Raw genomic sequence first — 55,172 nt, 5'->3', positions numbered from 1 at the left:
AGACGACCGCAACATTACCGGTATTGTGCTCGATTTACGTGATTTCGCCGGAGCCGATCAGCCGTCGATGCAGTATATCGGCAAGGCGCTGCGCGAGTTCCGCGACAGCGGCAAGCCGGTGATCGCCACCGGCGACAGCTACAGTCAGGGGCAATACTACCTGGCAAGCTTCGCCAATAAAATCTGGCTCTCCCCGCAGGGCACCGTTGATTTGCACGGTTTCGCCACTAACGGTCTGTATTACAAATCGCTGCTGGATAAGTTGAAGGTCACCACGCACGTATTCCGCGTCGGCACCTATAAATCGGCGGTGGAACCGTTTATCCGTGACGATATGTCCCCGGAAGCGCGCGACGCCGACAGCCGCTGGATTGGCGAGCTGTGGCAGAACTATCTGGCGACTATTGCGGCAAACCGCCAGATCCAGCCGAATCAGGTATTCCCCGGCGCAGCGGCATTGCTGGCAGGCTTACAGCAGAACGGCGGCGATACCGCGAAGTACGCGCTCGACAATAAACTGGTGGATGCACTGGGTTCGAGCGCCGAGGTGGAAAAATCACTCAGCAAACAGTTCGGCTGGAGCAAAAAGGATAAGAACTACAGCGCCACCAGCTTCTACGATTATCAGCTGAATAAGCGGTCCGAACAGGGCGATGCGATTGCCGTGGTGTTCGCAAACGGCGCCATCATGGACGGTGAAGAAACCCCGGGCAACGTGGGCGGCGATACCACCGCCTCGCAGATCCGCGATGCGCGTCTGGACCCGAAAGTCAAAGCGATAGTGCTGCGGGTTAACAGCCCGGGCGGCAGCGTCTCGGCATCAGAAGTGATACGCGAAGAGCTGGCGGCGGCGAAAGCGGCGGGCAAACCGGTGGTGGTTTCCATGGGCGGTATGGCGGCATCCGGCGGTTACTGGATTTCCACCCCGGCCAACTACATTATGGCCAACCCCAGCACGCTCACCGGCTCCATCGGCATCTTCGGCGTGATCAACACCGTGGAAGACAGCCTGAGTTCCATCGGCGTGCATACTGACGGCGTGGCAACTTCAGCACTGGCGGATGTGTCGGTGACGAAAGCGCTGCCGCAGGAAGTGCAGCAGTTGATGCAATTGACTATCGAAAACGGTTATCAGCGCTTTATCAATCTGGTGGCCCAGTCGCGCAACAAAACGCCGCAGCAGATCGACAGCATCGCCCAGGGCCACGTGTGGACCGGCCAGGACGCGAAGGCCAACGGTCTGGTCGACAGTCTGGGGGATTTCGACGATGCGCTGCATAAAGCGGCAGAGCTGGCGAAACTCAAACAGTGGCATGCGGACTTCTATCAGGACGAGCCGACCTTTATGGATACCGTATTCGCCAGCATGACCGGTTCAGTGCGCGCGATGCTGCCTGAAGCGATCCAGGCTTACCTCCCTGCGCCGGTCGTGCAGGCGGCCAGCGCGGTGAAAACGGAAACCGATAAACTGGCGGCGTTTAACGACCCGCGCCACCGCTACGCGTTCTGCTTAACCTGCGGCGACGTTCGCTAACTTCATCCAGCCCGGCAGTGCCGGGCTTTTTTTCACGTCCAATCCAGGGCGCGCATCGTATATACTTCGCGTGTTTATCCTCAACGAACTCAATACCATGTCCAAGAAATCGATTTACGTTGCCTATACCGGCGGCACCATCGGTATGCAGCGTTCCGAACAGGGTTATATTCCTGTTTCCGGCCATTTGCAGCGCCAGCTGGCGCTGATGCCCGAGTTCCATCGCCCGGAAATGCCCGACTTCACCATCCACGAATATCAGCCGCTGATGGATTCGTCGGATATGACGCCGGAAGACTGGCAGCACATCGCCGACGATATCAACGTCAACTACGACCAGTACGACGGCTTTGTGATCCTGCACGGCACGGACACCATGGCGTTTACCGCCTCGGCGCTGTCATTTATGCTGGAGAATCTCAGTAAGCCGGTGATCGTCACCGGGTCGCAAATCCCGCTGGCGGAGCTGCGCTCTGACGGGCAGATTAACCTGCTGAACGCGCTGTACGTGGCGGCCAACTACCCCATCAGCGAAGTCACGCTGTTCTTCAATAACTGCCTGTATCGCGGCAACCGCACCACCAAAGCCCATGCCGACGGATTTAATGCCTTTGCCTCCCCTAACCTGTCGCCGCTGCTGGAGGCGGGCATTCATATTCGCAAGCTGAATACGCCTGCCGCGCCGCACGGCGACGGGCCGCTGATTGTTCACCCGATCACCCCGCAGCCGATTGGCGTGGTGACTATTTATCCGGGGATTTCCGCTGATGTGGTGCGCAATTTCCTGCGTCAGCCGGTAAAAGCGCTGATCCTGCGCTCTTATGGCGTCGGCAACGCGCCGCAGAATCAGGAGTTCCTTAAAGAGCTGCAGGAAGCCAGCGAACGCGGGATCGTGGTGGTGAATCTCACCCAGTGCATGTCCGGTAAAGTGAATATGGGCGGCTACGCCACGGGTAACGCGCTGGCCCAGGCGGGTGTCATCGGCGGTTTTGATATGACCGTGGAAGCGACGCTGACCAAGTTACATTTTTTATTAAGCCAGGGATTAAACGCATCGGCCATTCGGCAAGCAATGATGCAAAACCTGCGAGGAGAACTCACGCCTGATGAATAACGTTACCATCATGACCCAGCGCGCACTGCTGCTGGTGGATTTGCAGAACGATTTCTGCGCGGGGGGCGCGCTGGCGGTCGCGGAAGGCGACAGCACGGTGGATATCGCTAATCGCCTGATCGACTGGAGCCGCACGCGCGGCGACGCGATTTTAGCCAGCCAGGACTGGCACCCGGCGGATCACGGCAGTTTTGCCAGCCAGCATAACGCCGAGCCGTTTACTCAGGGCGAGCTGGACGGGTTTCCACAAACCTGGTGGCCGGATCACTGTGTACAGTTCACCGAGGGCGCGGAACTGCATCCGCTGCTGAATCAGAAAGCCATCGACGCGGTGTTCCACAAAGGCGAGAACCCGCTGATCGACAGCTACAGCGCTTTTTTTGATAACGAACATCGTCAGAAAACCGCGCTGGACGAATGGCTGCGCCATCACGGCATCAAAGAGCTGATAATTATGGGGCTGGCGACAGATTACTGCGTAAAATTCACGGTACTGGATGCGCTAAAGCTCGGGTATACGGTCAACGTGATTACCGACGGCTGCCGGGGGGTAAACCTGAATCCGCAGGACAGCGCCCACGCGTTTATGGAAATGGCGGCGGAAGGCGCAACGCTGTTTACGCTGGATGACTGGCTGGAAACGCAGGCCTGAAACAGGGCCCCGCCGCGGGGCCTTTTGTTATTCGGGGCGCATCTTCGCAATGGTCGGCGGAACAATCCCGAACTCTTCTTTAAACTGCTGCTTACTTTTCATCACAATCTGGCCGTCGATGCCAATCGACATATGGTCCGGGTTGTGGTTGTGGCGCGTCTGCCACAGCATCACCAGCTGCATGCTGTTGGCTTTTTGCTCGTCAGTTAACGCCACGCCATCGGGCCATTTGCCCAGCTCAACGGCGGTGACCAGCCGCTGATACACTTCCGGCGTCATGCTGTTAATCAGGTCATTTATGTTCATTTCGCACTGCTCCACTGGAATAGTTTGCTGAATCGATTTTTCAGCCCTTTGTTTGTGCGCCGTTCTCATCATCGGTGAAGCTCAGCGAGGCGGAATTCACGCAATATCGCTCACCGGTGGGCTTCGGGCCGTCCGGGAAAACGTGGCCTAAATGCGCATCACAGTTGCCGCAGCGGATTTCTGTGCGCTGCATACCGTGTGAGTAATCATTCAAATAGCGGATCGCGTTTTCGCTCACCGGTTCGAAAAAGCTCGGCCAGCCACAGCCCGAATCATATTTGGTTTGCGAGTTAAACAGCGCCGCATCGCATACCAAGCAATGGTAAACGCCTTCGCGTTTATTATGCAGCAAACGCCCGGTAAATGGCGCTTCGGTGCCATGTTGCTGAGTAACGTAAAACTGAACGTCAGTCAGCGTTTTCTTCAGATCTTCCGGGGAGTTGTTGTTAGCCATAAGTTCACATCTCGGCAGGGTTAGACAGATCACATTATCTGCCAGATTCTAACAAAACATTAACAGTACGGTGCTAACTTTTGATCTAAACTTAGTGCCAGGTAAACGGCAGCGGGTTGTTTGTGATTCACATCACAATTTTGATCTCGCTGTTCTTTAAAATGTCCCGCAGCGTCCCCATGTGGGATGGCAGCACAAAAGGAAATGTTTGACGTGTTATTCGCGCAAAGGTTGTTCAGCAGATTGATTTGTCGCAATGATTGACACGATTCCGCTTGACGCTGCGTAAGGTTTTTGTAATTTTACAACCAACCTTTTATTCACTAACAAATAGCTGGTGGAATATATGACTATCAAAGTAGGTATCAACGGTTTTGGCCGTATCGGTCGCATTGTTTTCCGTGCTGCTCAAACTCGTTCTGACATCGAAATCGTTGCAATCAACGATCTGTTAGACGCTGAGTACATGGCTTACATGCTGAAATATGACTCCACTCACGGTCGTTTCGACGGCACCGTTGAAGTGAAAGACGGTCACCTGGTCGTTAACGGCAAAAAAATCCGTGTTACCGCTGAAAAAGATCCGGCTAACCTGAAATGGAACGAAGTGGGTGTTGACGTTGTTGCTGAAGCAACCGGTATCTTCCTGACCGACGAAACCGCACGTAAACACATCACCGCTGGCGCGAAAAAAGTGGTTCTGACTGGCCCGTCCAAAGATGACACCCCGATGTTCGTTAAAGGGGCTAACTTTGAAAAATACGCAGGCCAGGACATCGTTTCCAACGCATCCTGCACCACCAACTGCCTGGCTCCGCTGGCTAAAGTTATCAACGACAACTTCGGCATTATCGAAGGCCTGATGACCACCGTTCACGCGACCACCGCGACCCAGAAAACCGTTGACGGCCCGTCTCACAAAGACTGGCGCGGCGGCCGTGGCGCAGCTCAGAACATCATCCCGTCCTCTACCGGTGCGGCTAAAGCTGTAGGTAAAGTACTGCCGGAACTGAACGGCAAACTGACTGGTATGGCGTTCCGCGTTCCGACTCCGAACGTATCCGTTGTTGACCTGACCGTTCGTCTGGAAAAAGCCGCTTCTTACGAAGACATTAAGAAAGCCATCAAAGCCGCTTCTGAAGGCGAAATGAAAGGCGTTCTGGGCTACACCGAAGACGACGTGGTATCTACCGATTTCAACGGCGAAGTGTGCACCTCCGTGTTCGATGCTAAAGCAGGTATCGCACTGAACGACAACTTCGTGAAACTGGTTTCCTGGTACGACAACGAAACTGGCTACTCCAATAAAGTACTGGACCTGATCGCTCACATCTCTAAGTAAGTTGAGATGAACGATTGATCCTGAGAGGGCGACGATGGTCGCCCTTTTTTTTGGTCTGAACAGAGGATGATGGACATGATAAATCGTATTTTCGCACTGCCGGTAGTAGAGCAAATTACGCCAGCGATTTCGCTGCGCAAGATGGACGAGCTGGATGTTGTGGTGATCGACCATCCTGAAGTCCGCGCATCGCTGACTTTACAGGGCGCGCATCTGCTCTCCTGGAAACCGGCCGGCGAAGACGAAGTGTTGTGGTTAAGCGACAACACGCCGTTCAGCAAAGGGGTAGCCATCCGCGGCGGTGTGCCGATTTGCTGGCCGTGGTTTGGCCCGGCGGCGCAAAAAGATCTGCCTTCCCACGGCTTCGCCCGTAACCTGCCCTGGATGCTGCAGGCCCATAACGAAGATGACAACGGCATAGTGGTCACCTTTGAACTGAAGAGCAGCGACGTCTCTAAACAGTACTGGCCGCACGACTTCACCCTGTACGCGCGCTTTAAGCTGGGCGCAACCTGTGAGATGGAACTGGAAGCGCACGGCGAATTTGAAACGTACTCTGCACTGCACACCTACTTCAACGTTGGCGATATCAGTGCAGTGAAAGTGAGCGGCCTGGGCGATCGCTACATTGATAAAGTGAACGATGCCAAAGAAGGCGTGCTGGCAGATGGCGAGCAAACTTTCCCGGATCGTACCGACCGCGTATACCTGAACCCGGAAGCGTGCAGCGTGATCCACGACGGCGCGCTGAAACGCACTATTGACGTGATCCATCATCACCATTGCAACGTGGTGGGCTGGAACCCGGGCCCGGCGCTGTCTAAAGCCATGGCAGATATGCCGGACGACGGTTACAAAACGTTTGTATGCGTTGAAACCGCCTGCGCAACCGCAGCCCAGAAAGCCAGCGAAGAGAAACCGTCTCGCCTGGCGCAATCCCTGCGCGTCGCCAAAAAAGCGTAAGTTAAACGCCCTCCCCTTGCCCGGCGGTAAGGGGAGCGGCGTTACACCACATCTAGCGGCATTTTCCTGCCCGGCGGCGGAAACGCGCCATCCAGTTGTTCGATATCCTGCGCGGTTAATTTCACATCCAGCGCGGCGGCGTTTTCTTCTACATGTTTAATCGTGGCGGCTTTTGGAATGGCGAGTATGCCAGGACGGCGGATCACCCATGCCAGCAGCACCTGCGCGGCAGTCACGCCTTTATCACGGGCAATGGCGTTCACGACCGGGTTATTCATCAGGTCGTCACGCAGCCGTCCGGCCTGGGCCAGCGGGCAGTAAGCCATTACCGGCATATGGCGTTCGGCGCACCACGGCAGCAAATCGTATTCAATTCCCCGGGAACCGAGGTGGTACAGCACCTGATTGGTGGCGCACTCTTTGCCGCCTTGCAGCGTCCACAGGGTTTGCATATCGTCAGCGTCCAGATTCGATACGCCCCAGCGGCCAATCTTGCCCTGCGCCATCAGCGATTCCATCGCGGCGATGGTGTCTTCAAAGGGAATATTGCCGCGCCAGTGCAGCAGATACAGGTCGAGATAATCGGTGCCGAGCCGTTTCAGGCTGGCCTCGCAGGCGGCCTGGGCTTTCTGCCCGCCGGCATTCCACGGATAGACTTTCGATACCAGATAAACTTCATCACGCCTGCCGCGAATCGCCTCGCCGACCACTTTTTCCGCGCCGCCTTCCGCGTACATTTCCGCCGTGTCGATCAGCGTCAGCCCCAGGTCGATGCCCCGCTGGAGTGCAGCGACTTCCTGACGGCGCTGGGCGGGGTTTTCGCCCATATACCAGGTGCCCTGCCCGATTGCCGCCAACGGCGTGGAGTGAGAAAAAAAGTGCGTAAGATTAGCCATGGTTTCCTCCTTAAACAGATTTGCGCCACAGTAAAACAAACGGGGCGCAAGCGCCCCGTAGAAATGCACGAATTACACCTTTAAAAACTGTAGGTGATCCCGGTAGAGAACACACCGCTCCAGTTTTGCCCAACCATCGGGCTGTCGGTGACTTCGCTGTCCAGGCGGGTATAGCGACCGGTGCCGTACACATTCCAGCTGTCGGTGAGTTTGTAATTCACCGTCAGTTCCAGGTACGGGTTCCAGCTGCTGTCCGGATCGTAGGTTTTCAGCCCGCTGCGGCGCGATTCAGACTTGCTGACGCCGTAGTAGTATTCATTATGGTTGTCGCTGGCCCACTGCGCGCCGATGCCCGGCGTCAGGGTCAGTGCCCCATTGGTGTAGCGGTACAGCCATGCCAGATCCCACAGCACGCCGTTGCTGTTATCCAGGGTGTCACCGGTCAGCGCGGTACGCAGGAAGCCATATTGGGTGTGGTGCACGTAAGAAAGACCGGCCATCAGCGTCGCTTTACGTTTATCAAGCTGGCGCAGCTGGTTATTGTCGCTGTTTTTAGGTTTGAAATACTGCGGAGAGTAATACGCCATCACCGACAGCTTGTCGGATTCGTCGTTCCACAGGTAATAACCAGCGCCCAATGCACGGACCCAGACATTTTCGCCTTCATAGCCGATCACCGGGATCGGTAAGACATTGTTGTCGTATTGCTTATACGGGCCTTCCACATAGCCCGCACCCGCGCCCAGCGTCCAGGGCCCTTCGGCGTGAACAACCGATGCAGCAGAGGCCAACGCCATTCCCAATGCAAGAAGTTTGAATTTGGTCACAGTCCATTTCTTCCTTAATCAAATAATCAGCGCCACGAAGTGTAACCGTCTTTAATCCTCACCCCAAATTTTTTACTTAAGTCTTACAAAGCAAACCCTTTACCCTGGCGCGCCATCATGACGCCGGGTTTGCATTTTTATGGCGAGGTAATGACAGGCCAACAATCGCCTTTTGTAAAAATCGGGAAATTAAGGATGAGTGATTGATATGTCATTGAAATTCGCAATTTGCTTCAGCAAGTTTTCTAAATGCCATCTACGCTTAATTTTGAGAAGGCAAATACCCTGACCGCAGTAGCGCAGTGCAACGCGCGTTAACGCAAGAGTTGGCATAAGGGTTGCTGTATCAGAAATGTCTTCCGGGGGCCTCTACTATTCATATGAACGGCCCTTATCCTGTGCTAAAAAACGAAAGGACGGCATGCCATGAATATATTCGATCACTATCGCCAGCGTTATGAAGCTGCCAAGGACGAAGAGTTCACACTGCAGGAGTTTCTTGCTGTATGTAAGCAGGATCGCAGTGCCTATGCTAACGCGGCAGAACGGCTATTGACGGCCATTGGTGAGCCAGTGATGGTGGACACTGCCCAGGAGCCTCGGCTTTCCCGTCTCTTTTCGAATCGGGTGATATCCCGTTATCCGGCATTTGAAGAGTTCTATGGTATGGAAGAAGCCATAGAGCAGATCGTCTCTTATTTAAAACATGCGGCCCAGGGGCTGGAAGAGAAGAAACAGATTCTCTATCTGCTGGGGCCGGTGGGCGGCGGTAAATCTTCACTGGCCGAGCGCCTGAAGTCTCTGATGCAGCGCGTGCCGATTTATGTGCTGAGCGCCAATGGCGAACGCAGCCCGGTTAACGATCATCCACTGTGCCTGTTCAACCCGCGTGAAGATGCCCAGATTCTGGAAAAAGAATACGGCATCCCGAACCGTTATCTCGGCACCATTATGTCGCCGTGGGCGGCTAAACGACTGCATGAATTTGGCGGCGACATTACCAAATTTAAAGTGGTGAAAGTGTGGCCGTCGATCCTGGCGCAAATCGCCATCGCTAAAACCGAACCGGGCGATGAAAACAACCAGGACATCTCCGCGCTGGTGGGTAAAGTGGATATCCGTAAGCTGGAGCACCACGCGCAAAACGATCCGGACGCCTACGGTTATTCCGGCGCACTGTGCCGCGCCAACCAGGGCATCATGGAATTCGTCGAAATGTTTAAAGCGCCGATTAAGGTGCTTCATCCGCTGCTGACCGCCACCCAGGAAGGCAACTATAACGGCACCGAAGGCATTTCCGCCCTGCCGTTCAACGGCATCATTCTGGCGCACTCCAACGAATCGGAATGGGTGCAGTTCCGTAACAACAAAAATAACGAGGCGTTCCTTGACCGTGTGTACATCGTCAAAGTGCCTTATTGCTTACGGATCTCCGAAGAGATCAAGATTTACGAAAAACTGCTTAACCACAGTGAGCTGACCCACGCGCCGTGCGCGCCGGGCACCCTGGAAACCCTGGCCCGCTTCTCGATCCTCTCGCGCCTGAAAGAGCCGGAAAATTCCAGCATCTACTCGAAAATGCGCGTGTACGACGGGGAAAGCCTCAAAGATACCGACCCGAAAGCCAAGTCCTATCAGGAATACCGCGACTACGCGGGCGTGGACGAGGGGATGAACGGCCTGTCGACGCGTTTCGCATTTAAGATCCTCTCCCGCGTGTTCAACTTCGACCACGCGGAAGTGGCGGCCAACCCGGTTCACTTGTTCTATGTGCTGGAGCAGCAAATCGAGCGCGAGCAGTTCCCGCAGGATCAGGCGGAACGCTATCTTGAGCACCTGAAAGGCTATCTGATCCCGAAATACGCGGAGTTCATCGGTAAAGAGATCCAGACCGCGTATCTGGAATCCTACTCGGAGTACGGGCAGAACATTTTCGACCGTTATGTCACCTACGCCGATTTCTGGATCCAGGATCAGGAGTACCGCGACCCGGATACCGGCCAGCTGTTTGACCGCGAATCCCTGAACGCGGAACTGGAGAAAATTGAAAAACCGGCGGGCATCAGCAACCCGAAAGATTTCCGTAACGAAATCGTCAACTTCGTGCTGCGCGCCCGGGCGCATAACAGCGGCCGCAACCCGAACTGGACCAGTTACGAGAAGCTGCGCACCGTCATCGAGAAGAAAATGTTCTCGAATACCGAGGAGCTGCTGCCGGTCATTTCGTTTAACGCCAAGACTTCAACCGACGAGCAGAAAAAGCACGACGATTTTGTCGATCGCATGATGGAAAAAGGATACACCCGCAAACAGGTGCGCCTGCTGTGCGAATGGTATCTGCGGGTACGGAAATCCTCATAACGATAACGCTGATGCCGCAGGTTCGCCTGCGGCCATTTCTGCGCGGCATCTATGCAGTCTGGGGGAAATATGGCCTATTTCATTGACCGGCGACTGAACGGCAAAAACAAGAGCACGGTGAACCGCCAGCGCTTCTTGCGCCGTTATAAATCGCAAATCAAGCAGTCGATTTCCGAGGCCATCAATAAGCGTTCGGTAACCGACGTGGAGAGCGGCGAATCGGTCTCCATCCCGACGGAAGATATCAACGAACCGATGTTTCATCAGGGGCGCGGCGGCCTGCGCCATCGCGTGCATCCCGGCAACGACCACTTTGTGCAAAACGACCGTATTGAGCGCCCGCAAGGCGGCGGCGGTGGAGGCGGCAGTGGGCAAGGCCAGGCGAGCCAGGACGGCGAAGGCCAGGATGAATTTGTGTTCCAGATATCTAAAGATGAGTATCTTGACCTGCTGTTTGAAGATCTGGCGCTGCCGAACCTGAAGAAAAATCAGCACCGGCAGCTTAATGAATACAAAACCCACCGCGCGGGTTATACCGCCAACGGCGTTCCGGCCAATATCAGCGTGGTGCGTTCGCTGCAAAACTCGCTGGCGCGGCGTACTGCCATGACCGCGGGCAAGCGGCGCGCGTTGCATGAGCTGGAAGCGAGTCTGGATATCGTCGCCAAAAGCGAACCGGCGCAACTGCTGGAAGAGGAGCGGCTGCGCCGTGAAATCGCCGAGCTGCGCGCCAAAATCGAACGCGTGCCGTTTATCGACACTTTCGATTTACGTTACAAGAATTATGAAAAACGCCCTGAGCCCTCAAGCCAGGCGGTGATGTTCTGTCTGATGGACGTCTCCGGCTCGATGGACCAGGCAACCAAAGACATGGCAAAACGCTTTTATATCCTGCTGTATCTGTTCCTCAGCCGGACCTATAAAAACGTTGAGGTGGTCTACATCCGTCACCACACCCAGGCGAAGGAAGTGGATGAACATGAGTTCTTCTACTCCCAGGAAACCGGCGGCACTATCGTTTCCAGCGCCCTGAAGCTGATGGATGAAGTGGTTCAGGAACGCTATGACCCGGCGCAGTGGAACATCTACGCCGCGCAGGCATCGGATGGCGATAACTGGGCCGATGATTCTCCGCTGTGCCATGAAATACTGGCGAAGAAAATTTTGCCGGTGGTGCGGTATTACAGCTATATCGAAATCACCCGTCGCGCCCACCAGACGCTGTGGCGTGAATATGAAAATCTGCAGGCGCGATTTGATAATTTCGCCATGCAGCATATTCGCGACCAGGATGATATTTACCCGGTGTTCCGCGAACTGTTTCATAAGCAGAACGCGGAAACCTGACTGGCATAAAACTCATCGCCCGGCGAACATTGCCGGGCTTTTTGTGTCCGTTGCTCAGGACTGTTTCGGAATGATCAACACCTGGCCAGGATAAATTTTATCCGGGTGCGTCAACATGGGTTTGTTGGCTTCAAAAATTGCGTTGTACTTATTCGGGTCGCCATAGACCTGTTTTGAAATGGCGCTCAGGGTGTCGCCGGATTTCACCGTGTAATAGGTGGCTTCTTCAGCGGCATCGTTGGCCGTGACGTTATTTTCCACGCTGGCGATCCCTTTGACGTTACCGACCGCGACCTGGATTTTCTCTTTCTGCTCCTGGGTCAGGCCGTCGCCGCTGACCACCGCCTTACCGTTTTCCACTTTGACGCTAACTTTATCCGCCCCCGGCACACCGGTCTTTTTAAGATGTTCTTCAACCTTGCTCCCCTGGTCATGATCGTCCCCTTTCAGGGTGTCCCAGAGTTTCTCACCCGCGTCTTTGACAAAATCAAATAAACCCATGGTTATTCCTCCTGTTGAGAAGTGCTCTCTAAGCCTGGCAAAGCGGGACCGAACTGACCAGGATAATCAGATTTCTCTTGTCAGTTCATGGGTTCCGGCGTTGCAAAGTCGTCATCTCGTCAGTATCGTAAACTGCGCAACTATGAGGCTGTTTTATATCTTAAGGATGAAAGATGTCACAGACCACAGGCCATGCCGTTCACCAGCAGCTCGTCGCCCTGCTGGATAAGCAAAACGCAACGTTTCGGGTCATGGAGCATGAGGCGGTCGGCAAATGCGAGGCGGTGTCGGAAATTCGCGGCACCGCGCTGGGCCAGGGGGCAAAAGCGCTGGTGTGCCACGTCAAAGGCAACGGGATACGCCAGCACGTACTTGCCATCATCGCCGCAGATAAGCAGGCTGACTTAACCAAACTTGCCGTCGCGCTGGGCGGATTGCGGGCCTCGCTGGCCAGTCCGGCGGAGGTGGATACGCTCACCGGTTGTGTATTTGGGGCCATCCCGCCATTTAGCTTCCATCCCGATCTCAAACTGGTGGCCGACCCGCTGTTGTTCGAACGCTTCGATGAAATCGCCTTTAATGCCGGGCTTCTCACCCATTCGATCATCATGAATTCCCAGGACTATTTGCGGATCGCCGCCCCGACGCTGATTGATTTTCACCGTCAGGAATGACGGCACCTCCATAACAATGAAAACGGCGTAGTACCGATACTTTCTGGCAAGGAGTTTTTGATGTTCGACATGACGTTGCTGATCCTGCTGGCGCTGGCCGCACTGGGGTTTGTCAGCCATAACACCACGGTGGCGGTCTCTATTCTGGTGTTGATTATTGTACGCATCACCCCGCTAAACCAGTTCTTCCCGTGGATTGAGAAACAGGGCCTGACCATCGGGATTATCATTTTAACCATCGGTGTGATGGCCCCGATTGCCAGCGGCACTCTGCCGCCCTCTACCCTGTTCCACTCGTTTCTCAACTGGAAGTCGCTGGTGGCGATTGCGGTGGGGGTTTTTGTCTCCTGGCTGGGCGGGCGCGGCGTAACGCTGATGAGCAGCCAGCCGACGCTGGTCGCCGGGCTGCTGGTGGGTACGGTGCTGGGCGTGGCCTTGTTCCGCGGCGTGCCGGTGGGCCCGCTGATTGCCGCCGGGCTGGTGTCGCTGCTGATCGGTAAACAGTAGCGCCGCTACAGCGCATCGAGATAGCGTCCGGGGGTCTGGCCCAGCCCCTTTTTGAACATGGTAATAAACGCGGTCGTGGAGTCATAGCCCAGCCCCTGGGCCACTTGCTGCACGTTCATCCCATCCACCAGCATCTGCAACGCCTGAATGAGCTGAAGTTGCTGCCGCCAGCGCCGGTAATTCAGGCCGGTTTCCCTGACGATCAGGCGCGATAAATTACGCTCGCTCATGGCTAACAGCGTGGCCCACTGCGCGAGGGTGCGGTTTTGCTGAGGGTGCGCGGCCATAAAATCTACCATCGTGCGGATCTTGGGGTGTGCGGAGACCGGCAGCCGCAGCGGCTCCACGGGCAGATCTGGCAGTTCATCGAACAGCACCTGCACCAGCCGATCGCGTCGCGCGCTACGTTCACGGCACGCCGCCAGTTTGACGATCAGTTCGCGGGCAAACGGCGTTACCTTTAGCGTGCAGCACTGTTCCGGCATCGCCACCGCGCCAGGCTCGATAAACAAAAAGCACAGCCGGGCATTGGCCGTTGCGCGATTATGATGCGGCATCGCGCCGGGTATCCAGACTGCGTATTGCGGCGGAACCATCCACATCGCTTCCGCCACTTCGCAGGTAATGCCGCCGTGCAGCGCCAGGATTAACTGGCCTTTACGATGATGGTGCAGCGGGATTTCCTGTTCGTGGGCCGTGACGCGAACGTGAAAAGACACCGCGGCATCATCGTGATCGTCGGGAAGATAGCCATCGAGGTTTAAAGGCTGCTCCATGATGTTGTCCGAATTTAGCGATTAATTGGCATTTTAGCTTGATTCATTCTCCCGGCATACCCGTTAATCTTTACGCCCCCTCCGGCTCCATGAGATGACTATGGCAATTTCTACTCCATCACGCGGCCAGATGCTGCTGATGACTGGCGGTCTGTTAGCGATCGCCGCCACCCTGCGCGTCAGTTTTACCGGCGCGGCACCGCTGCTGGATATGATACGCGCCGGCTATTCCCTCACCACAACCCAGACCGGGCTTCTGACCACCCTGCCGCTGCTGGCGTTTGCGGTCGTTTCGCCGCTGGTGGCGGGCATCGCGCGGCGCTACGGCATGGAGAGAAGCCTTGCGGGGGCGATGCTGCTGATGTGCTTCGGCATCGCATTGCGTTCCGTGGAGGGCAGCGTGTGGCTGTTCAGCGGCACAGCGCTGATTGGCTGCGCCATTGCGCTGGGCAATGTGCTGCTGCCGGGGCTGATTAAACGCGATTTTCCCGGCCAGGTGGCGCGGCTCACGGGTGCCTGGTCGTTAACCATGGGCACCGCAGCGGCGCTGGGTTCCGCGCTGGTGGTGCCGGTGGCCGATGCCGGTTTTGGCTGGCGCGGCGCGCTGTTGAGCGTGATGGTTTTCCCGCTGTTCGCCCTGCTGGTGTGGTTACCGCAGTGTCGCCGCAGCGTAACGGCAAGCGTGACCGGCTCGGGCGCGCTGCGCCAGCAATCGTTATGGACATCGGCGCGGGCCTGGCAGGTGACGCTGTTTTTAGGGCTGAATTCGCTGGTCTATTACGTCATCATCGGCTGGTTGCCGTCGATACTTATCAGTCACGGCTACAACGAAACCCATGCCGGTTCTCTGCACGGCTTGCTGCAACTGGCGACTGCCGCGCCGGGGATTTTAGTGCCGCTGTTACTGCACCGGTTGAAGGACCAGCGAGGGATCGCGGTGCTGGTTTCGTTACTTTGCGCGTTGAGCGCGCTTGGGCTGTGGCTCATGCCGGGATTTGCCAGCCTGTGGGTCGTGATTTTTGGCCTCGGGTCGGGCGCGACCATGATACTGGGCCTGACGTTTATCGGCCTGCGATCGGGTTCAGCACATCAGGCCGCTGCGCTGTCCGGCATGGCCCAATCGGTGGGATATTTACTGGCGGCCTGCGGACCGCCGGGAATCGGGAAAATACACGATATGACCGGCGGTTGGGGTCTCCCGCTGCTGGCGGTCGCGTTGATCTCCCTGGCGATGGCGCTGGCGGGCGGGCTGGCGGGCCGCAAAGGTGAAATCAGCCCGCATTGATTTACGGTTTCGCGGCAAACAGCAACGCCTGCACCAGCGGCGCGGGTTTGCCGACCAGCGATGCCCGTTCATGTTGAAACAGCGTCGCGACAAAGAATGGATGCGTCACCAGCTCAACGGCCCGGATGGCGCCCTCCTCATCCCAACCGGTGACTTTCAGCGGCTGGTCCGCCAGCGCCCGGGCAAACGCATCCGATACGCCGTAATTGCAGTGATAGCCTTCGACAATCTCCGTTTTGCCATAAGCCTTAGCAATCAGGGTGTTGGGACGCAATTCAATAGTGTCGGTTTTTTCCACCAGCGAGCAGGCCAACGGAGCGATAACCATTCTTCCCTGCTGCGTCGTTTCCGCATGGGCCGCATCGCTCCAGCCCATCACGTTGCGCGCGTACTCGATAATGGCATGCTGGAAGCCGCCGCAGGTGCCCAAAAACGGGATGCTGTTTTCCCGGGCGTAACGAATCGCTACCAGCGCCCCGTCTTCATTTTGATACGGGCTGGCAGGCACCACCCACACCGCGTTATAACCCACCAGGTCTTCACCGCTTTTCACTTCTGTGGTGTGCAGCCAGTCGTAATCGACATCTAAATTCAGCACGGCTGCGGCATCGTCTATCGCTAAAGGAATTGCTTTATGCGCCAAAACCGACGCGTTGTAATCGCCAACTAATGCGATGCGCAGTGGGGTGGTAAGAGGGAAAGTGTCCATAAGAAATCCTGTGCAAGGAGGAGGAGAACTACACAAGGATCCTCACATTACAGATAGCTTATTGATTTTACAACACCCACTTATTGCAGTTGTCAGAATTGTGCCTTTCCTCAACGCGCCATAAAATAGCGCAATGGAATCAAACTGATGACCGGCAATGGCAGGCTGAGACGCAAGACTTATCCCAGACTTAGCCTTCAACGCGTCGTTTACCCCGCACTAGCGAAGCGGATCAATAAGCAGGAAAAGGAGACTTCATGATTGTCTGTAAACGCGTTTATGACGATGCGCTTAAGGAAGACGGCTACCGGATTCTGGTGGATCGTTTATGGCCCCGGGGAATCAAAAAAAGTGATTTACTGCACGATGAATGGAACAAAGCGCTGGCCCCCTCCAGCGCGTTGCGTAAAGCTTTTCACAGCGAGACTATCGATTTCAGCGAGTTTACCCGCCTGTATCGCGAAGAATTAATGGCGCAACAGGATGCATTGCACGCAGTGGCGGCGCGCGCCCGTGAGGGAAACATTACCTTGCTGTATGCCGCGAAAAACACTGCACAGAACCATGCACGGGTACTGGCGGATGTATTAATGGAAATAGCGAGTTAATCTTTCAGTGCTTTTGCCCGGCGGTGAGGCCGGGCGGTGGGGGATTACGCTCAGTGCGCAGTGATCTTTTCCAGCGGATAGCGCAGGTCTTTGCTGCCATTATTGATGGCGACCGTTCGTAAATGTCGGTTACAGATAAACCAAATCTCATTGCGATCGTTCGATAAAATATAAAATGCATCTGACGATTCGGACGCATTGAAGCATCCAAGGGCACGGTAGGCGGTTTCGGCATTAAATCCACTCTGCAGCGGAAACGGTCGCGGGCCATTTTCTAACTCGTGAATACGCACATACAGCCCTTCTTCCATCCAAATCATTTTTATTCTCCTGAGGACATCGCCTGCCATAAGTATAAGCACAGGCGGTTTTTTTTGCTGTGCGGTAAAAAGATTTCTGGTTAGCAAAACGTTGGCGTTCGGATTAGGCGCAAGCGTAGCGTGGGCTTGAAAAGATGCATTACACAGGCAAACGGGAAGCTTAGCGTCTTCCCGTAGGGACCAGATTAAATAGCGATTTTTTGGAATTCGTTCTCTTCACAATGATCGACATAGCGTTGCAGATCGTAAATCAGGCTTTTCGCCATGGAAGGCGTCATTGAAAAAAAAGGCGAATCAAAGGTCGTGGCATTCAGATTGTAGGAGGACGTGCAGTAGCCAATTTTAAATACCAAAACGTTTTGATCCGATTTTGGCCCAACCTGCCAACCGGTGACGGGAAATACAGGAAAATTGTTATCGCTGTTCATTTTTATTCCCTTATGACTTGTGTGATTATCCGAGAATAGCACCGCTTATCCTTTCCCACTAGCCATTCATTAGTGGTATTTTTCATTCGCATTCATAATTAGGATTTAACCGAAAGGCTTTGAAAATATTCACTTAAATGAAATTTTCATATTCGGTTGGCACAAAATATATTTCATAGTTAATAATGAGTTACTGGCAAAATATATTCTTATATTGATTTGATAAATTTTCACATAATCACTTAAAGAAATCATAATTAAAAAAAGTGCACATATATTTTGCAGAAATGTTAACAGTAAAAAGATTGCGATTTATGGCGCAGTTTTTTTGCGCTCAGGCCTGTTGTAACCCACAGTTTTAACGGCTAACATACTGTACAAACACACAGTAATACAGAGGTAGTTATGTTCGTCGAACTGGTATATGACAAGCGCAATGTGGCGGGCTTACCTGGCGCGCAGGATATCATTCTCGCGGAGCTGACGCGGCGCGTGCAGAAAATTTTTCCTGATGCGCAAGTCAGAGTTAAACCCATGCAGGCGAATGGGCTTAACAGCGATGCCAGCAAAAATGACCGTGAAAAGTTAAACCGGATGCTGGAAGAGATGTTCGACGAATCGGATATGTGGCTGGTTGCCGAGTAATCGCACCGTATTGCGGAGCTTAACCAACCATTAAACGGGAGCCTGCGGTTCCCGTTTTGTGGGTAGAACAAAGGTCATACTTGCTCAATCAGTGGATAAAATTGAACGTTTTCACGCTGCATACGCTCATACACTTTGCGCAGCACCGTATTGGCGTCACGCCGAAAGTCATCATCATGACCGATAATTTTATTTGCTGTATTCCAGCGCCGGGAAAACATTTCATACTCACCGACAATATCTGCCATTTCACGCTGAAATGTCAGGCTCATTCTTTTCAGTTTTTGATCCGCAATCTTTTCCAGGTAAGGGTATAAGAGCTGGTCTTCCGCCGATAAATGCACTTTGATTATCGAGCTCATACTTACGACGGTTTGCGCGATTTCCTGAGCGTTTTCAGTCACCCCAGCGCGACTGAGCGTGCGAAGCCGATCAATCTTTTCAATAATTTCGTGGTGCTGATTTTTCATTTTATCGATATTCACAGGCCTGTCCTTTTATTGCCTCAATACTCATAAGATACATCTTAAATACATATTTAACAGGAAGCAATCGACAGGCGAATTTATTAAATATCGCAAATTTAACTTATGTAAAAAATAAATAACCCAACAGTGCAATAGCAGCGAAAAATATCGGACCCGTGGCAAATGCCCATAAATTTTTATCTTGTTCGCCACGAATGTCATGAAAACGTTTTAGCGCGGCTTGCGGCGTTGCCGCTTCCACCTCCTCAAATTCTTTTTGATACCCCTGATTAAGCCAGTCCGCAGCCGCAGATTGCTCAACGGCAATGATCTTGCCCGCTTTTGAAAAGAAAAAATAAATCGCCATCGCTATCCCTCTTATGTGGTATCTCCACCACTCTACTCCGCCGCTATGATTACTCTCAATGATAATGCGCAAGTAAGTTGGCCGAAATGAATAACTTAACGCAAGAGCGATTAACGGCCCTGGCGGCAGGAGATACGGTGCAGGTGGAGGAGAGTGTCCATATGGCGCAAGAACTGCTGCAGGCCAGGCGACAGATTGCGATGCTGGCCGGGCAGCTATCGGCGCAGATCCGTTTGCCCGTTTGCAGCGTCAGCCCGGTATGTGAAATCGAAGCAGGCTACGCGGCAGGCGTGAACGACTGTAAAGAGGCGATACGTCGCGCGGGTTATCCCATTGCAGGCGATGATTAAAAAAACGGGAGCACTCAGGCTCCCGTTTATCCGCATCAGCGTTAACTGATTACATGTTTGCGATGATCGCGTCGCCAAACTCTGAACATTTCAGCAGCTTAGCGCCTTCCATCAGACGTTCGAAATCGTAAGTCACGGTTTTGGCGTTGATCGCGCCTTCCATGCCTTTAACGATCAGGTCTGCGGCTTCGAACCATTCCATATGACGCAGCATCATTTCAGCGGACAGGATGATAGAGCCTGGGTTCACTTTGTCCTGGCCTGCATACTTCGGCGCGGTGCCGTGGGTGGCTTCGAACAATGCGCACTCGTCGCCGATGTTGGCGCCCGGCGCGATACCGATTCCGCCAACCTGGGCTGCCAGGGCGTCAGAAATATAGTCGCCGTTCAGGTTCATACAGGCAATCACGTCGTACTCAGCCGGACGCAGCAGGATCTGCTGGAGGAACGCATCGGCAATCACGTCTTTCACGATAATGTCTTTGCCGGTGTTCGGGTTCTTGATTTTCACCCACGGGCCGCCGTCGATCAGTTCGCCGCCGAACTCTTCACGCGCCAGCTGGTAGCCCCAGTCTTTAAACGCGCCTTCGGTGAACTTCATGATGTTGCCTTTGTGAACCAGAGTCACAGACTCACGGTCATTGGTGATCGCGTACTCGATAGCCGCGCGTACCAGGCGTTTGGTGCCTTCTTCAGAGCACGGCTTGATGCCAATGCCGCAATGCTCAGGGAAGCGAATTTTCTTCACGCCCATTTCATCGCGCAGGAATTTGATGACTTTATCGGCTTCAGCGCTGTCGGCTTTCCACTCGATACCGGCGTAGATGTCTTCAGAGTTTTCACGGAAGATCACCATATCGGTCAGTTCCGGGTGTTTCACCGGGCTTGGGGTGCCCTGGTAGTAACGCACCGGGCGCAGGCACACATACAGATCCAGCTCCTGACGCAGGGCCACGTTCAGAGAACGGATGCCACCGCCAACCGGCGTAGTCAGCGGGCCTTTGATCGCCACACGGTATTCACGAATCAGATCGAGAGTTTCTTTCGGCAACCACACGTCCTGGCCATAAAGCTGGGTAGATTTCTCGCCCGTGTAGATTTCCATCCAGGAAATTTTTCGCTCGCCCTTGTAGGCTTTCTCAACAGCGGCATCAACCACTTTCAGCATCGCCGGGGTCACGTCAACACCGATACCGTCACCTTCAATGAACGGGATTACCGGATTGTTCGGCACAGTCAGTTTGCCGTTTTCTAACGTGATCTTTTTACCTTCAGCCGGAACTACTACTTTGCTTTCCATTCACCTCTCCTTCGAGCGCTCAGGGTGGATACGCATTTTTGTTAATGATTTGTAATAGGCGGGTCAATACTACCTGAATGTTTTGTCCCATGCTATGCCCTTATGATTACGTTATAATGCGTGAATCTGTCTCGTCTGAAAACACTATGCCAAAAACTTCTTTTAGAAATCACCAGCTTGAGCGATTCAGCCCGCGCAAGGCTCCACGCAAACCTAAATTCACTGGGCCGACGCAACTGATCCTGTTTAACAAACCTTACGATGTGCTACCGCAGTTTACCGATGAAGCCGGTCGCACCACGCTGAAGGACTATATTCCGGTGCAGGGCGTCTATGCCGCAGGCCGTCTTGACCGCGACAGCGAAGGCTTACTGGTGCTGACCAACGATGGCGCGCTCCAGGCGCAACTCACCCAGCCCGGCAAACGCACCGGGAAAATCTACTATGTGCAGGTGGAGGGCGAACCGGAAGCCGCCGCGATTGACGCGCTGCGCCACGGCGTGACGCTTAACGACGGGCCCACGCTGCCCGCTGGCGTAGAGCGCGTCGCTGAGCCTGACTGGCTGTGGCCGCGCACGCCGCCGATCCGCGAGCGCAAGTCGATTCCCACCAGCTGGTTAAAAATCACCCTTTATGAAGGCCGTAACCGCCAGGTGCGACGCATGACCGCCCACGTCGGCCACCCTACTCTGCGCCTGATTCGCTATGCTATGGGCGAGTACACACTGGATAACCTCGCCAGCGGCGAATGGCGCGCCGTTACGCGATAAGGAGTCAGAATGTTTAAACCGCATGTCACGGTCGCCTGTGTGGTACAGGCGCAGGGGAAGTTTTTGGTGGTCGAGGAAACGGTTCACGGTAAGGTGACGTGGAATCAGCCCGCCGGGCATCTGGAAGTGGATGAAACTCTGGTTGAAGCCGCTGCGCGCGAGCTGTGGGAAGAAACCGGCATCAGCGCGCAGCCGCAGACGTTTGTGCGTCTGCATCAGTGGATCGCCCCGGACAAGACGCCGTTCCTGCGTTTCCTGTTCGCCATCGATCTGGATGAGCCACTGCCCACTACCCCCCATGACAGCGATATCGAACGCTGCGTCTGGGTCAGCGCCGAAGACATTCTCAGCGCCACCCATCTGCGCTCGCCGCTGGTGGCGGAAAGCATTCGCAGCTATCAAACCGGGGTACGCTACCCGCTTGAGGTGGTTGGCGAATTTAACTGGCCGTTTACAAGGGATGCCTAAGGCGCAACTGCGTGCTAGAATACGCCGCCTTAGATTTTTGTCGTGAGTACTTCCATGTCTGAAAGCCCAAAAAAAGTGATCGTCGGGATGTCCGGCGGTGTCGATTCCTCGGTTTCTGCTTACCTGCTGCTTAAGCAGGGTTATCGCGTAGAAGGCCTGTTCATGAAGAACTGGGAAGAGGACGACGGCGAGGAGTACTGCACCGCAGCCGCCGATTTAGCGGATGCCCAGGCCGTGTGCGATAAGCTCGGCATTGTGCTGCATACCGTGAATTTCGCCGCAGAATACTGGGATAACGTGTTCGAGCACTTCCTCGCCGAATATAAAGCGGGCCGCACGCCGAACCCGGATATCCTGTGTAATAAAGAAATCAAATTTAAAGCCTTCCTGGAATTTGCTGCCGAAGATTTAGGCGCGGATTACATCGCGACCGGCCACTATGTACGCCGCGCCGATATCGACGGCAAAAGCCGTTTGCTGCGCGGCGTCGACGGCAATAAAGACCAGAGCTACTTCCTGTACACCCTGGGCCACGAGCAAATCGCCCAGAGCCTGTTCCCGATAGGGGAACTGGAAAAACCGGAAGTGCGCCGCATCGCCGAAGAACTCGATCTGATCACCGCGAAGAAAAAAGACTCTACCGGCATCTGTTTTATCGGCGAGCGCAAATTCCGCGAGTTTTTAGGCCGCTACCTTCCTGCCCAGCCGGGTAAAATCATCACCGTCGATGGCGATGAGATTGGCGAACATCAGGGGCTGATGTACCACACCCTGGGCCAGCGCAAAGGCTTAGGCATCGGCGGCACCAAAGAAGGCAGCGAAGATCCGTGGTACGTGGTGGACAAAGACGTTGCCAACAATATGCTGATCGTCGCCCAGGGGCATGACCACCCGCGTCTGATGTCGGTTGGCCTGATCGCCCAGCAACTGCACTGGGTGGACCGCGAGCCGGTTCGCGAAACCGTGCGCTGCACGGTGAAAACCCGTTACCGCCAGACCGATATCCCCTGCACTATCGTCCCGCTGGACGATGATCGCATCGAAGTGCGTTTCGACGAACCGGTCGCGGCGGTCACGCCGGGCCAGTCAGCGGTGTTTTATCAGGGTGAAATCTGCCTCGGCGGCGGGATCATTGAGCAACGCTTGCCGTTGCCGGTTTAATCGGATGCAGCCGATAACGCTGCCAAATTGAAGACACAGGGTATACAAGGAGTGGTTTAACGTGGCGAAGAACTATTACGACATCACCCTGGCGCTGGCAGGCATCTGCCAGTCGGCGCGTCTGGTGCAGCAGCTGGCTCACCAGGGCCACTGCGACAGCGACGCGATGCACGTGTCCCTGAACAGCGTTATCGACCTGAACCCGGATTCCACGCTGGGCGTCTTCGGCGGCAGCGAAGCGAACCTGAAGCTGGGTCTGGAAACCCTGTTGGGCGTACTGAATGCCAACAACCGTCAGGGGCTTAATGCTGAGCTGACGCGTTATACCCTGAGCCTGATGGTGCTGGAGCGCAAGCTCAACGCCGCCAAAGGCGCGCTGCAAACCCTCGGCGAACGCATCGACGGCCTGCAACGCCAGCTGGAGCATTTCGATCTGGAATCAGAAACGCTGTTAAGCGCCATGGCAGGCATCTATGTCGACGTGGTCAGCCCGCTGGGCCCGCGGATTCAGGTTACCGGCTCCCCTGCCGTGCTGCAAAGCCCGCAGGTGCAGGCTAAAGTTCGCGCCGCGCTGCTGGCCGGGATTCGCGCCGCAGTATTGTGGCATCAGGTTGGCGGCGGCCGCCTGCAATTAATGTTTTCTCGTCATCGTCTGACCAGTCAGGCGAAACAAATTCTTGCTCATTGTTAACCTCCCAGGAGTCACTGATGGAATTATCCTCCCTGACCGCCGTATCCCCGATTGATGGACGTTACGGCGATAAAGTCAGCGCTCTGCGCGCTATTTTCAGCGAGTTCGGTTTGCTGAAATTCCGCGTACAGGTCGAAGTACGTTGGCTGCAAAAATTGGCCGCGCACGCAGCGATCAAGGAAGTTCCTGCTTTTGACGCAGACGCAAACGATTTCCTTGACGCGATCGTGGCGCAGTTTAATGAAGCCGATGCCGCGCGCATCAAAACCATCGAACGCACCACCAATCACGATGTGAAAGCGGTGGAATATTTCCTGAAAGAGAAAGTGGCGAATGTCCCGGCGCTGCATGCGGTGTCTGAATTTATTCACTTCGCCTGCACCTCGGAAGACATCAACAACCTGTCTCATGCGCTGATGCTGCAAACCGCCCGTCAGGACGTGCTGCTGCCTTACTGGCGCCAGGTGATCGACGCCGTGAAAGCGCTGGCGCACGAGTATCGCGATCTGCCGCTGCTGTCGCGCACCCACGGCCAGCCGGCAACGCCGTCTACCATGGGCAAAGAGATGGCTAACGTGGCGTACCGTATGGAGCGCCAGTACCGCCAGCTCGGGCAGGTGGAAATCCTTGGTAAAATCAACGGCGCGGTAGGAAACTACAACGCCCATATCGCCGCCTACCCGGAAGTGGACTGGCACCAGTTCAGCGAAGAATTTGTCACCTCGCTGGGCATTCAGTGGAACCCTTACACCACCCAGATTGAACCGCACGACTACATCGCGGAACTGTTTGACTGCGTGGCGCGTTTCAACACCATCCTGATCGACTTCGACCGCGACGTGTGGGGCTACATCGCCCTGAACCACTTTAAGCAGAAAACCATCGCCGGCGAAATCGGCTCGTCCACCATGCCGCATAAAGTGAACCCGATTGACTTCGAAAACTCCGAAGGCAACCTGGGCCTGTCCAACGCGGTATTGCAGCATCTGGCGAGCAAACTGCCGGTATCCCGCTGGCAGCGCGACCTCACCGATTCCACCGTGCTGCGCAACCTGGGCGTGGGTCTCGGTTATGCGCTGATTGCCTACCAGTCTACCCTGAAGGGCGTCAGCAAACTGGAAGTGAACGCGGATCGCCTGCTGGACGAACTGGATCACAACTGGGAAGTGCTGGCAGAGCCGATCCAGACCGTCATGCGCCGCTACGGCATCGAAAAGCCGTATGAAAAACTCAAAGAGCTGACCCGCGGCAAGCGCGTGGATGCCGAAGGCATGAAGCTGTTTATCGACGGGCTGGCGCTGCCAGAACACGAGAAAACCCGCCTGAAAGCCATGACCCCGGCGAACTATATTGGCCGCGCGGTGGATATGGTTGACGAGCTGAAATAAGACTCGCCCAAAAATCTGCGAGTGACGCCGCCTTCGGGCGGCGTTTTTTTTGCCTGCTTCTCACTCCTGGGGTAGCGTAAAGAAAACCACAGGAGAAAAAGATGAAACGTTATCTCGATTGCAGCGCCTCGGAACTGGCGAACATTGAAAAAGACGATCTGATTTACGCTATTCGCGCCAGCGAAGGCCGAATCCTGGTCAGCGAGTGTATCGGCGCGATCCCCCCGCTGTTGAACAACATTACCAACGGCGAACTGGCCGCCAGCCAGGGGGCGGATATCCTGCTGCTCAATCTGTTTGACGTCTCTGCGCCGGTAATTCACGGCCTGCCCGCCGGGATTGACCCGCAGGAGACATTGCGCGAGCTACAGCGCCTGACCGGGCGGGTGATTGGCGTGAACCTGGAGGCGGTGGATCCCGCCCATGCCAGCCAGCACGATGAATTCTGGCAGATGACGCCAGGCCGCGCGGCAACCGCCGACAATGCCCGCAAACTGTATGAAATGGGCGCACGGATTGTGGTGCTGACCGGCAACCCCAATAACGGCGTCAGTAATCAGGCGATTGCCGCATCGCTGGATCTGATCCGCGCGGAAGTCGGCGACAAGCTGGTGCTGATCACCGGCAAAATGCACGGCGCGGGGATTGTACGGGAGAGCGGCAGCGCCCTGCTGACCGAACAGGATATCGCGCTGTTTATCGATAACGGCGCAGACGTGGTGCTGGTCCCTGCACCCGGAACGATTCCGGGCATGACCGTAGAGCGCGTTGCCGCGCTGATCGACGCCATCCACCAGCGTGGCGCGCTGGCGATGACGGCCATCGGCACCTCTCAGGAAGGCGCTGACCGCGACACCCTTCGCCAGATGGCGCTAATGAGTAAGATGGCCGGTGCCGATATTCATCATATTGGCGATACCGGCTATGCCGGGCTGGCGCTGCCGGAGAATATTTTTACCTACAGCGTCGCTATTCGCGGCGTTCGCCACACCTACAGCCGCATGGCGCGCTCAATTAACCGTTAGCAATCAGGGTGTTTAAACCTGGTTTAACACCCGCTACCGATAATTGACGTTACACTATGAAACAGATTCCTGATGAGGATTAAACATGCGCGTACTGGTTGTCGAAGATAATGCCCTGCTGCGTCACCACCTCAAGGTGCAGTTAACGGAACTGGGGCATCAGGTCGATGCCGCCGAGGATGCCAAAGAAGCGGACTATTTTCTCAATGAGCATGTCCCGGACATCGCCATTGTCGATCTCGGCCTGCCGGACGAAGATGGGTTATCGCTGATCCGCCGCTGGCGCGGCCATGACGTGACCATCCCGGTACTGGTGCTGACGGCGCGCGAAGGCTGGCAGGATAAAGTCGAAGTGCTGGGCGCGGGCGCGGATGACTATGTCACCAAGCCCTTTCATATCGAAGAGGTGGTGGCGCGGATTCAGGTACTGCTACGGCGCAACAGCGGTCTGGCCTCGCAGGTGATCACGATGCCGCCGTTTCAGCTCGACCTGTCACGCCGGGAGTTTTCCATCAATGACACCCCGGTAAAGCTCACCGCATTTGAATACACCATTATGGAAACGCTGATCCGCAATAACGGCAAAGTGGTGAGCAAGGATTCGCTGATGTTGCAACTCTACCCCGACGCGGAGCTGCGCGAGAGCCACACCATAGACGTGCTGATGGGACGCCTGCGCAAAAAAATCCTCGCCGAACATCCGGTGGATGTGATCACCACCGTGCGCGGCCAGGGCTACCGCTTCGATCTGCGTCCATGATAAAACTCCTGAGGCACCTTTTCCCTTTATCGCTGCGGGTGCGCTTCCTGCTGGCGACCGCCGCCGTGGTGCTGGTGCTGTCGCTGGCTTACGGCATGGTGGCGCTGGTGGGCTACAGCGTCAGCTTTGACAAGACCACCTTCCGGCTGCTGCGCGGCGAGAGCAATCTGTTCTATACCCTGGCGAAGTGGGAAAACGGCAAAATCAGCGTTGAGATCCCGGAAAACCTCAATCTGCAAAGCCCGACCATGGCGATGATTTACGACGAACGCGGCCACCTGCTGTGGGCGCAGCGCGACGTGCCGCTGTTAATCAAGGCGATCCGCCCGGAATGGCTGACCGCCAATGGCTTTCACGAACTGGAAACCGATTTTTCCGCCAGTAGCGCCCTGCTAGGCACCGATCTGTCGCTGCAAAAGCAGCTGCGCGAATTTCGCGACGATGACACGAATTATGAAATGACCCATTCGGTGGCGGTAAATCAGTATCCCGCGACCGAACTGATGCCCGCGCTGACCATTGTGGTGGTCGACACCATACCCATCGAACTCAAGCGTTCGTATATGGTGTGGAGCTGGTTTGTCTATGTGCTGATCGCCAACCTGCTGCTGGTGATCCCGCTGCTGTGGCTGGCGGCGTGGTGGAGCCTGCGGCCCATTCAGTCGCTGGCCCGCGAGGTGCGCGAGCTGGAAGAGCATCATCGTGAGCATCTCAACCCCGAAACCACCCGCGAACTCACCAGCCTGGTGACCAACCTTAACCGCCTGTTAACCAGCGAGCGCGAGCGCTACGACAAATACCGCACCACGCTGACCGATCTCACCCACAGCCTGAAAACGCCGCTGGCGGTGCTGCAAAGCACCCTGCGATCGCTGCGTACCGATAAGATGACCGTCAGCCAGGCGGAGCCGGTGATGCTGGAGCAGATCAGCCGGATTTCCCAGCAGATCGGCTATTACCTGCACCGCGCCAGCATGCGCGGCGGCAACGTGCTGATGAGCCGCGAACTGCATTCCGTAGCCCCGCTGCTGGATAACCTGACATCGGCGTTGAACAAGGTGTATCAGCGCAAAGGGGTCACCATCACGCTGGATATTTCCCCGGAAACCATGTTCATGGGCGAGCAGAATGACTTTATGGAAGTGATGGGCAACGTGCTGGATAACGCCTGCAAATATTGCCTGGAGTTTGTCGAGATCACTACCCGGCAAACCGACGACGCGCTGCATCTGTTCGTCGACGACGACGGCCCCGGCATTCCGCTCAGCAAGCGCTCGCTGATCTTCGATCGCGGGCAGCGGGTAGACACGCTGCGTCCCGGCCAGGGGGTGGGGCTGTCGGTGGCCCGGGAGATCGTTGAGCAGTACGGCGGCCAGATTATTCCCGGCGAAAGCCTGCTCGGCGGCGCGCGCATGGAGGTGATTTTTGCCCGGCAGGGCATAAATAGCGCAGAGAGCGGCGGTAATACGCAAAAAACGTCATAAAGGTCATGCAGAGGGGATGCCCCGCGTTATACTCCGCTAAGGTTCTATGCCGACGGAAAATAATATGGACTATCAACTTGATTTAAACTGGCCCGATTTTATTCAGCACCACTGGCAGAAGCGCCCGGTGGTGTTAAAGCGCGGCTTTAAAAACTTTATCGACCCCCTCTCCCCGGACGAACTGGCGGGTCTGGCCATGGAAAACGAAGTGGATAGCCGGCTGGTCAGCCATCTTGACGGGAAATGGCAGGTTAGCCATGGTCCCTTTGAGAGTTATGATCACCTGGGCGAAAGCAACTGGTCGCTGCTGGTGCAGGCCGTCAACCACTGGCATGAACCCACCGCGGCGCTGATGCGCCCGTTCCGCGCCCTGCCCGACTGGCGCACCGACGATTTGATGATCTCTTTCTCGGTGCCGGGCGGCGGGGTTGGTCCGCACCTTGACCAGTACGATGTGTTTATTATCCAGGGCGTGGGCCGCCGCCGCTGGCGCGTGGGCGAAAAAACGCCGCTCAAACAGCACTGCCCGCATCCTGATTTGCTCCAGGTCGATCCGTTCGAAGCGATTATCGACGAAGAGCTGGAGCCGGGCGACATTCTGTATATCCCGCCGGGCTTCCCGCACGAAGGCTATTCGCTGGAAAACTCCATGAACTACTCGGTGGGGTTCCGCGCCCCGAGCGGCCGTGAACTGATTAGCGGCTTCGCCGATTATGTGCTGCAACGTGAGCTCGGCAGCCAGCGCTATACCGATCCGGATGTGCCGACGCGCCAGTACCCGGCGGATATTCAGCCTCAGGAACTGGATAAGCTGCGCGGCATGATGCTCGATCTGATCAACCAACCTGAGCACTTTAACCAGTGGTTTGGCGAGTTTATTACCCAGTCGCGCCACGAACTGGACGTGGCCCCGGCGGAGCCGCCGTACCAGCCGGACGAAGTGTACGACGCGCTGAAACAGGGCGATTCGCTGGTACGCCTCGGCGGCCTGCGCGTGCTGCGCATCGGCGAAGAGGTGTTCGTCAACGGTGAGAGGATCAACAGCCCCCACCGCCCGGCCCTGAACGCGCTGGCGAATAATATTGTGGTCAATGCAGACAAACTGGGGGATGCGCTGGAAGATCCGTCATTCCTGGCAATGCTGGCGGCGCTGGTCAACAGCGGCTACTGGTATTTTTCTGACTAAATAAAAAAGGCAGGTGATCGTCACCTGCCTTGTTATTTACCTGTCATTAGCGCTGGGCGGTCAGCTCGGCAATGCGCACAATCACCGCCACCGCCTTCTCCATACCTTCCAGCGTCACGAACTCATGCTTGCCATGATAGTTATAGCCGCCGGTAAACAGGTTAGGGCACGGCAATCCTTTGAACGACAACTGCGCACCGTCAGTGCCGCCGCGAATCGGCTTCATGAGCGGTTCGATATCACAGTCCCGCATCGCCTGCTGGGCGATGTCGATAATGTGCGGATGCTCTGCCACTTTACCGCGCATATTGTAATAGCTGTCTTCAATCACCAGTTCGATATAGCAGTCCGGGTGCAGCCCTTTGCCGACCTTCTTGGCGATCTCCATCATCTTGCGTTTGCGCGCTTCAAACTTACTGCGGTCAAAATCGCGGATAATGTAGTGCATTTCGGCTTTATCCACGCTTCCCTTCATGCCGTGCAGATGATAAAAGCCTTCGTAGCCCTCCGTCATTTCCGGGCTCTCATCGGCTGGCACTTCGGCGTGGATACGCGCCGCCAGCGAGAGTGCATTGACCATCACGCCTTTGGCCGTGCCGGGATGCACATTGTTGCCGACGATTTTGATGGTCACCGATGCGGCGTTAAAGTTTTCAAACTCCAGTTCGCCCACCCCGCCGCCATCCACGGTGTATGCCCACTGCGCGTTAAACTGTTCGACATCGAAAAACTTCGCGCCCTTACCCACTTCTTCATCCGGCGTAAACGCTACGCGGATATCACCATGGGGAATGTTTTTACCTTTCAGCACGGCCATTGCGGTCATGATTTCCGCTACGCCCGCTTTATCATCCGCACCGAGCAGCGTTTTGCCGTCGGTGGTGATCAACGTCTGGCCCAACAGTTGATGTAGCACCGGGAACATCACGGGTGACAGCACTTCATCGCCAATACCCAGCGCGATATCGCCGCCGCGATAGTTTTCCAGAATTTGTGGATTGACGTTTTTACCGCTGAAATCGGGTGAGGTATCGACATGGGAAATAAAGCCAATCGCCGGCACGGCTTTATCGACGTTGGACGGCAGCGTGCCCATCAACGTGCCATGTTCGCTGAGCGTGACGTTCACCAGCCCCAGCTCTTCCATTTGCGTCTTGAGAATACGCAGCAGCTTCCACTGCCCTTCGGTACCTGGAACCTGACGGACGCCCGCTTTGGACTGCGTGTCCAGCGAGACATAGTGCAAAAAACGTTCAAGTAATTTATCCATGCAGCCACCCTCATTTTTGTGACAACATTATCAATAAGCCCGAAAACACAAATATTGCGCCACATCACTTTTAACCTTTCGGGGGCGAAAAAAAGCCTTATCGCGGGTTTGAGTTACAATTTGTCAGAGTTGTGGTAAATCCCCTGTCAAAGCGTAGTGTAAATCCATGTAAGCAGGGGGATGAGTTCGCATCAAGCATTGGCGATTTCAATGCTTTGCCGTAGAATGCCTGCCCTTGTTAATTTATGTGTCAGCCCAGGTGGTAAATCACAAACCCCGCATCCGGCGATGTCTGTCGATGCGTTAGTTATGGGACAGCGTAAAAAATTGAATAAACAATCCCGTTCGCTTTCGCCGCTGGTTCAACTGGCGGGAATTCAGAAAGGTTTTGATGGTAAAAATGTCATCACTGACTTATCACTGACCATCAATAATGGTGAATTTCTCACGCTGCTAGGCCCGTCGGGCTGCGGTAAGACCACCGTCCTGCGCCTGATTGCTGGCCTGGAAACGGTGGATTCCGGCCAGATTATCCTTGATGGCCAGGAGATCACCGAGGTTCCTGCCGAGCATCGTCACGTCAATACCGTCTTCCAGAGCTATGCCCTTTTTCCGCACATGACCGTGTTTGAAAACGTGGCGTTTGGCCTGCGGATGCAAAAAACCCCGTCGAGCGAGATTACCCCGAGGGTAATGGACGCGCTAAAGATGGTGCAGCTTGACAGTTTTGCCACCCGTAAACCCCATCAACTCTCCGGCGGCCAGCAGCAGCGCGTCGCCATCGCCCGCGCGGTGGTCAACAAGCCGCGCCTGCTGTTGCTGGACGAATCACTCTCCGCGCTGGATTACAAACTGCGTAAACAGATGCAGAACGAGCTGAAAGCGCTCCAGCGTAAGCTCGGCATTACCTTTGTGTTCGTCACCCACGATCAGGAAGAGGCGCTGACCATGTCCGATCGCATCGTGGTGATGCGCGACGGTCGCATCGAGCAGGACGGTACGCCGCGCGAGATCTATGAAGAGCCGAAGAATCTGTTTGTCGCCAGCTTTATCGGCGAAATCAATATCTTCGACGCTACGGTGATTGAGCGGGTAGACGACCAGCGGGTGCGCGCCCGGGTTGAAGGCCGGGAATGCTTTATCTATGTCAATTTCCCGGTGACCGCAGGACAGCAATTAAACGTGCTGTTGCGTCCGGAAGATTTGCGCGTCGAAGAGATTAACGACGCCAGCGAGGCCGAAGGGCTGATTGGCTTTGTGCGCGAGCGCAACTATAAAGGCATGACGCTGGAGTCGGTCGTCGAACTGGAAAACGGCAAAATGGTGATGGTCAGCGAGTTCTTTAACGAGGACGATCCGGACTTTGACCACTCGCTGGACCAGAAGATGGCGGTGAACTGGGTTGAAAGTTGGGAGGTTGTGCTGGCTGATGAAAAGCACGCGTAAATTCCAGAATGTGGTGATCGCCACTATCGTCGGTTGGCTGCTGGTATTTGTTTTTCTGCCCAATCTGATGATCATCGGCACCAGCTTTTTGACCCGCGACGATGCTAACTTCGTCAGCCTGGTCTTTACCCTGGATAACTACGCGCGTCTGCTCGACCCGCTCTACTTCCAGGTATTGCTGCACTCGCTGAATATGGCGCTGATCGCCACGGTGGCCTGTCTGGCGTTGGGCTACCCCTTCGCCTGGTTTCTGGCGCGTCTGCCGGAAAAAGTCCGGCCATTGCTGCTGTTTTTGCTGATTGTGCCTTTCTGGACCAATTCGCTGATCCGCATCTACGGTTTAAAGATTTTTCTCAGCACCAAAGGCTATCTTAATGAGTTTCTGCTGTGGCTGGGCGTGATCGATACGCCGATCCGTATTATGTACACCCCCAGCGCGGTGATCGTCGGGCTGGTGTACATCCTGCTGCCGTTTATGGTGATGCCGCTCTACTCCAGCATCGAGAAGCTCGATAAACCGCTGTTGGAAGCGGCGCGGGATCTCGGGGCCAGCAAATTACAGACCTTTATCCGCATCATTGTGCCGCTGACCATGCCGGGTATCATCGCCGGTTGCCTGCTGGTGATGCTGCCGGCGATGGGCCTGTTTTACGTTTCTGACCTGATGGGCGGCGCGAAAAACCTGCTGATCGGCAACGTGATTAAAAGCCAGTTCCTCAATATCCGCGACTGGCCGTTCGGCTCGGCCACCAGCGTCACCCTGACGGTGGTAATGGGTCTGATGCTGCTGGTTTACTGGCGCGCCGCGCGGTTACTGAATAAGAAGGGAGATCTGGAATGATCGGTCGCCTGCTTCGCGGCGGCTTTATGACCGCCATTTACGCTTATCTGTATATCCCGATCATCATTCTGATCGTCAACTCGTTTAACAGCGCGCGCTTCGGGATCAACTGGCAGGGTTTTACCACCAACTGGTATAGCCTGCTGATGAATAACGACAGTCTGTTGCAGGCGGCGAAACACTCCCTGACCATGGCGATCTTCTCGGCGACGTTCGCCACGCTGATCGGCTCCCTGACCGCCGTAGCGCTCTACCGCTACCGGTTCAGCGGCAAGCCGTTCGTCAGCGGGATGCTGTTTGTGGTGATGATGTCCCCGGATATCGTGATGGCGATTTCGCTGCTGGTGCTGTTTATGCTGCTCGGCATCCAGCTCGGCTTCTGGTCGCTGCTGTTTTCCCATATCACCTTTTGCCTGCCCTTTGTGGTGGTGACGGTCTATTCGCGCCTGAAAGGCTTTGACGTGCGAATGCTGGAAGCCGCACGCGATCTGGGTGCCGGTGAGATCACCATCCTGCGCAAAATTATTCTGCCGCTGGCGATGCCCGCCGTCGCCGCGGGATGGGTGCTGAGCTTTACCCTGTCGATGGATGACGTGGTGGTATCGTCATTCGTTACCGGCCCGAGCTACGAAATTTTGCCGCTGAAGATCTACTCCATGGTGAAAGTCGGCGTTTCTCCGGAAGTTAACGCCCTGGCCACCATTCTGCTGGTGCTGTCGCTGGTGCTGGTGATTGCCAGCCAGCTGATCGCACGCGATAAAACCAAAAGTCTGGCTCGTTCGTCAGGCTAAATAAAACAGGAGACGTAAGAGTGAAAAAATGGTCACGCCACCTGCTTGCCGCCGGTGCATTAGCCCTGGGAATGAGCGCCGCCCATGCGGATGACAGTAAAACCGTCTACTTCTATAACTGGACCGAGTATGTACCGCCGGGCCTGCTGGAGCAGTTCACCAAAGAGACCGGCATTAAAGTGATTTATTCGACCTATGAGTCGAACGAAACCATGTACGCCAAGCTGAAAACCTATAAAGAAGGCGCGTACGATCTGGTGGTGCCGTCGACCTATTTTGTCGACAAAATGCGCAAGGAAGGCATGATCCAGAAGATCGACAAAAGCAAACTGACCCACTTCCATAACCTCGACCCGGCGATGCTCAACAAGCCGTTCGACCCCAACAATGATTACTCTATCCCGTATATCTGGGGCGCCACGGCGATTGGCGTGAACAGCGAAAATATCGATCCGAAAACCGTGACCCGCTGGGCGGATCTGTGGAAACCGGAATACAAAGGCAGCCTGCTGTTGACCGACGACGCCCGCGAAGTGTTCCAGATGGCGCTGCTGAAGCTGGGCCTGTCGGGTAACACCACCGACCGGAAAGAGATCGAACAGGCATACCATGAACTGCAAAAACTGATGCCTAACGTGGCGGCGTTCAACTCCGATAACCCAGCCAACCCCTATATGGAAGGCGAAGTGAATCTCGGAATGGTGTGGAACGGCTCGGCGTGGGTAGCGCGTCAGGCGGGCACGCCGCTGGAGATCGTCTGGCCGGAAGAAGGCGGGATTTTCTGGATGGACAGCCTGTCGATTCCTTCTAACGCCAAAAACGTTGATGGCGCGATGCAGCTGATTAACTTCCTGCTGCGCCCGGACGTGGCGAAGCAGGTGGCGGAAACCATCGGCTATCCGACGCCAAACCTTGAAGCGCGCAAACTGCTGAGTAAAGAGGTATCCGGTGATAAATCCCTCTATCCGGATCAGGCGACGATTGATAAAGGCGAATGGCAGAACGATGTCGGCGACGCCAGCGCCATTTATGAAGAGTATTATCAGAAACTGAAAGCGGGCCGTTAAGCGTTTGCCAGGCGGAGCGCCCTGCTCCGCCTGATGTTTTACAGACCTTTGAGCAACCGCTCGACAAACTCCGGTACCACTTCACTCGCCAGCCCGTAGTGCTTCTCTTCGAATTCGCTGCCGACCTGGCTCGGCTCCAGATTTAACTCCACGGTATGCGCGCCATGCAGCCGCGCTTCGTGAACGAATCCCGCTGCCGGATAAACGTGCCCGGAGGTGCCGATAGCAATAAACACATCCGCCATCGCCAGCGCCTGATAAATCTCATCCATCCCTAATGGCATTTCGCCAAACCAGACGACGTGCGGGCGCAGCGGCGCAGGGAACTGGCAACAGTGGCATTTATCGTTGCCGGTGACGTCCTGGGTCCACTCGAGGATCTGTCCGCTTTGCGAACAGCGCACTTTCAGCAGCTCGCCATGCATATGAATAATATTATGGTTACCCGCCCGCTCATGGAGATTATCGATATTCTGGGTGATCAGCATAAACCGATCGCCCAGCGCCTGCTCCAGCTCCGCCAGCGCCAGATGGGCGGCGTTGGGTTGGATTTCGGGCTGCTGCAACTGGCGACGACGGGCGTTATAGAACGCCTGCACCAGTTGCGGATCGCGGACAAAGCCTTCCGGCGTCGCCACATCTTCGACACGGTGCTCTTCCCATAGCCCATCGGTGGCGCGAAAGGTGCGGATCCCGGATTCCGCCGAGATCCCCGCGCCGGTTAACACCACGACTCTTGGTTTATCCATCGCTTCGGGTACTCCATTCTGGAAAAATAACCGCTGCCGCAACCGCTCGCGCAGCCGACGCTTGTTTCTTTTAAATCGCAGTAAACGGTGCTGACGACGCGCTAGCATAGCAACCTCAGAAAGTTAATCCGTTAGATGGAGGAACGCAGCGCCGCGCATTCCTCCGGCATCCCCGTGCCTTGCCGCTTCAATACGCGGCGTCCGGGCGACGGGAAGGAGCGCACCGGGCAAACGCGCGCCCAGCGCTTCAGTCAGGTACGAAAAATTCGATAAACCGCCGCCAATCACCACCAGATGCGCATCGACAACCGTCAGCCAGTTGCCGAGGCAGATCGCCAGCAGGTCGACAAAACGTTCGACGTGGGCGCGCGCATTGTCGTCACCGGCATGCCAGCGGGCGATAATTTCCGGGGCCTCCAGTGATTCATGGTAGAAGTGATGATACAGCCATGCAAAGCCGGGCCCGGAAAGAAAGGTCTCCGCGCAGCCGTGCTGGCCGCAGCCGCAGCGCTTAATGGGGATGTCCCAGCTCAGCAGCGCCACCGCATCGATGGGCAACCGGGTGTGGCCGAACTCCCCGGTAATATAATTGCGGCCGGTGACCGCTTTGCCGTTAACCACCAGCCCGCCGCCGACGCCGGTGCCGAGGATCAATCCCATCACCACCGGATAGCGGCGAAATTCCTCATCCCAGGCTTCGGAGAGCGCAAAGCAGTTGGCATCGTTGTCGATGCGCACATCGCGATTCAGCAAACGGCTTAAATCGGCGCGTACCGGATGGCCGGAAGCGGCAGGTAGATTGGCGGCGTACAGCAATCCGTCATCCGTTTCCGGCATACCGGGAATGCCGATGCCGACATGCCCCTGTATGCCGAACTGCGCATCGGCTTCGCTCACCAGGCCGGTAACCGCCGCGAGAAATCCCGAATAGCTATCGTGGGGCGTGGGGACACGTTTTTCATACTGCAACTGCCGCGCCGCGTTATAGACGCCGAGCGCGATTTTACTGCCGCCGATATCAAAACCGTAGTACATCCCTGCCCCCTGTGATTATTGCCCGCTCAGCACCCGCGCCGGGTCGATACGGCTGGCGCGCCGCGCCGGATACCAGCTTGCCACCAGGCTCAGCACCAGTGCGGTGATCAACACATATACCACATCCATGATGTGAAGTTCTGATGGCAGGAAATCGATAAAGTAAATATCGCCGGACAAGAAATGGTGGCCGATGAGCTTCTCAATCCACGCGATAATGTTGGTGAGTTGCCAGGAAGCCAGCACGCCGATCACCACGCCGCTGACGCTGCCCACCAGCCCCGCCAGCAAACCGTACCACACGAAAATGGCGCGGATCAGCCCGTCTTTTGCCCCCAGTGTGCGCAATACCGCGATATCGCTGCTCTTGTCTTTAACGGCCATCACCAGCGTGGAAACGATGTTGAAGCAGGCGACGCCAATCACCAGCACCATCGCCAGATACATGATGGCGCGGATCATCTGGATATCGCGATACATATAGCCGTAAGTGCCGATCCAGCTCTTGATATACACATAGGCGTTGGTGACTTCGCCCGCGTCGCGCACCAGCTTGTTGGCGTTAAAGACGTCATTCACTTTGATGGCGATGCCAGTGACGCTATCGCCCATGTCCAGATACTGTTGGGCATCCTGCATCGGCACCATGGCCAGGCTGTGATCGAGCTGGCCGCTGAGCTGTAAAATCCCGGCGATTTGCAGGCGCACCCGCCTGGGTTGCAGCAGCTTATTTTCCCCGTCAGAGTTGGGGATCATGATCGAGATCCAGTCGCCCTGCTTCACCTTCAGCGCATCGGCCACGCCTTTGCCGATAATGATCTGCTGCTGCCCGGCCCTGAAGTTTTGCCAGGCGTTGTTCTGCACGTACTTCGGCAACGCGCTCAGATGGGTTTCCTGCTCCGGGTCGACGCCCTTCACCTGAATCGCCCGCAGGTTGACGCCGCTCTCAATCAGGCCGGTGAAGTTGATATACGGCGCGGCGGCTTCAATGCCGGGCACTTTTTCCACCCGCGCCAGCACCTCGGGCCAGCCTTTCCACGGCTGATCCACCGGCTCGATTTCCCCGTGCGGCACCACCGCCAGAATGCGGTTATTGAGCTCGCGCTCGAAGCCGTTCATGGCACTCAGGCCCATGATCAGCACCGCCACGCCCAGCGCGATGCCCAGCGTGGAGATAACCGAAATCAGCGACACCATGCCGCTGCGCCGCCGTCCCCGGCTAAAGCGCAGGCCAATCAGTAAGGAAAGTGGGCTCGCCATTACTGCGCTCCCATCAGGGTCAGTTCGCTGCTGAGATGCCCGTCGCGCATTTCCAGCTGGCGGCCCATCCGGCGCGCCAGTTGCAGATCGTGGGTCACCACCAGAAACGCGGTGCCCTGCTGCTGGTTCAGCTCGCCCAGCAGCGCGAAGATGCTGTCGGCATTGCGGGCATCAAGGTTGCCGGTGGGTTCGTCCGCCATCACCAGCCGGGGTTTATTCACCAGCGCACGGGCAATCGCCACGCGCTGGCGCTCGCCGCCGGAAAGCTCGGACGGACGGTGGTTGCTGCGATGCCCCAGCCCGACGGCATTTAACATCTCAAGCGCCCGCGCCTGGGTTTCATCGGTTTTTTTCTTGCCGATCAGCAGCGGCATCGCCACGTTTTCCAGCGCGGTGAAATCCGGCAGCAGGTGGTGGAACTGGTAAATAAAGCCCAGTTCCCGGTTGCGCAGCTCGGCCTTCGCCGCGGACGACATGCCGCTCATGGCTTTGCCGTCGAAAATCACATCGCCGGAGGTCGGTGTATCTAACCCGCCGAGCAGATGCAGCAGGGTACTTTTCCCGGACCCGGAACTGCCGACAATCGCCATCATCTCGCCGCTCTGGATCGTAAAACTGACGTTATGCAACACGTCGGTCTGCACGTTCCCTTCCTGATAGCGTTTGCACAGGTTGTCGCACTGCAACAGGACAGAATTACTCATAACGTAAAGCCTCAGCGGGTTGAGTGGCGGCGGCGCGCCAGGACGGATACAGCGTGGATAACAGCGCGATAGCCATGGCGATTAACGCGATAGCGATCACCTGTAACGGTTCGATAGCGACTGGCAGCGCCGCGCCGTCGAGGAATGCGCCGATAATCGGCATTAAATTATTCAGCTGGCTGGCCAGCAACGCGCCGAGCAATGCGCCCAACAGCGCGCCGATAACGCCGGCGCCGGCCCCCTGAACCATAAACACCGCCATGATCTGGCGCGGCGTCAGCCCCTGGGTTTGCAGGATCGCCACTTCGCCCTGCTTCTCCATCACCATCAGGCCGAGAGACGTGATGATATTAAACGCGGCGACGGCGACGATCAGGCTCAGCAGCAGCCCCATCATGTTTTTTTCCATACGCACCGCCTGGAACAGCTCGCCCTTGCGCTCGCGCCAGTCTTTCCATTCGGTGCCCGGCGGCAGGGTTTGCTGGCTCAGCACGTCCACTTTCAGCGGCTCGTTGAGCCACAGACGCCAGCCGGTGATATTCCCTGCCGGATAGCGCATCAGGCGCGAAGCATCCTGGATATTCACCAGCATCTGATAGCCGTCCACTTCGCTGTTAGCGGCGAAGGTGCCGATCACAGTAAACAGCCGCTGGCTCGGCAGGCGGCCCATCGGGGTGAACTGGCTGGCGGACGGGACCATCAGGCGCAACGGGTCGCCGCGTTTCACACCCAGTTGACCGGCTAGCTGCTCGCCGAGGATCACGTTGTACTTCCCGGCAGCCAAATCGGTTTGCTTCACGTTCACAAGATACGGCGTAAGCGGGTCGTCTTTAGCCGGATCGATACCCAGCATCACACCCACCGCCACGCTGCGCGGGCTTTGCAGCACCACATCGCCGGTCGTCAACGGCGCGATGCGCTTAACGCCCTGCAGCCTGAGGTCTTGCTCGGGAAGCTGTTGCGGATTGACTGAGCCCTTTGGCGTGGTAATCAACGCCTGCGGCATCAGTCCAAGAATGTTGTTTTGCAGCTCGCGCTCGAAGCCGTTCATCACCGACAACACCGTGACCAGCGCCATTACGCCAAGGGTAATGCCAATGGTGGAGAGCCAGGAGACAAAGCGACCGAAGCGGTCTGCTGCGCGGCCCCGCATATAGCGCAGGCCGATAAATAAAGCGACAGGTTGGTACATGAAATCCATCTGATTGCTTTGCAAAGTAACCCGGGAGTATATAAGCCTGCCGGAATCAAGTAAATGAAATACAACGTCTTTTTGTTTCACCGCCTCAGGTAAAAACAGAGTGAAATCAAACTGATAAACGAGACGGCGTGTAAGCATTGCGCTTTTCAGGTGTTTTCACCCTGCGATTTATCCTGAAATCAGCGGCGTTTTAGCGGTAAAAGTGACAGCGTCACTTAAATCCCGTTGCTAAGTTTGTGTTACGCTTTGCTAAAGCAGATCGATCGCGGATAATAATGACAGTCCGCATTCATCGCGATAACCCATTCGTGCGCCAGACTTTACCGGGTCGCGGGTCACAACGAGAAACGCTAAAACACGCTATGTCTGAACAATATCGTTATTCCTTGCCCGCCAAACCGGGCGACCAACGTCTCCTGGGCGAACTCACCGGCGCGGCCTGCGCCACGGAAGTGGCGGAAATGGCGGAACGCCATGCCGGGCCGGTGGTGCTGATTGCCCCTGATATGCAAAATGCCCTGCGTCTGCACGATGAAATCCGCCAGTTTACCGACAGCATGGTAATGAATCTGGCGGACTGGGAAACCCTGCCTTACGACAGTTTCTCGCCGCACCAGGACATTATCTCTTCACGCCTGTCAACGCTGTATCAACTGCCCGCCATGCAGCGCGGCGTGCTGATCCTGCCGGTCAATACCCTGATGCAGCGCGTATGCCCGCACAGTTTCCTGCACGGCCATGCGCTGGTAATGAAAAAAGGCCAGCAGCTGTCGCGCGACGCGCTGCGCGGCCAGCTGGAACAGGCGGGCTACCGCCATGTGGATCAGGTCATGGAGCATGGCGAATACGCCACGCGCGGCGCCTTGCTCGACCTGTATCCGATGGGTAGCGCCCAGCCCTATCGCCTCGATTTTTTCGATGACGAGATCGACAGCCTGCGGCTGTTTGACGTCGATACCCAGCGCACGCTGGAGGAAGTTGAGGCCATCAACCTGCTGCCGGCGCACGAATTCCCCACCGATAAAAACGCCATTGAACTGTTTCGCACCCACTGGCGTGACCGCTTCGAGGTGAAGCGCGACGCCGAACATATCTATCAACAGGTGAGTAAAGGCGCCCTGCCTGCCGGTATCGAGTACTGGCAGCCGCTGTTTTTCAGCGAGCCGCTGCCCGCACTGTTCAGCTATTTCCCGGCCAATACGCTGGTGGTCAATACCGGCGATCTGGAAACCAGCGCCCAACGCTTCTGGGCCGATACCGTGGCGCGCTTTGAGAATCGCGGCGTTGACCCGATGCGTCCGCTGCTGCCGCCGGAACAGCTATGGCTGCGCACCGACGAGCTGTTCAGCGAGCTTAAGCACTGGCCGCGCGTGCAACTTAAAACCGAGGCGCTGCCGGAAAAGGCCGCCAATACCAATCTCGGCTATCAGCCGCTGCCGGAACTGTCGGTCAAAGCGCAGCAGAAAGCGCCGCTGGACGATCTGCGTAAGTTTCTTGAATCCTTCGACGGCCCGGTGGTGTTTTCGGTCGAGAGCGAAGGCCGCCGCGAAGCCCTGTCTGAACTGCTGGCGCGCATTAAGATCGCCCCGAAAAAGCTCTATCGCTTTGATGAGGCCGGCGGTCAGGGCCGCTATGTGATCCTGGGCGCTGCGGAGCGCGGGTTTATCGATACCCGCCGTCAGCGGGCGCTGATTTGCGAAAGCGATCTGCTGGGCGAGCGCGTGGCGCGCCGCCGCCAGGACAATCGCCGCACTATCAACCCGGATACGCTGATCCGCAACCTGGCGGAACTGCATACCGGCCAGCCGGTGGTGCATCTGGAGCACGGCGTGGGCCGCTATGCCGGGATGACCACCCTTGAAGCAGGCGGCATCACCGGCGAATACCTGATTTTGACCTACGCCAACGACGCCAAACTGTATGTGCCGGTGTCGTCGCTGCATCTGATCAGCCGCTACGCCGGAGGGGCGGAGGAGAACGCGCCGCTGCATAAGCTGGGCAGCGACGCCTGGTCCCGGGCGCGGCAAAAAGCGGCAGAAAAAGTTCGCGACGTGGCGGCGGAGTTGCTGGACATTTATTCCCAGCGCGCGGCGAAAACCGGCTTTGCGTTTAAGCACGATCGCGAGCAGTACCAGCTGTTCTGCGACAGTTTCCCGTTTGAAACCACGCCGGATCAGGCCCAGGCCATTAACGCGGTGCTGAGCGATATGTGTCAGCCCCTGGCGATGGACCGGCTGGTGTGCGGCGACGTCGGCTTCGGCAAAACTGAAGTGGCGATGCGCGCGGCATTTCTGGCGGTGGAGAACAACAAACAGGTCGCCGTGCTGGTGCCGACCACCCTGCTGGCCCAGCAGCATTTCGATAACTTCCGCGACCGTTTCGCCAACTGGCCGGTACGCATTGAAATGCTGTCGCGCTTTCGCAGCGCCAAAGAGCAGACTCAGGTGCTGGAACAGGCCGCCGAAGGCAAAATCGATATCCTGATCGGCACCCACAAGCTGTTGCAAAGCGACGTGCAGTGGAAAGATTTGGGCCTGCTGATCGTCGATGAAGAGCACCGCTTTGGGGTACGTCATAAAGAGCGCATCAAAGCGATGCGCGCCGACGTCGATATCCTGACGCTGACCGCCACGCCGATCCCTCGAACCCTGAATATGGCGATGAGCGGCATGCGCGATCTGTCGATTATCGCCACCCCGCCGGCGCGCCGTCTGGCGGTAAAAACTTTTGTGCGCGAATACGACAGCCTGGTGGTGCGCGAAGCTATCCTGCGTGAGATCCTGCGCGGCGGCCAGGTTTACTATCTGTACAACGACGTGGAGAACATCCAGAAAGCCGCCGACCGGCTGGCAACGCTGGTGCCGGAAGCGCGTATCGCCATCGGCCACGGCCAGATGCGCGAGCGCGAACTGGAACGGGTGATGAACGATTTCCACCACCAGCGTTTTAATGTGCTGGTGTGCACCACCATTATCGAAACCGGTATCGACATCCCCACCGCCAATACCATTATCATTGAGCGCGCCGATCATTTCGGCCTGGCGCAGCTGCACCAGCTGCGGGGTCGCGTGGGCCGTTCGCACCACCAGGCCTACGCCTGGCTGTTGACTCCGCATCCGAAAGCGATGACCACCGACGCGCAAAAACGTCTTGAGGCTATCGCGTCGCTGGAGGATTTAGGCGCGGGCTTCGCGCTGGCGACCCACGACCTGGAAATTCGCGGTGCCGGTGAGCTGCTTGGCGAAGGCCAGAGTGGTCAAATGGAAACCATCGGCTTCTCGTTGTACATGGAGCTGCTGGAAAACGCGGTAGATGCGCTGAAAGAAGGCCGCGAGCCGTCGCTGGAAGATCTCACCAGCCAGCAAACCGAGGTGGAGCTGCGGATGCCGTCGCTGCTGCCGGAGGATTTCATCCCCGATGTGAACACCCGCCTGTCGTTCTATAAGCGCATCGCCAGCGCCAAAAAGCCGGGTGAGCTGGACGAAATTAAAGTGGAGCTGATCGACCGTTTCGGCCTGCTGCCGGATGCGGCGCGTAATCTGCTGGATATCGCCCGATTGCGCCAACTGGCGCAGAAAATGGGCATTCGCAAGATTGAGGCCCACGATAAGGGCGGCGTGATTGAGTTTGCCGAGAAAAACCATGTCGACCCGGTATGGCTGATCGGGTTACTGCAAAAATCGCCGCAGCATTTCCGGCTGGATGGCCCGACGCGCCTGAAGTTTTTCCAGGATCTCAACGAGCGTAAAACCCGGATGGATTGGGTGACGCAGTTTATGTCCCAGGTGCAGGAAAACGCGGTGGCATAAACGACATAAGCCCGGCGCAACGCCGGGTTTTTTTATGCCCGGTGAATAATTTACAAAATATTTCAATCCTCCAGGATTTCCCTGGACGGCGCTGGTCATACTTCCCTCTTCTGCCCATTACAAAACCTTAACATTCATAGGGTTATTCATATGACTTCTTCATTGCGCATTTTTCGCTGGATCACCTGGTTTAGCGTTATCGCCACGCTGGCCGTCGCGCTGCCAACGCGCGCCAATACCTACCCACTACCGCCTGCGGGCAGTCGCCTGATCGGTGAAAATCAATTCCATGTGGTTGAGCCCGGCGGCGGTTCGCTGGAGGCCATCGCTAAACAGTACAACGTCGGTTTTCTGGCGCTGATGCAGGCCAACCCCGGCGTTGACCCGTATGTCCCGCGTGAAGGCAGCGTGCTGACTATCCCGCGCCAGATGCTGCTGCCGGATGCCCCGCGCGAAGGCATCCTGATCAACCTCGCAGAGCTGCGCCTTTACTACTTCCCGCCGGGCACTAACAGCGTGACGGTGTACCCGATTGGCATCGGCCAGCTGGATGGCGACACCCTGACGCCAACCATGAAAACCAGCGTCTCGCAAAAGCGCGCCAACCCGACCTGGACGCCGACCGCCAATATCCGCGCCCGCTATCTGAAGCAGGGGATCACCCTACCGGCAGTCGTGCCCGCCGGGCCGGACAACCCGATGGGGCATCATGCAATCCGCCTGGCGGCCTACGGCGGCGTTTATCTGCTGCACGGCACCAACGCCGATTTCGGCATCGGGATGCGCGTAAGCTCGGGCTGTATCCGCCTGCGCGATGACGATATCAAACACCTGTTCAGCGTGGTGGATGTGGGCACGAAGGTGAACATCATTAACGAGCCGCTGAAAATCTCCAGCGAGCCGGATGGCCGCCAGATTGTTGAGGTTCATCAGCCGCTGTCGAAGGATATCAACGACGATCCGCAAACCCTGCCGATCAACCTGAGTGACGGCGCGCAGCGCTTCCGTAGCCAGCCGACGGTGAATGGCGACGTGATGAATCATGCCATGGAGTTGCGCTCCGGGATGCCGGTAGACGTAACCCGGCATGGCGACACCCGCTCTCAGCAGGAAATCTAAAAAAATGGCCTCGCTAAGCGAGGCCATTTGTTTTAATGAGGTGGCGTTAGCGGCCAGTCATGGTCAGACCGCCTGGAATGGCTTTCTGCATGCGATGCCAGATCTCACCACTCTCATGACCGTAGCGGCGCACGCTTTCATATACCTGATCGTGCAGCCCGTCTTCACAGATCTTCGCCAGCCGGTGGTAGAAACCTAACGCCAGGCTGCGTGCTTCCGGATTGGCAAAATAGTGGCGGCCAATGCGGGTATACAGCCCTTTCATCCCGTTGAGGATCAGGCCGTAAATCGGATTGCCGGACGCAAAGGCCAGCCCGCGAAAGATGTTGTAGTCAAGATTCGCGAACGCATCGGCGTGATCTTCCACTTCCGTGGCGGTAGCCAGCACTTCCAGCGCTTTATCCGGATGCTGACGAAACGCGGTACGGATAAAAATGGTCGCGATATTGGTACGCACCGACAGCAAGTTATCGATCAGCTGCGGAACGCTTTCGTGATCGAGGCGCGCCAGCGTTTCAAGGATGTTCAGCCCGGACGTTTCCCAGAAGTTATTCACTTTGGTCGGTTTGCCGTGTTGAATGGTCAACCAGCCGTCGCGCGCCAGGCGCTGCAACACTTCGCGCAGCGTGGTGCGGGTGACGCCGATTAACTCGGAGAGCTCACGTTCCGCCGGAAGGATCGTCCCCGGTGGGAAGCGATTATTCCAGATACTTTCAATGATGTACTCTTCAGCGAAACCCGCCGGGCTTTGCGCCTTTATAACCATAGTGAGATACCCATACACAGCATTTTACAAAATTCACTCATCATACCAGACGCATTTCCTGACAGATAGCGAAGTCTCAGGGGAAAAAGGGGATCGCGGTTTGCTTTTTATTAATTCCCGGCACGTTTAAAACCCCGTTTTAGCTTGCCTGGAACACACGCGAGCGCTAGGATTTTCCGTCGCCCCACCCACCCTTATTCAGAAGGAGTAAAAGCTTGACCATGGAAATGTCATTCGGACGCGCCCTTTACCGTAATTTTCTCGGTCAGTCTCCCGACTGGTACAAAGTAACACTGCTGTCATTTCTGGTACTTAATCCGATCATCTTTTTCATCAGCCCGTTTGTGGCCGGATGGTTTCTGGTGGCCGAATTCATTTTCACCCTGGCGATGGCGCTGAAATGCTATCCGCTGCTGCCGGGCGGGCTACTGGCTATCGAAGCGGTAGCGATCGGCATGACCACGCCAGGCCATATCCGGGAGGAGATAAGCGCTAACCTTGAAGTGCTGTTACTGCTGATGTTTATGGTGGCGGGCATCTACTTTATGAAGCAACTCCTGTTGCTGATTTTCACTAAACTGCTGCTGGGCATCCGCTCTAAGGTTTTGCTGTCGCTGGCGTTTTGTTTTGCCGCCGCGTTTTTATCTGCCTTCCTGGATGCGTTGACGGTCGTCGCGGTGGTAATTAGCGTTGCGGTAGGCTTTTACAGCATCTACCACCGCTACGCCAGTACCCGTCACGACAGCAGTGATTTACAGGATGACTCCACGCTCGAAGAGGACAGCCGCGCCAATCTGGAAAAATTCCGCGCCTTTCTGCGCAGCCTGATGATGCATGCCGGAGTCGGCACCGCGCTCGGCGGCGTAATGACGATGGTAGGCGAACCCCAGAATCTGATTATCGCGAAAGCCGCCGACTGGCACTTTGTCGATTTCTTGATACGCGTTGCCCCGGTAAGCGTACCGGTACTGTTCTGTGGCCTCGCAACCTGTTTTATCGTCGAGAAAATGCACTGGTTTGGCTACGGCGAGCCGCTGCCGGACTCGGTTCGCCAGGTACTGCGCGAGTTTGACGAAAAAAGCACCCGCGAGCGCACCCGTCAGGACAAAATGAAGCTGGTGGTTCAGGGGATTATCGCCGTGTGGCTGATCGTCGCGCTGGCCCTGCATCTGGCCGAGGTCGGCCTGATTGGTCTGTCGGTGATTGTTTTCGCTACCGCGCTGTGCGGCGTCACCGACGAGCATGCCATCGGCAAAGCCTTCACGGAAGCGCTGCCGTTTACCGCGCTACTGACGGTATTTTTCGCCGTCGTGGCGGTCATCATCGACCAGAAACTGTTCTCGCCGATCATCACTTTTGTGCTGGAAGCCGCGCCGCATGCGCAGTTGTCGCTTTTTTATTTGTTTAACGGCCTGCTGTCATCGATTTCCGATAACGTGTTTGTCGGCACAGTGTATATTAACGAAGCCAAAACTGCGCTGGAGCAGGGGCTTATCGATCGCAATCAGTTTGAACTGCTGGCAGTGGCGATTAACACCGGCACCAATTTGCCGTCGGTGGCGACGCCTAACGGCCAGGCGGCGTTTCTGTTCCTGCTCACCTCGGCTCTGGCGCCATTGATTCGCCTGTCGTATGGACGCATGGTATGGATGGCGCTTCCCTATACGCTGGTGCTCACCTTAACGGGGCTGGCCTGCATTGAATTTATCTTGATGCCCGCCACAGAGTGGATGCTCGCGCATGGCTGGATCGCGACAGCATGATTATTATGGCGCGCGAATTGAATAACTAATAAACCGCCGTCTTCACAGGCGCGTTGAATGATGAATATCCGATTAATTTGTTATTTTTGTTGTCCTTAGTGGCGTGCCAGGCGAATTCGTTTACACTGCCCTCTCGACGCATACAGCAGGGAATTTGATTATGTTGCGATATTTAAACCAGTGCTCCCACGGTCGCGGCGCATGGCTTCTGATGGCGATGACGGCGTTTGCCCTCGAGCTGGTTGCGCTGTGGTTTCAGCATGTGATGAAACTGCAGCCGTGCGTATTATGTATTTACGAGCGCTGCGCGTTATTCGGCATTATGGGCGCGGGTATTCTTGGCGCCATCGCTCCCAGGACGCCGCTGCGTTTTGTGGCGATTGGCGTATGGATTTACAGCGCGTGGCAAGGCGTGGCGCTGGCCTATGAACACACCATGATGCAACTGCACCCCTCACCGTTCGTCACCTGCGACTTCGCCGCGCGTTTCCCGGGCTGGCTGCCGCTGGATAAATGGCTGCCGCAGGTTTTCGTCGCCAGTGGCGATTGCTCGGTACGTCAGTGGGAATTTTTGTCGCTGGAGATGCCGCAGTGGCTGCTGGGAATTTTCGCGGCTTATCTGGTTGTCGCACTGCTGGTGCTGATCGCTCAGCCGTTTAAACCGCGCAAACGCGATCTGTTCGGCCGTTACTAACAAAGGAATTTCACAGGCCCTGAAGCAAAGCTTCGGGGCTTTTTTTTGCCCGGCGATCAGAACAGCGCAAACAGCAGCGCAACGGGGAAGCTCATCGGCCAGGTCGCGCCGATTAACGCCGCGCTCAGTAATTTAATCCGCACCCGATCTTTGGCAATAAAGAACGTCACCACGGCGGCGAGGCTCGCCATCACGATGTAAAACACCCACATTTTTTGATACAGCGTCATAGAAAATAGCGATCCGTTGAATAAACGGGCGGCACTATGCGCGGATTTTTCTCTGACATCAAGTTTATTAACCAAACCGCAGCATTTCTACCACTAAATTTCCGGTTATATTCAACAAAAAACCGCCTGCTAAGAGGCGGTTGTATGTCGTTCCCGACATTTAGTGTGACGGTTCCGAAGCCTGCTGGCTCTGTTGTTGGAGGATCCTGAAGATCTGGTCTTTCAGGTGCAGTTTCTCTTTTTTGAGCCGGGCGACCTCCTCGCAATAACCCCTGCCATTTGCGCCTTCACGGCGGCTTATTTCCTGGTCCAGGGCATTATGCTTCTCGACGAGCGATTCGAAACGCGGATGTTCAGCTTTGAGGCGGGGAATTAAATCACGGTACTCTGGGAACATAGGCCTTCCTCTGTAAAGTGGATGACGGTGTCGCCTTTGCAGCGACACGTTCACTCTACGACTTTTTACTGAGACCGGGGAAAGCGGATGGCGATTTTGTGAGCAGGGTCCGGCTGGTTAGCACAATCTGACGTCGCGTCGGGATTACTGCGCCCAGTCGGGTTTGTTGAGGATGTGATCCTGCCAGTCGCGCACCGTGGATTCTTTCACCGCGATATTACGCACGGAAATCCGCTCGGCGTGCATCGCCGCTTTGGAACCGGTACGCAGCGGATGCCAGACCGGCAAGTCTTTCCCTTCCGCCAGCAGACGGTAGGCGCAGCTCGGCGGCAGCCACTCGAAGGTTGGCAGGTTTTCGCGGGTCAACTTGATGCAGTCCGGCTCATACTCGAAGCGGCGTTCGTAGTTGCGGCACTGGCAGGTTTTGATATTAAGCTGCTTGCAGGCGACGTTGGTGAAGTAGATTTCGTCGGTGTCTTCGTCCATCAGCTTGTGCAGGCAGCACTGGCCGCAGCCATCGCACAGGGATTCCCACTCCGCATCGCTCATTTCATCGAGAGTTTTTTGTTGCCAGAAAGGTCTATCGCTCATGCCAGGGTCCGCCGCTAAAAGTCAGCGCACCTTATAAACACTATCGCCCCCGGATGCAAGTGTTGCCGCCCCGGACGAGGCGGCTCAGCGGTTACAGGACGCGTGTCGTCAGGGTGCGATCGTTAAAGGTAATTTCCAGTTCGTCGCCGCTTACCAGCGGCCCGACGCCTTCCGGCGTGCCGGTCAGCACGATGTCCCCGGCGCGCAGGGTAAAGTAGCGGCTCATATAGGCAATCAAGGGAATGATTTTATGGATCATGTCTTTGGTATTGCCGTTCTGACGCATTTCGCCGTTGACCTTCAGGCCCAGCGTGACATTCTGCGGATCGCTGCCAAATTCCGTTGCCGGAATAAAACCGGAGATCGGGCAGGCATTATCAAACCCTTTGGCTTTTTCCCACGGGTGACCGCCCTTCTTCATTTTCGACTGCACGTCGCGCAGCGTCAGATCCAGCGCGACGCCATACCCGGCGATGGCCTGATTGACGTGGTCTTCGGTCGCCTGCCGCAGCGTCGAGCCAATCAGCACCGCAAGTTCCACTTCATGGTGCACCGATCCCAGCCCCTGAGGCAGCACCAGCGGCTGGCGAATATCGCACAGCGCGGTTTCCGGTTTGATAAACAGTACCGGCTCATCAGGCGGCGTGCTGCCCATCTCCTGAATGTGTTTGCTGTAATTGCTGCCTACGCAAACCACTTTATTCACCGGAAAATCCAGCAGCGCCCCTTGCCAGTTATGGTGTTGATACATGATGTTCCCTCTGCGTTGTACGGTATGATTATTTTTTGGCCGGTGCGTTATCGTCGTTGCGCATGATTGCGTCGGCCATCATGCCAATACTGATAGCAAAATAGTAAGAACGATTCCATGTCATCAGCGTACGGAAATTTTGCAGCGCAATAAATCCCCGGTTCTGACCATCATCCGGAATGACGATCCAGGCATTTTGCTGCCCATCCGGCTGGAGACCGTTTTGTTGAAAGGCCACGCCTAGCGCCTGCCACTGGGCAACGGTTTTACGCTGTGCCGTTTTGGTCCCGGCCAGCGCGGTATCGAAATCAGCAGGCAGCGTGACTTGCTGGCCCCACTCCTCGCCGCGCTTCCAGCCTTCGCTCGCCAGATAATTGGCGCTGGAGGCGAACACATCGTTAACGTTGTTCCAGATATCCATTTTGTCGTCGCCGTCGCCGTCAGCGCCGTAGCGTAGATAAGAGCTGGGCATAAACTGGTTTTGCCCCATTGCGCCCGCCCAGGAGCCTTTCATCTGGCTGGCTTCGATATGCCCTTCATCCACCATCTTCAATGCCGCGATCAGTTCCTTAGTGAAGAAAGCCTCGCGACGCCCTTCAAAAGCCAGGCTCGCCAGGGCGGAGAAGATGTCTTCATCACCCTGCACTTTGCCGAACCGGCTTTCCAGCGCCCAGAGCGCGACCAGGTACTGCGGCTGAACGCCGTAACGCTGCTCGGTGCGCCGCAGGATCTGCTGATGGGTGCGCAGCTGGGTACGCGCTTCGGCGACTTTTTCAGGCGTGATCACGCGATTAAGGTAGTCATCCAGCAATACTTTTTGCTCGGGCTGGTTTTGATCGGATTTCACTACATGCTCAACGAAATGGATCCTGGCGAACGCCTGGTTAACCGTGGATTCGCGAATGCCCTGCTGGCGCGCTTCGCGCTTGAGCTTCTCGACAAATTCTGGAAAGCCATCGGGCTGGGCCGTTTCGGGCGCCTGCTGAACGGCTGCGGCGGGCGACGAGGTCGCAGGGGTGGGGTCAGGCAACTGCGGGGTGGCGTGAAGATAACCCGCGCAAAGACAACTAAAAAGCGTTAACGCACTGGCAGCAGATTTCATAGGATTTCCCGGCTCATTGATCACAGGTTATCGTGCTTAATGTAGCCAGGAATTCCTCACCGCGTGTTGCGAGACTTATTTTTTGCTTTGCATTTCGCGGTGCTGTTTTAACAAATCCTCCGGCGGCGGCGGAATTTGTAAATAAAAGCCCTGCTCCGTTAATGCCTTTTTAACTTTTTCCAGATCGGCAAAGGCTAATTTCTTTCTTCCGTCGAGGGGAAATAACATCGCCAGCACGGGTTGACCGAAACTTTGCATCAAATCTTCCGGTACACGTGAAAAATCGTCCTTTTTTTCTACATAAAGATAAGTTTGATCGCGTTTGGCACTTCGATAAATTGCACAAAACATAGTTTTTACTCTGATTTCGCCGGGTGGTGACTTGCCTGAATATAGCCGGGACTATAACATGCCTTGAGGGTTTCGGAATATCATCCCACCGTTGTGGGGATTATAACTGAATTGAGTAAGGCCAGGATGTCAAACACGCCCATCGAGCTTAAAGGCAGTAGTTTCACGTTATCAGTGGTTCATTTGCATGATGCGCACCCTGAGGTGATTCGCAAAGCACTGGAAGATAAAATTGCTCAGGCACCGGCCTTTTTAAAAAACGCGCCCGTGGTGGTCAATATTTCAAATCTGGAAGGCAACCTTAACTGGCAGGCATTACATGATGTCGTGCTGGCGAGCGGCCTTCATCTGGTCGGCATTAGCGGCTGCAAAGATGACGCGCTTAAAGCTGAAATCAGCCGGGCCGGCATCGCGCTGTTGACCGAAGGCAAAGACAAACCCGCACGTCCCGTTTCTCCCCCCGCTCCCGAACCTGTTGCGACACCCATCACAAAAACACGCTTAATCGATCTGCCGGTACGTTCAGGGCAGCGCGTTTATGCGCCAAATTGTGATTTGATAGTCACTAACCACGTGAGCGCTGGCGCGGAACTTATCGCTGATGGCAATATCCATGTCTACGGCATGATGCGCGGACGGGCGCTGGCCGGCGCCAGCGGCGATCGGGATGCGCAAATATTTTGCACCAGCCTTGCGGCGGAGTTGGTCTCCATTGCGGGGGTTTACTGGCTGAGCGATCAAATCCCAGCCACTTATTCTGGCAAGGCGGCACGTCTGCAACTCGCGGAAAACGACTTGACCATTCAACCATTAAATTAAGCCCTTTTAACAAGGAATTCCTTTATGGCACGCATTATTGTTGTTACTTCGGGTAAAGGGGGCGTTGGGAAGACCACCTCCAGCGCGGCCATCGCTACGGGTTTGGCCCAGAAGGGAAGAAAAACCGTTGTTATCGATTTCGATATCGGCCTGCGTAATCTGGACCTGATCATGGGGTGTGAACGTCGTGTCGTCTATGATTTTGTTAACGTCATTCAGGGCGATGCCACGCTGAATCAGGCGCTTATCAAAGATAAGCGCACCGAGAATCTCTATATTCTCCCCGCCTCGCAGACCCGCGATAAAGATGCGCTGACCCGCGACGGCGTAGGTAAAATCCTTGATGAGCTCAAGAGCATGGACTTCGAGTTTGTGGTTTGCGACTCGCCGGCAGGCATCGAAAGCGGCGCGCTGATGGCGCTCTATTTCGCCGATGAAGCGGTGATCACCACTAACCCGGAAGTCTCCTCGGTGCGCGACTCTGACCGCATTCTGGGTATTCTGGCCTCCAAATCCCGCCGCGCCGAAAACGGCGAAGCGCCGATTAAAGAGCACCTGCTGCTCACCCGTTACAACCCAGGCCGCGTCAGCCGCGGCGACATGCTGAGCATGGAAGATGTGTTAGAAATCCTGCGCATCCCGCTGGTAGGCGTGATCCCGGAAGATCAGTCAGTGTTACGCGCATCGAACCAGGGCGAACCGGTGATCCTCGATCAGGATTCCGACGCCGGTAAAGCGTATGCCGACACCATTGAGCGTCTGCTTGGAGAAGAACGTCCTTTCCGCTTCATTGAAGAAGAGAAGAAAGGTTTCCTCAAACGCCTGTTCGGAGGATGATTTATGGCATTACTCGACTTTTTTCTTTCGCGTAAAAAGAATACCGCCAGTATCGCGAAAGAACGTTTGCAGATCATTGTCGCGGAGCGCCGCCGCAGTGATTCAGAACCGCATTATTTGCCGCAGTTGAAGCGTGATATTCTGGAAGTGATTTGCAAATATGTGCAGATCGATCCGGAAATGGTCACCGTCCAACTGGATCAAAAAGGTGATGATATTTCGGTGCTGGAACTTAACGTAACGCTACCGGAAGCGGAAGAAACGAAATAACCTTTAAGAGCACTCTGATTCCTTTTGGAATTTGCTCAATGCTGTTATTTTTCCGTTGCCAGACCAATATAAAAACCCCTGTGAATATTCACAGGGGTTTTTATTAATAACGGCTTAACAGCTCTTTTAGTTGCGCAGCTAATAAGTCGCCACGCCAGCCGCTAATTAATTCCGGCAGCATTGTTTTGGGTTTAAGTTGCCAGTGCCAGTTTAGCAACTGATTAATTTGCCGACGTGATGCAAGCAATTCCGCACTCACCCCTTTCGCTTCGCTGGTTGCCTGAACCAGCGCTTTAATCTCTTTAAAGACTTTACGGTAACCGGGCATATCCACCAGATTGGCAATCGGCTCCGGGAATTCCGATTCAGGTAAAGCCTGGGCCTGGGCCACTAACGACAAGAGTGTTTTGCCGTGAAAGCGAATTTCACTACCCGAAAGGCCCAGACTGTCTAACTCGCCCAGCGAAGTTGGCATATAGCGCGCCACCTGCCAGAGATGCTCTTCGCGCACCACAAAGTTCAACGCCAGATCGCGTTCGCGGGCTTTTTTCAGCCGCCACGCCGCCAGCAGCTTTAAACACGCCAGCTGGCGGGTGCGCAACTGCCAGGCGTTGCCGATATCGCGCCAGACTTCGTCCGGATTAGCCTGTTCACTGCGGCGCGCCATCATCAGGCGGCACTCGTCCAGCGCCGCTTCAAGCCAGCCGGATCCACGCGTTTTTTCCACCAGTTGGGTGGCGATAGGCAACAGATACCAGACATCCGCCGCCGCGTAGTCGCACTGACGTTCCGTCAGCGGGCGCGCCAGCCAGTCGGTGCGCGATTCACTTTTATCCAGCGCGATGCCGGTGAAACTCTCCACCAGTGCAGCGAATCCGCAGGACAACGCGTGGCCGGAAAATGACGCCAGGATTTGGGTATCGATAAACGGCTCCGGCATCATGCCAAATGCGTTCAGGAACACTTCCAGATCTTCACTCCCGGCATGGAGGAATTTGGTGACGTTAACGTCCTGCAACAGCGCTTTGAAGGGCGCCCACTCGGTGATGGTCAGCGGGTCAATCAGCGAAACCTGCTCGCCGTCATACAGCTGGATAAGCCCCAGCTGAGGATAATAGGTGCGGGTACGGACGAATTCGGTGTCCAGCGCCAGCGCCGGATGACGACGCGCCGCTTCGCAGCAGGCGGCCAGTGCGTCGTTGGTGGTGATCATCTGATAATTCAAATTACTTTCTCTTTGGTTTGCGCCAAAAAAAACGCCGGTTAACCGGCGTTTGGCGACTGTCTCGGAGCTCAGGCGTTATTGTTGCCTGGCTTGCGTGCTTCGTCACGCAGTTCTCGTCGTAAAATCTTCCCAACGTTGGATTTCGGGAGCTCATCGCGGAATTCTACCAGCTTCGGCACCTTATAACCGGTCAAATGACGGCGGCAGAAGGTGATCAGCGACTCTTCGGTCAACGCCGCATCTTTCTTCACCACGAAGATCTTCACGGTTTCGCCGCTGGCACCGGACGGGACGCCCACCGCCGCCACTTCGCTGACGCCGGTATGTTGCATCACCACGTCTTCGATTTCATTAGGATAAACGTTAAATCCGGATACTAGGATCATATCTTTTTTGCGATCCACGATGCGCAGAAAAC

General features: G+C 55.9%; 60 protein-coding genes (2 of these 60 only partly in view). 33 read left to right on the top strand and 27 right to left on the bottom strand.

What is annotated here, in order from left to right:
- The 3 genes from sppA to pncA form a co-directional block, all read left to right on the top strand.
- Positions 1-1,534 carry the 3' portion of a signal peptide peptidase SppA gene (sppA, locus tag GV764_RS10125; RefSeq protein ID WP_161660044.1) on the top strand. The gene continues 317 nt to the left of window position 1, outside the view, so the window shows 1,534 of its 1,851 coding nt (coding positions 318-1,851); the start codon falls outside the window, past its left edge; its stop codon occupies positions 1,532-1,534.
- Positions 1,535-1,631: 97 nt separating this feature from the next.
- Positions 1,632-2,648 carry an asparaginase gene (gene ansA, locus GV764_RS10120; protein ID WP_161660043.1) on the top strand — a complete coding sequence of 339 codons (1,017 nt, stop codon included), beginning with the start codon at positions 1,632-1,634 and terminating at the stop codon, positions 2,646-2,648.
- Between the two features lie 10 nt (positions 2,649-2,658).
- Positions 2,659-3,300, top strand: coding sequence for a bifunctional nicotinamidase/pyrazinamidase (gene pncA / locus GV764_RS10115; protein WP_161660214.1), 642 nt, complete (start codon positions 2,659-2,661; stop codon positions 3,298-3,300).
- A 27-nt stretch (positions 3,301-3,327) separates the two neighbouring features.
- Here pncA and GV764_RS10110 read toward each other — a convergent pair whose 3' ends face one another.
- Both GV764_RS10110 and msrB read right to left on the bottom strand, forming a co-directional pair.
- Positions 3,328-3,606 (bottom strand): DUF1315 family protein, encoded by a 279-nt coding sequence (locus GV764_RS10110; protein WP_161660042.1) that lies wholly within the window; start codon positions 3,604-3,606, stop codon positions 3,328-3,330.
- A gap of 40 nt (positions 3,607-3,646) precedes the next feature.
- A complete protein-coding gene (gene msrB, locus GV764_RS10105; RefSeq protein ID WP_125292023.1) occupies positions 3,647-4,060 on the bottom strand; it encodes a peptide-methionine (R)-S-oxide reductase MsrB in 414 nt (137 codons plus the stop codon).
- Positions 4,061-4,406: 346 nt separating this feature from the next.
- On the opposite strand from msrB, the gene gapA reads away from it, so the two are divergent.
- Both gapA and GV764_RS10095 read left to right on the top strand, forming a co-directional pair.
- Positions 4,407-5,402: a glyceraldehyde-3-phosphate dehydrogenase gene (gapA, locus tag GV764_RS10100; protein ID WP_161660041.1), complete on the top strand. Its 996-nt coding sequence runs from the start codon at positions 4,407-4,409 to the stop codon at positions 5,400-5,402.
- A gap of 75 nt (positions 5,403-5,477) precedes the next feature.
- Positions 5,478-6,365, top strand: a complete 888-nt coding sequence (locus GV764_RS10095; RefSeq protein ID WP_161660040.1) for a D-hexose-6-phosphate mutarotase — start codon at positions 5,478-5,480, stop codon at positions 6,363-6,365.
- Positions 6,366-6,406: 41 nt separating this feature from the next.
- Here GV764_RS10095 and GV764_RS10090 read toward each other — a convergent pair whose 3' ends face one another.
- Positions 6,407-7,261 (bottom strand): aldo/keto reductase, encoded by an 855-nt coding sequence (locus GV764_RS10090; protein ID WP_161660039.1) that lies wholly within the window; start codon positions 7,259-7,261, stop codon positions 6,407-6,409.
- An 80-nt stretch (positions 7,262-7,341) separates the two neighbouring features.
- Positions 7,342-8,088 (bottom strand): MipA/OmpV family protein, encoded by a 747-nt coding sequence (locus GV764_RS10085; protein ID WP_161660038.1) that lies wholly within the window; start codon positions 8,086-8,088, stop codon positions 7,342-7,344.
- A gap of 426 nt (positions 8,089-8,514) precedes the next feature.
- Here GV764_RS10085 and yeaG point away from each other — a divergent pair, with 426 nt between their 5' ends.
- Positions 8,515-10,449, top strand: coding sequence for a protein kinase YeaG (yeaG, locus tag GV764_RS10080; protein ID WP_125292012.1), 1,935 nt, complete (start codon positions 8,515-8,517; stop codon positions 10,447-10,449).
- A 51-nt stretch (positions 10,450-10,500) separates the two neighbouring features.
- Complete coding sequence (locus tag GV764_RS10075; protein WP_161660037.1) at positions 10,501-11,796, top strand: YeaH/YhbH family protein; 1,296 nt, start codon at positions 10,501-10,503, stop codon at positions 11,794-11,796.
- Positions 11,797-11,850: 54 nt separating this feature from the next.
- Here GV764_RS10075 and lysM read toward each other — a convergent pair whose 3' ends face one another.
- The gene (lysM, locus tag GV764_RS10070) at positions 11,851-12,297 is read right to left on the bottom strand and encodes a peptidoglycan-binding protein LysM (RefSeq protein ID WP_161660036.1); all 447 of its coding nucleotides are present in this window, start codon (positions 12,295-12,297) and stop codon (positions 11,851-11,853) included.
- A gap of 173 nt (positions 12,298-12,470) precedes the next feature.
- Between lysM and GV764_RS10065 the strand changes: the two genes are divergently transcribed.
- Positions 12,471-12,971, top strand: coding sequence for a YbaK/prolyl-tRNA synthetase associated domain-containing protein (locus GV764_RS10065; RefSeq protein ID WP_161660035.1), 501 nt, complete (start codon positions 12,471-12,473; stop codon positions 12,969-12,971).
- Positions 12,972-13,031: 60 nt separating this feature from the next.
- On the top strand, positions 13,032-13,478 hold the full coding sequence (locus GV764_RS10060) for a DUF441 domain-containing protein (RefSeq protein WP_161660034.1): 447 nt from the start codon (positions 13,032-13,034) through the stop codon (positions 13,476-13,478).
- A 5-nt stretch (positions 13,479-13,483) separates the two neighbouring features.
- On the opposite strand, the gene GV764_RS10055 is transcribed toward GV764_RS10060, so the two are convergent.
- Positions 13,484-14,254: a helix-turn-helix domain-containing protein gene (locus GV764_RS10055; protein WP_161660033.1), complete on the bottom strand. Its 771-nt coding sequence runs from the start codon at positions 14,252-14,254 to the stop codon at positions 13,484-13,486.
- A 94-nt stretch (positions 14,255-14,348) separates the two neighbouring features.
- Here GV764_RS10055 and GV764_RS10050 point away from each other — a divergent pair, with 94 nt between their 5' ends.
- Complete coding sequence (locus GV764_RS10050) at positions 14,349-15,539, top strand: MFS transporter (RefSeq protein WP_161660032.1); 1,191 nt, start codon at positions 14,349-14,351, stop codon at positions 15,537-15,539.
- 1 nt (position 15,540) lies between these two features.
- On the opposite strand, the gene GV764_RS10045 is transcribed toward GV764_RS10050, so the two are convergent.
- A complete protein-coding gene (locus GV764_RS10045) occupies positions 15,541-16,248 on the bottom strand; it encodes a CTP synthase C-terminal region-related (seleno)protein (RefSeq protein WP_161660031.1) in 708 nt (235 codons plus the stop codon).
- 257 nt (positions 16,249-16,505) lie between these two features.
- Here GV764_RS10045 and GV764_RS10040 point away from each other — a divergent pair, with 257 nt between their 5' ends.
- Entirely contained in the window at positions 16,506-16,856 is a 351-nt protein-coding gene (locus GV764_RS10040; RefSeq protein WP_161660030.1) for a DUF488 family protein, N3 subclade, read from the top strand.
- Between the two features lie 50 nt (positions 16,857-16,906).
- On the opposite strand, the gene GV764_RS10035 is transcribed toward GV764_RS10040, so the two are convergent.
- The gene (locus tag GV764_RS10035; protein ID WP_161660029.1) at positions 16,907-17,176 is read right to left on the bottom strand and encodes a hypothetical protein; all 270 of its coding nucleotides are present in this window, start codon (positions 17,174-17,176) and stop codon (positions 16,907-16,909) included.
- Positions 17,177-17,361: 185 nt separating this feature from the next.
- Positions 17,362-17,604, bottom strand: coding sequence for a hypothetical protein (locus GV764_RS10030; RefSeq protein ID WP_161660028.1), 243 nt, complete (start codon positions 17,602-17,604; stop codon positions 17,362-17,364).
- Between the two features lie 405 nt (positions 17,605-18,009).
- Between GV764_RS10030 and GV764_RS10025 the strand changes: the two genes are divergently transcribed.
- Positions 18,010-18,249, top strand: a complete 240-nt coding sequence (locus tag GV764_RS10025) for a DinI family protein (RefSeq protein WP_161660027.1) — start codon at positions 18,010-18,012, stop codon at positions 18,247-18,249.
- 74 nt (positions 18,250-18,323) lie between these two features.
- On the opposite strand, the gene GV764_RS10020 is transcribed toward GV764_RS10025, so the two are convergent.
- Entirely contained in the window at positions 18,324-18,734 is a 411-nt protein-coding gene (locus GV764_RS10020; protein WP_161660026.1) for a hemerythrin domain-containing protein, read from the bottom strand.
- A gap of 103 nt (positions 18,735-18,837) precedes the next feature.
- On the bottom strand, positions 18,838-19,083 hold the full coding sequence (locus GV764_RS10015) for a hypothetical protein (RefSeq protein WP_161660025.1): 246 nt from the start codon (positions 19,081-19,083) through the stop codon (positions 18,838-18,840).
- 86 nt (positions 19,084-19,169) lie between these two features.
- Here GV764_RS10015 and GV764_RS10010 point away from each other — a divergent pair, with 86 nt between their 5' ends.
- Positions 19,170-19,433, top strand: coding sequence for a hypothetical protein (locus GV764_RS10010; RefSeq protein ID WP_161660024.1), 264 nt, complete (start codon positions 19,170-19,172; stop codon positions 19,431-19,433).
- Between the two features lie 49 nt (positions 19,434-19,482).
- Here GV764_RS10010 and icd read toward each other — a convergent pair whose 3' ends face one another.
- The gene (gene icd, locus GV764_RS10005) at positions 19,483-20,733 is read right to left on the bottom strand and encodes an NADP-dependent isocitrate dehydrogenase (RefSeq protein WP_161660023.1); all 1,251 of its coding nucleotides are present in this window, start codon (positions 20,731-20,733) and stop codon (positions 19,483-19,485) included.
- A gap of 116 nt (positions 20,734-20,849) precedes the next feature.
- Between icd and rluE the strand changes: the two genes are divergently transcribed.
- The 9 genes from rluE (at position 20,850) to GV764_RS09960 (ending at position 29,666) form a co-directional block, all read left to right on the top strand.
- Complete coding sequence (rluE, locus tag GV764_RS10000; RefSeq protein ID WP_161660022.1) at positions 20,850-21,503, top strand: 23S rRNA pseudouridine(2457) synthase RluE; 654 nt, start codon at positions 20,850-20,852, stop codon at positions 21,501-21,503.
- 9 nt (positions 21,504-21,512) lie between these two features.
- Positions 21,513-21,971 (top strand): NUDIX hydrolase, encoded by a 459-nt coding sequence (locus GV764_RS09995; RefSeq protein ID WP_161660021.1) that lies wholly within the window; start codon positions 21,513-21,515, stop codon positions 21,969-21,971.
- Between the two features lie 54 nt (positions 21,972-22,025).
- A complete protein-coding gene (gene mnmA, locus GV764_RS09990) occupies positions 22,026-23,132 on the top strand; it encodes a tRNA 2-thiouridine(34) synthase MnmA (protein WP_161660020.1) in 1,107 nt (368 codons plus the stop codon).
- Between the two features lie 61 nt (positions 23,133-23,193).
- Positions 23,194-23,823 carry a high frequency lysogenization protein HflD gene (hflD, locus tag GV764_RS09985; protein ID WP_161660019.1) on the top strand — a complete coding sequence of 210 codons (630 nt, stop codon included), beginning with the start codon at positions 23,194-23,196 and terminating at the stop codon, positions 23,821-23,823.
- Between the two features lie 17 nt (positions 23,824-23,840).
- The gene (purB, locus tag GV764_RS09980) at positions 23,841-25,211 is read left to right on the top strand and encodes an adenylosuccinate lyase (RefSeq protein ID WP_161660018.1); all 1,371 of its coding nucleotides are present in this window, start codon (positions 23,841-23,843) and stop codon (positions 25,209-25,211) included.
- A gap of 101 nt (positions 25,212-25,312) precedes the next feature.
- Complete coding sequence (locus GV764_RS09975) at positions 25,313-26,236, top strand: DUF7916 family protein (protein WP_161660017.1); 924 nt, start codon at positions 25,313-25,315, stop codon at positions 26,234-26,236.
- Between the two features lie 85 nt (positions 26,237-26,321).
- Entirely contained in the window at positions 26,322-26,996 is a 675-nt protein-coding gene (gene phoP / locus GV764_RS09970; RefSeq protein ID WP_125291991.1) for a two-component system response regulator PhoP, read from the top strand.
- Entirely contained in the window at positions 26,993-28,480 is a 1,488-nt protein-coding gene (phoQ, locus tag GV764_RS09965) for a two-component system sensor histidine kinase PhoQ (RefSeq protein ID WP_161660016.1), read from the top strand. Before phoP ends, phoQ begins: the two co-directional genes overlap by 4 nt.
- Before the next feature lie 64 nt (positions 28,481-28,544).
- Positions 28,545-29,666, top strand: coding sequence for a ribosomal protein uL16 3-hydroxylase (locus tag GV764_RS09960; protein ID WP_125291989.1), 1,122 nt, complete (start codon positions 28,545-28,547; stop codon positions 29,664-29,666).
- Positions 29,667-29,712: 46 nt separating this feature from the next.
- Here GV764_RS09960 and pepT read toward each other — a convergent pair whose 3' ends face one another.
- On the bottom strand, positions 29,713-30,936 hold the full coding sequence (gene pepT / locus GV764_RS09955) for a peptidase T (RefSeq protein WP_161660015.1): 1,224 nt from the start codon (positions 30,934-30,936) through the stop codon (positions 29,713-29,715).
- Positions 30,937-31,245: 309 nt separating this feature from the next.
- Here pepT and potA point away from each other — a divergent pair, with 309 nt between their 5' ends.
- From potA to potD, 4 genes are read left to right on the top strand one after another with little or no spacing between them, the layout of a single operon-like run.
- Positions 31,246-32,382, top strand: coding sequence for a spermidine/putrescine ABC transporter ATP-binding protein PotA (potA, locus tag GV764_RS09950; RefSeq protein WP_161660014.1), 1,137 nt, complete (start codon positions 31,246-31,248; stop codon positions 32,380-32,382).
- Positions 32,366-33,223: a spermidine/putrescine ABC transporter permease PotB gene (potB, locus tag GV764_RS09945; RefSeq protein WP_161660013.1), complete on the top strand. Its 858-nt coding sequence runs from the start codon at positions 32,366-32,368 to the stop codon at positions 33,221-33,223. Before potA ends, potB begins: the two co-directional genes overlap by 17 nt.
- A complete protein-coding gene (gene potC / locus GV764_RS09940) occupies positions 33,220-34,014 on the top strand; it encodes a spermidine/putrescine ABC transporter permease PotC (RefSeq protein ID WP_125291985.1) in 795 nt (264 codons plus the stop codon). The genes potB and potC overlap by 4 nt, the downstream gene beginning before the upstream one ends.
- Before the next feature lie 20 nt (positions 34,015-34,034).
- The gene (gene potD / locus GV764_RS09935; RefSeq protein WP_161660012.1) at positions 34,035-35,081 is read left to right on the top strand and encodes a spermidine/putrescine ABC transporter substrate-binding protein PotD; all 1,047 of its coding nucleotides are present in this window, start codon (positions 34,035-34,037) and stop codon (positions 35,079-35,081) included.
- 38 nt (positions 35,082-35,119) lie between these two features.
- On the opposite strand, the gene cobB is transcribed toward potD, so the two are convergent.
- Genes cobB through lolC form a run of 5 tightly spaced genes read right to left on the bottom strand, consistent with a single transcriptional unit; the run spans position 35,120 to position 40,021 of the window.
- The gene (gene cobB, locus GV764_RS09930; RefSeq protein ID WP_161660011.1) at positions 35,120-35,938 is read right to left on the bottom strand and encodes a Sir2 family NAD+-dependent deacetylase; all 819 of its coding nucleotides are present in this window, start codon (positions 35,936-35,938) and stop codon (positions 35,120-35,122) included.
- Positions 35,939-35,953: 15 nt separating this feature from the next.
- Positions 35,954-36,865: an N-acetylglucosamine kinase gene (nagK, locus tag GV764_RS09925; RefSeq protein WP_161660010.1), complete on the bottom strand. Its 912-nt coding sequence runs from the start codon at positions 36,863-36,865 to the stop codon at positions 35,954-35,956.
- Between the two features lie 15 nt (positions 36,866-36,880).
- Complete coding sequence (gene lolE, locus GV764_RS09920; RefSeq protein WP_161660009.1) at positions 36,881-38,125, bottom strand: lipoprotein-releasing ABC transporter permease subunit LolE; 1,245 nt, start codon at positions 38,123-38,125, stop codon at positions 36,881-36,883.
- On the bottom strand, positions 38,125-38,829 hold the full coding sequence (lolD, locus tag GV764_RS09915; protein WP_161660008.1) for a lipoprotein-releasing ABC transporter ATP-binding protein LolD: 705 nt from the start codon (positions 38,827-38,829) through the stop codon (positions 38,125-38,127). The genes lolE and lolD overlap by 1 nt, the downstream gene beginning before the upstream one ends.
- Entirely contained in the window at positions 38,822-40,021 is a 1,200-nt protein-coding gene (gene lolC, locus GV764_RS09910; RefSeq protein WP_201743138.1) for a lipoprotein-releasing ABC transporter permease subunit LolC, read from the bottom strand. Before lolC ends, lolD begins: the two co-directional genes overlap by 8 nt.
- Before the next feature lie 371 nt (positions 40,022-40,392).
- Here lolC and mfd point away from each other — a divergent pair, with 371 nt between their 5' ends.
- Both mfd and ldtC read left to right on the top strand, forming a co-directional pair.
- Positions 40,393-43,839 (top strand): transcription-repair coupling factor, encoded by a 3,447-nt coding sequence (mfd, locus tag GV764_RS09905; RefSeq protein ID WP_161660213.1) that lies wholly within the window; start codon positions 40,393-40,395, stop codon positions 43,837-43,839.
- Positions 43,840-43,989: 150 nt separating this feature from the next.
- The gene (ldtC, locus tag GV764_RS09900) at positions 43,990-44,958 is read left to right on the top strand and encodes a L,D-transpeptidase LdtC (RefSeq protein WP_161660006.1); all 969 of its coding nucleotides are present in this window, start codon (positions 43,990-43,992) and stop codon (positions 44,956-44,958) included.
- 46 nt (positions 44,959-45,004) lie between these two features.
- Here the strand turns inward: ldtC and fadR are convergent, their stop codons facing one another.
- Entirely contained in the window at positions 45,005-45,724 is a 720-nt protein-coding gene (gene fadR, locus GV764_RS09895) for a fatty acid metabolism transcriptional regulator FadR (protein WP_161660005.1), read from the bottom strand.
- A gap of 221 nt (positions 45,725-45,945) precedes the next feature.
- Between fadR and nhaB the strand changes: the two genes are divergently transcribed.
- Positions 45,946-47,487, top strand: coding sequence for a Na(+)/H(+) antiporter NhaB (gene nhaB / locus GV764_RS09890; RefSeq protein ID WP_161660004.1), 1,542 nt, complete (start codon positions 45,946-45,948; stop codon positions 47,485-47,487).
- Positions 47,488-47,647: 160 nt separating this feature from the next.
- Positions 47,648-48,181: a disulfide bond formation protein DsbB gene (dsbB, locus tag GV764_RS09885; RefSeq protein ID WP_161660003.1), complete on the top strand. Its 534-nt coding sequence runs from the start codon at positions 47,648-47,650 to the stop codon at positions 48,179-48,181.
- Between the two features lie 56 nt (positions 48,182-48,237).
- Here the strand turns inward: dsbB and GV764_RS09880 are convergent, their stop codons facing one another.
- The 6 genes from GV764_RS09880 to GV764_RS09855 form a co-directional block, all read right to left on the bottom strand.
- A complete protein-coding gene (locus tag GV764_RS09880; RefSeq protein ID WP_125291973.1) occupies positions 48,238-48,411 on the bottom strand; it encodes a GhoT/OrtT family toxin in 174 nt (57 codons plus the stop codon).
- A 160-nt stretch (positions 48,412-48,571) separates the two neighbouring features.
- Positions 48,572-48,808 (bottom strand): HP1242/YdcH family protein, encoded by a 237-nt coding sequence (locus GV764_RS09875; RefSeq protein ID WP_125291972.1) that lies wholly within the window; start codon positions 48,806-48,808, stop codon positions 48,572-48,574.
- 144 nt (positions 48,809-48,952) lie between these two features.
- The gene (locus GV764_RS09870) at positions 48,953-49,399 is read right to left on the bottom strand and encodes a YcgN family cysteine cluster protein (RefSeq protein WP_161660002.1); all 447 of its coding nucleotides are present in this window, start codon (positions 49,397-49,399) and stop codon (positions 48,953-48,955) included.
- A gap of 91 nt (positions 49,400-49,490) precedes the next feature.
- Positions 49,491-50,150: a fumarylacetoacetate hydrolase family protein gene (locus GV764_RS09865; protein WP_161660001.1), complete on the bottom strand. Its 660-nt coding sequence runs from the start codon at positions 50,148-50,150 to the stop codon at positions 49,491-49,493.
- A gap of 28 nt (positions 50,151-50,178) precedes the next feature.
- Positions 50,179-51,252, bottom strand: a complete 1,074-nt coding sequence (locus GV764_RS09860) for a lytic murein transglycosylase (protein ID WP_161660000.1) — start codon at positions 51,250-51,252, stop codon at positions 50,179-50,181.
- Positions 51,253-51,327: 75 nt separating this feature from the next.
- Positions 51,328-51,603: a YcgL domain-containing protein gene (locus tag GV764_RS09855; protein ID WP_125291968.1), complete on the bottom strand. Its 276-nt coding sequence runs from the start codon at positions 51,601-51,603 to the stop codon at positions 51,328-51,330.
- Between the two features lie 126 nt (positions 51,604-51,729).
- On the opposite strand from GV764_RS09855, the gene minC reads away from it, so the two are divergent.
- Genes minC through minE form a run of 3 tightly spaced genes read left to right on the top strand, consistent with a single transcriptional unit; the run spans position 51,730 to position 53,529 of the window.
- Positions 51,730-52,422 (top strand): septum site-determining protein MinC, encoded by a 693-nt coding sequence (gene minC / locus GV764_RS09850; RefSeq protein WP_161660212.1) that lies wholly within the window; start codon positions 51,730-51,732, stop codon positions 52,420-52,422.
- Between the two features lie 24 nt (positions 52,423-52,446).
- Positions 52,447-53,259, top strand: a complete 813-nt coding sequence (minD, locus tag GV764_RS09845) for a septum site-determining protein MinD (protein WP_161659999.1) — start codon at positions 52,447-52,449, stop codon at positions 53,257-53,259.
- A 3-nt stretch (positions 53,260-53,262) separates the two neighbouring features.
- A complete protein-coding gene (gene minE, locus GV764_RS09840) occupies positions 53,263-53,529 on the top strand; it encodes a cell division topological specificity factor MinE (RefSeq protein ID WP_125291965.1) in 267 nt (88 codons plus the stop codon).
- A gap of 103 nt (positions 53,530-53,632) precedes the next feature.
- Here the strand turns inward: minE and rnd are convergent, their stop codons facing one another.
- A complete protein-coding gene (gene rnd, locus GV764_RS09835) occupies positions 53,633-54,754 on the bottom strand; it encodes a ribonuclease D (RefSeq protein WP_161659998.1) in 1,122 nt (373 codons plus the stop codon).
- A 68-nt stretch (positions 54,755-54,822) separates the two neighbouring features.
- Positions 54,823-55,172 carry the 3' end of a long-chain-fatty-acid--CoA ligase FadD gene (gene fadD / locus GV764_RS09830; protein ID WP_161660211.1) on the bottom strand. The gene runs 1,336 nt beyond the window's last position, so the window shows 350 of its 1,686 coding nt (coding positions 1,337-1,686); its start codon lies off the right edge, out of view; its stop codon occupies positions 54,823-54,825.

The organism is Atlantibacter hermannii, from assembly GCF_009907385.1.
Lineage (GTDB): Bacteria > Pseudomonadota > Gammaproteobacteria > Enterobacterales > Enterobacteriaceae > Atlantibacter > Atlantibacter hermannii_A.
The sequence above is the reverse complement of the archived record's forward strand: the minus strand, read 5'-3'. Positions and strand labels throughout refer to the sequence as shown.

What these genes read in the sequence shown, in the direction of transcription:
- fadR (WP_161660005.1), bottom strand. Translation starts at nt 45,724, where the DNA reads ATGGTTATAAAGGCGCAAAGCCCGGCGGGTTTCGCTGAAGAGTACATC.
- gapA (WP_161660041.1), top strand. Translation starts at nt 4,407, where the DNA reads ATGACTATCAAAGTAGGTATCAACGGTTTTGGCCGTATCGGTCGCATT.
- GV764_RS10060 (WP_161660034.1), top strand. Translation starts at nt 13,032, where the DNA reads ATGTTCGACATGACGTTGCTGATCCTGCTGGCGCTGGCCGCACTGGGG.
- GV764_RS09860 (WP_161660000.1), bottom strand. Translation starts at nt 51,252, where the DNA reads ATGAAATCTGCTGCCAGTGCGTTAACGCTTTTTAGTTGTCTTTGCGCG.
- yeaG (WP_125292012.1), top strand. Translation starts at nt 8,515, where the DNA reads ATGAATATATTCGATCACTATCGCCAGCGTTATGAAGCTGCCAAGGAC.
- GV764_RS10045 (WP_161660031.1), bottom strand. Translation starts at nt 16,248, where the DNA reads ATGGACACTTTCCCTCTTACCACCCCACTGCGCATCGCATTAGTTGGC.
- GV764_RS10010 (WP_161660024.1), top strand. Translation starts at nt 19,170, where the DNA reads ATGAATAACTTAACGCAAGAGCGATTAACGGCCCTGGCGGCAGGAGAT.
- GV764_RS10065 (WP_161660035.1), top strand. Translation starts at nt 12,471, where the DNA reads ATGTCACAGACCACAGGCCATGCCGTTCACCAGCAGCTCGTCGCCCTG.
- lolE (WP_161660009.1), bottom strand. Translation starts at nt 38,125, where the DNA reads ATGGCGAGCCCACTTTCCTTACTGATTGGCCTGCGCTTTAGCCGGGGA.
- GV764_RS10030 (WP_161660028.1), bottom strand. Translation starts at nt 17,604, where the DNA reads ATGAACAGCGATAACAATTTTCCTGTATTTCCCGTCACCGGTTGGCAG.
- ldtC (WP_161660006.1), top strand. Translation starts at nt 43,990, where the DNA reads ATGACTTCTTCATTGCGCATTTTTCGCTGGATCACCTGGTTTAGCGTT.
- potB (WP_161660013.1), top strand. Translation starts at nt 32,366, where the DNA reads ATGAAAAGCACGCGTAAATTCCAGAATGTGGTGATCGCCACTATCGTC.
- lolC (WP_201743138.1), bottom strand. Translation starts at nt 40,021, where the DNA reads ATGTACCAACCTGTCGCTTTATTTATCGGCCTGCGCTATATGCGGGGC.
- GV764_RS09855 (WP_125291968.1), bottom strand. Translation starts at nt 51,603, where the DNA reads ATGTTTTGTGCAATTTATCGAAGTGCCAAACGCGATCAAACTTATCTT.
- phoQ (WP_161660016.1), top strand. Translation starts at nt 26,993, where the DNA reads ATGATAAAACTCCTGAGGCACCTTTTCCCTTTATCGCTGCGGGTGCGC.
- GV764_RS09865 (WP_161660001.1), bottom strand. Translation starts at nt 50,150, where the DNA reads ATGTATCAACACCATAACTGGCAAGGGGCGCTGCTGGATTTTCCGGTG.
- nagK (WP_161660010.1), bottom strand. Translation starts at nt 36,865, where the DNA reads ATGTACTACGGTTTTGATATCGGCGGCAGTAAAATCGCGCTCGGCGTC.
- lysM (WP_161660036.1), bottom strand. Translation starts at nt 12,297, where the DNA reads ATGGGTTTATTTGATTTTGTCAAAGACGCGGGTGAGAAACTCTGGGAC.
- minD (WP_161659999.1), top strand. Translation starts at nt 52,447, where the DNA reads ATGGCACGCATTATTGTTGTTACTTCGGGTAAAGGGGGCGTTGGGAAG.
- GV764_RS10090 (WP_161660039.1), bottom strand. Translation starts at nt 7,261, where the DNA reads ATGGCTAATCTTACGCACTTTTTTTCTCACTCCACGCCGTTGGCGGCA.
- msrB (WP_125292023.1), bottom strand. Translation starts at nt 4,060, where the DNA reads ATGGCTAACAACAACTCCCCGGAAGATCTGAAGAAAACGCTGACTGAC.
- GV764_RS09875 (WP_125291972.1), bottom strand. Translation starts at nt 48,808, where the DNA reads ATGTTCCCAGAGTACCGTGATTTAATTCCCCGCCTCAAAGCTGAACAT.
- cobB (WP_161660011.1), bottom strand. Translation starts at nt 35,938, where the DNA reads ATGCTAGCGCGTCGTCAGCACCGTTTACTGCGATTTAAAAGAAACAAG.
- GV764_RS10055 (WP_161660033.1), bottom strand. Translation starts at nt 14,254, where the DNA reads ATGGAGCAGCCTTTAAACCTCGATGGCTATCTTCCCGACGATCACGAT.
- mfd (WP_161660213.1), top strand. Translation starts at nt 40,393, where the DNA reads ATGTCTGAACAATATCGTTATTCCTTGCCCGCCAAACCGGGCGACCAA.
- GV764_RS10095 (WP_161660040.1), top strand. Translation starts at nt 5,478, where the DNA reads ATGATAAATCGTATTTTCGCACTGCCGGTAGTAGAGCAAATTACGCCA.
- dsbB (WP_161660003.1), top strand. Translation starts at nt 47,648, where the DNA reads ATGTTGCGATATTTAAACCAGTGCTCCCACGGTCGCGGCGCATGGCTT.
- icd (WP_161660023.1), bottom strand. Translation starts at nt 20,733, where the DNA reads ATGGAAAGCAAAGTAGTAGTTCCGGCTGAAGGTAAAAAGATCACGTTA.
- GV764_RS09995 (WP_161660021.1), top strand. Translation starts at nt 21,513, where the DNA reads ATGTTTAAACCGCATGTCACGGTCGCCTGTGTGGTACAGGCGCAGGGG.
- GV764_RS10015 (WP_161660025.1), bottom strand. Translation starts at nt 19,083, where the DNA reads ATGGCGATTTATTTTTTCTTTTCAAAAGCGGGCAAGATCATTGCCGTT.
- GV764_RS09975 (WP_161660017.1), top strand. Translation starts at nt 25,313, where the DNA reads ATGAAACGTTATCTCGATTGCAGCGCCTCGGAACTGGCGAACATTGAA.
- GV764_RS09870 (WP_161660002.1), bottom strand. Translation starts at nt 49,399, where the DNA reads ATGAGCGATAGACCTTTCTGGCAACAAAAAACTCTCGATGAAATGAGC.
- pncA (WP_161660214.1), top strand. Translation starts at nt 2,659, where the DNA reads ATGACCCAGCGCGCACTGCTGCTGGTGGATTTGCAGAACGATTTCTGC.
- ansA (WP_161660043.1), top strand. Translation starts at nt 1,632, where the DNA reads ATGTCCAAGAAATCGATTTACGTTGCCTATACCGGCGGCACCATCGGT.
- mnmA (WP_161660020.1), top strand. Translation starts at nt 22,026, where the DNA reads ATGTCTGAAAGCCCAAAAAAAGTGATCGTCGGGATGTCCGGCGGTGTC.
- phoP (WP_125291991.1), top strand. Translation starts at nt 26,322, where the DNA reads ATGCGCGTACTGGTTGTCGAAGATAATGCCCTGCTGCGTCACCACCTC.
- potC (WP_125291985.1), top strand. Translation starts at nt 33,220, where the DNA reads ATGATCGGTCGCCTGCTTCGCGGCGGCTTTATGACCGCCATTTACGCT.
- GV764_RS09880 (WP_125291973.1), bottom strand. Translation starts at nt 48,411, where the DNA reads ATGACGCTGTATCAAAAAATGTGGGTGTTTTACATCGTGATGGCGAGC.
- purB (WP_161660018.1), top strand. Translation starts at nt 23,841, where the DNA reads ATGGAATTATCCTCCCTGACCGCCGTATCCCCGATTGATGGACGTTAC.
- minC (WP_161660212.1), top strand. Translation starts at nt 51,730, where the DNA reads ATGTCAAACACGCCCATCGAGCTTAAAGGCAGTAGTTTCACGTTATCA.
- minE (WP_125291965.1), top strand. Translation starts at nt 53,263, where the DNA reads ATGGCATTACTCGACTTTTTTCTTTCGCGTAAAAAGAATACCGCCAGT.
- GV764_RS10035 (WP_161660029.1), bottom strand. Translation starts at nt 17,176, where the DNA reads ATGATTTGGATGGAAGAAGGGCTGTATGTGCGTATTCACGAGTTAGAA.
- GV764_RS09960 (WP_125291989.1), top strand. Translation starts at nt 28,545, where the DNA reads ATGGACTATCAACTTGATTTAAACTGGCCCGATTTTATTCAGCACCAC.
- pepT (WP_161660015.1), bottom strand. Translation starts at nt 30,936, where the DNA reads ATGGATAAATTACTTGAACGTTTTTTGCACTATGTCTCGCTGGACACG.
- GV764_RS10050 (WP_161660032.1), top strand. Translation starts at nt 14,349, where the DNA reads ATGACTATGGCAATTTCTACTCCATCACGCGGCCAGATGCTGCTGATG.
- rluE (WP_161660022.1), top strand. Translation starts at nt 20,850, where the DNA reads ATGCGTGAATCTGTCTCGTCTGAAAACACTATGCCAAAAACTTCTTTT.
- GV764_RS10075 (WP_161660037.1), top strand. Translation starts at nt 10,501, where the DNA reads ATGCAGTCTGGGGGAAATATGGCCTATTTCATTGACCGGCGACTGAAC.
- lolD (WP_161660008.1), bottom strand. Translation starts at nt 38,829, where the DNA reads ATGAGTAATTCTGTCCTGTTGCAGTGCGACAACCTGTGCAAACGCTAT.
- GV764_RS10040 (WP_161660030.1), top strand. Translation starts at nt 16,506, where the DNA reads ATGATTGTCTGTAAACGCGTTTATGACGATGCGCTTAAGGAAGACGGC.
- potA (WP_161660014.1), top strand. Translation starts at nt 31,246, where the DNA reads ATGGGACAGCGTAAAAAATTGAATAAACAATCCCGTTCGCTTTCGCCG.
- GV764_RS10110 (WP_161660042.1), bottom strand. Translation starts at nt 3,606, where the DNA reads ATGAACATAAATGACCTGATTAACAGCATGACGCCGGAAGTGTATCAG.
- GV764_RS10025 (WP_161660027.1), top strand. Translation starts at nt 18,010, where the DNA reads ATGTTCGTCGAACTGGTATATGACAAGCGCAATGTGGCGGGCTTACCT.
- nhaB (WP_161660004.1), top strand. Translation starts at nt 45,946, where the DNA reads ATGGAAATGTCATTCGGACGCGCCCTTTACCGTAATTTTCTCGGTCAG.